The organism is Scytonema sp. NUACC21 (assembly GCF_054684315.1).
Map to the genome: position 1 here is coordinate 1 of NZ_BAAFZH010000103.1, position 57,671 is coordinate 57,671.

Sequence of the window (57,671 nt, forward strand, 5' to 3'; positions counted from 1 at the left end):
CCTCCCCTTATCAAGGAAAGGAAATTGCACGCAATTTTTACCCCTCCTCACCTCCCCTTATCAAGGGGAGGAAATTGCACGCGATTTTTACCCCTCCTCACCTCCCCTTATCAAGGAAAGGAAATTGCACGCAATTTTTACCCCTCCTCACCTCCCCTTATCAAGGGGAGGAAATTGGATTTCTTGTTTCCCCCCTTGATAAGGGGGGATGAAGGGGGGTAAATTCAACTTGTACACCATCACGATAGCCAATGCTTTGGGAAGGTGTCGTAGGCGGTGGGGTTCTTTCTATATATAGAAACGGTATAATCTAATTTATCGATGAAGTTGTGTCCGTTGAGTAGGCGCAATGGCGTCAAAATATTGACCGTGAAAATCAAATGGCAAATGGTAAGGCAACTCTACTCTGGCAAATTCCTCGCGACTCTGATAAATACACTCCGCCCTCAAGGGACGGAGTTTTCATCTGTTTTCCCGATCGTTTCTAACGGTAAGCATTAGAACACCTTCTTTAGTTCGAGAAGGTATTCTTGTTATGCACTAGGTTGAGCACTTGAGGAACTTGGTATGCGGATTTCTGCTGACTTCACAAATCCGTGGTAGAAAGCGATCGCAGCAGCAATGGCATTGAGCCAAATATTATTTCCAAAAAGTGGTGTCAGCCCGAACAGGGTATTTGTAAAAGGCAGCAACCCTAAAATAACACCAGCTGCATAAAGAATAGCGAAGATACGATTGAACACAATTGCTCCACTTAAGCTAGTAAATGCAGCAATTCCCCAAATACCAACTAAAATGCCGATAGCATTATGAAAATAGTTGGTGGGGAATAACCCAAATAGATAGCCAAAGCCCGGTTCGGAGGTAAAGTTTGCAGAAGGAACAACAAAACCTCTCACAAATCCAGCCAAGCCCAGTAACAAGAAAAGGAGACCCAGGCTCAAAGCACTGTAACGAATTGCGGATTCTGAAGATGTTGATGTTTGCATGACAGTTTTTGGTTTTTAGATAAACACAAACAGTTTGTAATTAATCGTTTCCAGCCGGAACATTACCTTTTAAAAACCGCCAAGAACGCCAAGGTTTAAGATAGGTAATTTTGTACCGGGAAGGGAGTAACCATTCAGGTTCTAGCGAACCAGGTGGAGTACATCCCGAAGAACGCTATAACCAGCTAGATCCCAAAGCAGATAGGAGACAAAACCAATCATTGCCAAACGACCGTTCCATAACTCCTGTTGTGGGTTCCAGCCAAAGATCCAGGCATTGCGATCGGCACCGTTGTAAGCTGGAGTGACTGTAGGTATTTGCTCGGTATTGATTGTTGAAGACTTCATAGTGAATAGTTCTCAGTGATGCTGTTTGGATTTCATGTTATCGAGCCAATTCGCTAAAGTAGTCTGCCATTAGGATTGGGTTATATCTATATCTAAGGATTGGATTGGCAATACTCAACGAACATTACCTCACCGTGATTGATATCGAAGATTATTACTAACCGGAGTAGCAGGGGCGACAATATGAGTCAGAAGTTAACACCAGCGAGAGTACCAACACCAGGAAAAATTTTGTATAGAGAATTAGAAGCGCGTGGCTGGACACAGAAAGATTTAGCAGAAATTATGGGTTGTTCAGTTGACACTATCAACAAAATTATCCGGGGAAGTAAGGAAATTACATTAGAAACAGCGATCGAACTCTCCCAAGCTTTGGGGACTTCACCTGAGTTTTGGACAAACCTTGAGGCAAAATATCGTCTTCATGTAGGGAGAACAGAAAAAAGGAGCAAGATATAGCTCGGAAAACTCAGGGAATTTTCACTAAAATTTAGGTATATCTTCTCAAGCTACCAGAAGTAAAAAAGCAGAGAATAATTGTGAGTAAACCAAGCAAAGATAAGAAGAAAAAATAATTTATTAAATATTGATAGAGAAATAATGAATGATATAGATGCGCTATCAACAGCAGAAGTTGCCGCACAATTTCAAGTGGCTGATAGTCGGAAATGGCTTAGTCTTTGGTATAGTTTAAGAAAGCGAGTGGATGCTGAACCGTATATAGTTCAGTTATTGCAAAATGACAATGCAAAACTAAAAAATGCCATGATTGGAATGGCTATAAATTATGATAGCCAAACTGTTATTGATGCAATTATCCACACACTCTTTGATGACGATGAGGGTGTAAGGAAAGAAGCAGCTGATTACTTGGGCACAAGAAAAATTGAGCGAGCAGTTGAGCCATTAATTGCCCTGACTAAAGACCCTAGTGAGTCAGTGCAGACGAGTGCCGCCACTGCTCTAGGAAACATTCGAGATAGACGAGCAACTCCTGCTTTGGCTGAGTGTCTAAAAAGCACAAATAAGGTTGTTCGGTTGAGCGCAATTGGCGCTTTGTACAAGATGCGAGATCCAGCTTCTGTGGATGCCATACTGGATGCACTTGAGGATACATTAAGTAGTATCAGATACCGTGCAGTTAAAACACTTGGTCGGCTTGGAGATAAAAAAGCTGTAAAACCTTTAGTAGAGATGTTGTATGACAGTGATGATTATGTATGTGATACAGCTGCTGATGCACTCGTTCAACTGTGTGGAATAGAGGATATTCTCTATCTTACTGAAGTCTTGGCAAACGAAGAAGACGAAGATGTGCGGGATTATTTAGAGTATTGTATTGAACAAATACAAGCAGGTTCTGAGCCAGAAATTCCCCGCGAACAGTGGCTTTACAGAGCTTGGTTGAGCGAACCTACGATTAATGCCAGTTCAGATGTTCTTCAATTTCTCCCAAATGGAACCGGTGAATATCTATATTTCAATATGGGTGTGACTAGCGATGAAGCTCCTTTTCAATTTCGAGTGGAAGGGGAGCAAATCTCGTTTCTGTTTGAGGACAAAAGTCAATGGATAGACACCAAGTTTGAGATAGAGAAAACTACATACGACCACCCTGATGAAGGAGATGTACCCTGTTTGACACTAGTGTTTCAACTAGATCCTTTAAACCCTGGTTACGGAAAAAGAAGTGTAACTTATTATCACGTTTTTGGGAGTACTCCAGACATCTGGCGTTAATTAAAAAAACTAAATTGGGATTTTAGATTATCACTTAGTTATAAACATTGCTATTCAGCGGCGTCAGGGGATTGATTCCAGCAAACACCCCCTATAGCTAGAAAAATACTATCGTTCAGTAGGGTTGAGTCTATGGGGCTATTATCCAGCCATTAACTTAATCTGACTGAACGATAGTTTTCGAGTTTTTCTGGGAACCCTATATTTAGGGATAGAGTATACCTCTTGCACAGGTTGGCTCGTATTCTAAAACTTTTGCTTCACAGAACAATGCAGTTGTATGCAAGATAAATAGAGTCCGCCACAAGCGGGCTTTTTACTAGGTTTTATCTATGTAGCGGTTTTCATATGGGTGAGGTACACCCAATTGTAAGGGCGAATGCGTGAGGAGGTACACCTAATTGTGAGGGCGAACAACCGTTGTCAGGGCGAACAACCGTTCGCCCCTACCAACTTACCTCGCTCAATCGGGAAAGGCTATAGGTGTTTGGAGCATTAGATTGAATTACGTATCCATAATATCAAAAGCTAATTGAAAAGATGAAAAAAACTAGTATGAGTAAATACAAAAAAACAGAGGAGAAATACTCGCAATTCTTCTCCATGTCCAATGATTTGCTATACATTGCTAGTTTTAATGGTGATTTTCAGGTTTTAAATCCAGCCTGGACAAAAACTCTTGGTTGGTCAATTCAAGAACTTTTAAACAAACCATTTGTAGATTTTGCTCATCCGGAAGACCGTGAAGCTTCTATTCTGGCATATACAAAACTTGTCTCAGGAGAAGAGTTGATTGGTCTGGAAAGCCGTTTTCTATGTAAAGACGGTTCCTATAAATGGTTATCATGGAATGCAACCTCATCGGGTGACGATCGCTTGATTTATGGAGTGGCTCGGGATATCACTTCTCGTAAAGAGAACGAGATAGCACAACAACAGTATGTTAAGGAATTAGAAGCTTTAAAGTTTGCTTTAAATGCTCATTCACTAGTAGCTATCACCGATCCACAAGGCAGAATAACCCATGCCAATGAAAAGTTTTGTGAAGTTTCTCAATATTTAAGAGAAGAATTAATCGGACAAGACCACCGTCTTATAAACTCTGGCTATCACTCTAAAGAATTTTTTGAAAATTTATGGAAAACAATTTCCCAAGGCAAAATTTGGAAGGGAGAAATTAAAAACAAAGCTAAAGATGGTAGTTTCTACTGGGTAGATACTCTCATTGTTCCTTTCTTAGATGCACGTGGAAAGCCCTATCAATATGTGGCAATTCGTACAGATATCACACAACGTAAGTTTTCAGAACTGGCTTTGTTAGAGCGATCGCGTCTCTCACTGTTAAGTGCAGAAATCAGTTTATCCCTGTCACAAAGCGGTTCACTTACCGAAATTCTGCAAAATTGTACAAAGATTCTATCCCAGTATCTAGACCTTGCTTTTATTTGTATCTGGACTTTTGAGAACCAATCACACCAAATTCAACTGCAAGCAGGTATTCATTGTACGGAAATAGCTTGCCAAACCTTGACCAAAACTCAAGATTTTCCCAATCATACTGTCTTGGCAAACAATATCATTGAGTTAATGGCAAAAAATAATCAAGCTATTCTGAATGAAGAAGTCATTCTTAAAAATGAAGAAAAATTTTTAGAACCTTTGATATCAACTTTTCTTTTATCTGCCTATCCATTGATTATAGAGCAACAATCTATCGGTATAATTGCTTTGTTTAGCAAGCTGTCATTTTCCACTCCAACTCATAATTTATTAAATTGGATTGCTAACAATATTGCTATAGCAATTGACCGCATATGGGCACGAGAAGAACTGCTCAGCCGTCGAGAGGCTTTATTACTAAGTTTAGCTAGCCAAATCCGTAATTCTCTAGAACTCGATACAATCCTGGGAACTGCTGTTTCCGAAATTCGTAGCTTATTGCAAATTGACCGTTGCTACTTTCTTCAGTATTTGACGCATTTATCTAGACCAACTCTGACTATTACCCATGAGGCAAAAAACCCAAACTTACCTTCTATGTTGGGCGAGCTTCCATTGGAAAAAGGTGATTTGTTGATAAATGCGCTCCTCAATCAAGAGTTAATTTGTATTGATGATACTAACAATGGATGTTGTCTGGAGTCTGATATTCAAAAGTTTTTCTCTCAGTTTGAAATAAATTCTCAACTCCTATTACCAGTTAAAAATAATTCAGGGGAGTATAGCGCAATTGTTTGCAGTCATAGCTGTGGCAAACGTACCTGGAGTAATAGTGAAATTGGGTTGCTACAAGCTGTTACAGACCAATTAGCCATTGCTATCGATCATGCTAGACTTTATACAGAAAGTCGTGCGGCTACTTTAGCTGCCCAAACTCATGCGGAAAAACTTTCTGAAGCTTTACACAAATTGCAGGAAACTCAATCCCAACTGATTCAACATGAAAAAATGTCTAGCTTGGGACAACTGGTGGCTGGAGTTGCTCATGAAATCAATAATCCAGTTAACTTTATTCATGGTAACGTGACTTACGCAATTGAGTATATACAGGATTTGCTAGATTTGTTAAAACTCTATCAAGAAAATTACCCCTATCCCGCTGCAGAGATTCGAGATTTTTGTGAAGAAATTGACTTGAGTTTTATTGCAGATGACCTGACCAAACTCCTATCTTCTATGAAAATTGGAACGAATCGTATCCGTGAAATTGTTCTGGGTTTAAGAAATTTTTCCCGCCTCGATGAAGCAGAGAAAAAATCAGTTGATATCCATGAAGGGTTGGAAAATACACTCTTAATTTTACAGCATCGATTAAAAACGAATAGAGGTAATATTTTTGTTGTTAAAGAATATGGCAATTTGCCTTTAGTTGAATGCTACCCAGGACAACTGAATCAAGTGTTAATGAATATTCTGACGAACGCGCTTGATGCTTTGGAAGAGTCATTTGTCGTTGGTGATTTATCATCTGTAGAGGAGGAAGGACAAAGGACAAACCCAAAAATTTGGATTAACACCGAAGTTGTAGATGATAATTCTATTCTGATTCGGATTGCTGATAATGGGGTTGGGATGACAGAAAGCGTGCGATCGCGATTGTTTGACCCATTTTTTACAACAAAACCAGTGGGTAAGGGAACGGGGCTGGGATTGTCTATCTGCTACCAAATTGTCGTAGAGAAACATGGTGGAAGTCTGAATTGCAGATCGGAACCAGGAAAAGGCACGGAGTTTTTGATTCAGATTCCCATTCGGGGGGTGTCATAACGTACACCTTATATAGAACTAGTGTAAGAAAACTAAGTAGGTGAACAGAAATAAATAGAACTGTGTTACGAAATTTAAACAACCTGAAATCCTTACTAATGACCAATGACAAAGGACTAAGGACGGGCCTCATGAGTTAACTTTATTTATGTCATCCTACTTAAGTTTCGGATGATGAGCGAAAACTTTTTGCCAGAATAGAAACAGAATAGAAAGAAATTTAACATAATTGAGAAAACGCTCCTGAAAAAAAGCCATGCAAAATTTAGGTACATTAGAGACAACAGGGCTCAGTTTAGAGCTTTTTCACGTTCAAACTAATACATCTTTTGAATTGCCCCCCAATCTTCCTGTGATTCGGATTGGCAAACCGAATGACCAAATTGCACCGGATATTAATGTAACATTCTTACCAGATGCGGATATTGTTTCTCGCTTGCATGCAGAAATTCAAGTAGAGGAAAACACCTACTATATAGTTGATACGGGTAGCGCAAATGGAACATATCTCAACGACATAAAGTTAGAGCCAAAAAAACGCTACCCTCTCAAACTTGGAGATAACATAAATCTCGGTCAGGAAGAAAAAGTAACACTTATATTTCAATATAAACAAAATCTAGTTTCTGCTTCTAATGCTCCAATAGTCACTAAACCTACATTACTTCAACCTGAAATTGCAAAAAATGTTCAACAAATGCCAGTAGACCGTAACAGCAAACTGGTGGGCATGGTTTTGATGCTAGTGGGGATTGTGTTATTTGCTGCTAATACGCAAATCGGCATCTTTATGCGTATCCCGTCCGTTCTACTTTTGATATCCGGAATAGCCCTTCTCTTGTGGCGGCGTACATACCGCACCATAGGATGGGTGTTGATAGGGCTGGGAATTGCACTCATGATTTTTACAGGTAACTTATTTGCATCAGTCAATCTTTTGGCGGTTTTTATCTCTTCTGTTTTGTTTGCCGCTGGATATCAACTATTTTCTACTGGCAAAGTCCTAAATTATAGTTTGCAGTCTCTCAAGGGTATACTGAAGAATTAATTTTTCCCTGAGAGACATATTGCACCTTCAACTGGGAGAGGGTGGTGGGCAGTGCCCACCCTACGAAATAATAACAATAGCAATCCTAAACCATTTGTAAAATTCTTCCTTCTCTCTTTTCTTGCCGCTCTTGGCGTCTTGGCGGTTAATAATTTTTACATATCAAATATGACAGCTTCGCGCTAATTTAACCCAAATTGAGGAAATCTTGCTATTTTGGAAGCGTTTGCCTTTTTCGATTTCAACTCTACAGTATGGGAGTTAAGAAATGAACTTAGGATTCAACTTATACCTGTTGAACCACCTAGGATGGACTAGTGGAGTAAGTGTGTGGAGTACTTTGTTGGCAGCAACAGATTCTCAAACGGCTAACGCTACCATAGAAGTTGGTCTAATGCAAAGCCTTTTCCAAGCAATTGTGCTGGGTCTTGTACAGGGAATTACAGAACTTTTACCAATTAGCAGTACAGCACATCTGCTCGTTTTCACTAAAGTTTTTGGCTGGAAAACTTTTGGAGAAAAGTATTTTGTAGATGCAATTCAATTCGGGAGCGTTATCGCACTGGTGTTGTATTTTCGGATACTCCTTTACCAAACGCTTGTTGGTGGGTGGGAAGCTCTACGCCAGCGTGCTTGGGAACGGGAAGAGTGGAAACTTATAGTAGGGATTGCTGTAGGAACAGTACCAGCATTGGTGGTCGGCTTTCTACTTAAAGATATACTGCCGGAGAGCCCAGCAATGATTGCGGTTCTGTCAATTGTAATGGCATTATTGCTGGGTCTTGCTGAGAAGATTGGCAGCCGAAAGCGCGGCTTTGACTCTCTCCAGATTAAAGACGGTATTCTGGTTGGGCTTGGTCAAACGTTGGCACTGTTTCCCGGTGCATCCCGTTCTGGCTCCACCTTGACTGCAGCATTATTTTTGGGACTGGAACGGCAAACAGCGGCAAAGTTTTCCTTTCTGCTGGGTCTCCCCACGTTGGCGATCGCCACTTTATACCAGTCGCGAAAAGCGTTTGGCAATATTGATATCCTGCTACCTCTGCTAGTGGGAATTGTTTCCACTTTCATCTTCTCTTACTTATCCGTTGCTTGGTTGTTGCGCTATTTACAACGTCACAACACTTGGATTTTTGTTTGGTATCGCTTAGCCTTTGGAGCATCAATTTTAACAGCACTTGTTATGGGCTGGCTTAAGGAATAATTCAGTAAGTAGGTCGGTAAGAAAAAAAGTAACTAGTGAGGGTAGTCCTTAGTCATTTGTCATTGGTCATTAGTAAGGGTTTTCAATGCATTTACATTTTGTAACATATTTGTGTTTATTTACGCCGACTTACTTAGCAGTTTACCTGGGTCGCATCTGCCCACCCGTAAAGGCGGGAACCTGGCTAGAAAAATTTAACAACGTTGCAATTGAGCTAACAGCACGACAATTTCATCCATTGCCTGTCGCACAACTCTTGCAGGCTGTTGTGATTGATTCACCATGATACTAAACACAACAGGACCGTACTTCGGTGCATTCACATATCCAGCCAGGGAAACCACACCTGTCATGGTTCCTGTTTTCGCTTGTACAATCCCCTCCGCAGGTGTGTTGAGAAAGCGACTTTTAAGGCTACCGCTTCTACCTGCAACAGGTAAAGATGCTTTGTAAACTTCTGCTGCTGGTGATTTTGCCATTGCTTGCAAAGTTTGCACTAAAGCTTCCGGGCTGATTAAGTTTTTACGCGATAATCCCGAACCGTCTACTAAAGAGTAGCTTGCTGGATCTACTCCCAATTGGGTTAAGGTTGCCTTCATTACCTCCAAGCCCGCATCAGCACTGCTTTGATTTTCTGCAGGCGGCTTTTTAACAGCTAGAGATTTTAACAAAGATTCAGCAAAGAGGTTATTACTATTGCCATTTATCTCAGCTAACAATTTTGGCAGTGGAGGAGATTCTACAGCAGCGAGTTCCTCTCCATAAGTCTTGCTAAAAGGTGACACCGCCGTTTGTCTCACAGTAATTTCCTCTGCCGACAAAATACTACGAAAGCGACGCAAAAAATATTCTGTAGGCGCAATAACGGGTAGATTGACTAACGCAGGTTCGGAATTTACTGACAATTGCCCTTGAATTCGCAAAATCGGTCCTTTTAGGTCACGGGTCACATTGATGAAAGTTGGTTGTTTTTCTGCTGTTGTGACTGACTGATTAATGACCTGCCACTGTCTGGACTCATTAATATCAGCCCAAATAAGTTGTAAGGGTCTGCCAACAGTTTGCGGTATCAGCCTTAAGCTAAAAACATTTTGATTTAAAATCAAGCTGTTAATAGGTGCCCCATAGTCTGCTTGTATATCTTCCCATTGCCATGAGGGGTGAACAATATCTCCTTGAATATACGTATCATCAGCAATCAACAACTTGATATCTCGAATACCCTTTTCCTTCAACTGCTTTGCTAAGGCTGCAAGTTGGGCATCGTCAAAGCTGGGGTCTCCCCGACCCACAACACGCACAACACCATTCCTGTCACTATATATAGAAGTGCGAATGCGAAAATCCGAACCAAGTTGATGTAACGCTGCAGCTGTTGTCAGCAGTTTGGTGGTGGAAGCTGGAGTAAAGTACTTTTGAGCATCCTGACTGTAAAGCGTTTGGGGAGAAGACAGAGGTTGTACCAAAACTCCCCAACGCGCCCGACTTAAAATAGGGCGATTTATCACAGCATCTACAGATGCTTGCAGTTGAGCAGGACAAATCGATTTCGCAGTAGTTGGTGTTGGTGCAACTTGAGTTTGTGCTTTAGCTGGTTTTAAAGAGAGACCTACTTGAGTACCGAAAAACAGAAGCAGAAAATAAATAGAAATTTTTTTAGGCATTTCCCAAAATTAGAAACCGTTGGTAAAGTCAATGTTAATACAGCCTCTCTCCGTACTGTTGATGATAAAGATGCTGGCAAATTCAGCAGTACTTCATCCTACTGAAAAGTCACTGTTTTATCTCACTATCACTAGACGGTAGCTTTCTACATAAAGTTCTGTAAAATTAACTAATAAGATTTTTTACACTAGCATCAACTTTTTTCCCCGAACACAGCTATATCGTATGATTACTTAGGTAATGAGCCGATCCCCAGATGTTGTCAGTGGCGACACCGAAAAACAAGTATCTGTCAGCGATGCTAACTGGAAACGGTTAGGGCAGATTGCTTCTAGCAAAGTACAGTTAATTCGTCGTTCAAACGGACTAATTGTTGCCTAGAAGATATTTGTCAAGCCGCCTTTCGCTTCGCTAAAAGGCGGGGTTTCAGACCCAATTTTCTGATGAATCAGAGGTAGTGGTGTGAGTACATTTTTATCTAGTGTGGCTGTTTTACTTTCAACTTTAGCTTTACTGTGTAGTGGCTATGCAGCTTACCAAGTTTTCACGCTGCAACAAACAACGGATGTTGCCAATCTTAAAAACAGTGACACCACAGCTACTAAACAAACAACTTCAACTCAAGTAACTGAAACTGTTACTCCCAGTAATACTGCGTCTGCGCCATCACCGGAAACAACGCCGTCTCCATCTCCCACAACACCAGCAGAAGCAAAAGCTGCCCCTTCTGTTACCATTCAGCCTGGTCAATTTGTACAGCCTGCTTTTGGTAATAAAGCACAAGTGGAGTTACTTTCTGTAAAGCGGATTAAAGACCCAGAAACTGGAAACCGTGATGTGGTAAACGTGCAAATGCGTATCCGTCGTCTCGCTACAGACAATGTAAATCCTGATGAATTCATCGGGATTTCCGATACAACAGCACGCAATCCCGATACAAGCGAAACCTATAAGGGTGTTAACATTAAGCGATCGACCGGCAGTGTTTCTCTCTCTTCACTGCGTCCCAAAGCCTCGGCTGATGCCTATGTTTGGTTGCGGATTCCCGAAGGCGTTAACAGTTTAGATATCTTTGTGCCCGACACTGGGGCGTTTAATAATGTGCCAATTGCTAGTTAGGGCTAAAGCCCACCATTCCTGCCAATCGAAGGTGCAAGATGTCATGGAATCTAAAAGCGGTATAACGTAGTTTCTCTTGAGAAAACGTAATAAATCTGTGTATGCTAGCAAATGTATCAGCATTGGCTAGCATTTATGTTTTTCACTGTAAATATGTACAAAAAAGATATGGATTTCATGGGGTAATATCATGTCCGGGTAAAAACTTATCATTAAGGCAGATGGGGAGATGGGGAGAGGGGGAGATGGGGAGAGGGTTTTCCAGTTTTTGCACAGATTGTTTAATAATAACTAATTAACCGGACTTAATATAAAACTCACGCTATGTATACCGTAGCCTCATAAAGAGAAAAATTAAAAAAAAAATACGTACAAATCACCCTTTATTAAGGGTTCTCCCGTAGTTAAGTTCTTAAGCTTTAATTGACTCTTCTTAAAAAAGATGAGGCAACAGAATTATAACGGATAAAGCGGATGGATTAACTGTTAGCTTCACGGACAAGTCATTCGTGACATCTGTTATTTCATTTATTGCCTTAATTGCATCTTTTTGAAAAAATAAAAATCAGTATTTCTACTATTTAATTATGAATTTATATTGAAATAAGTACTATACTGAGATATGTGTTTTTTCTTTGAAAAGGGTTGATTATTCGCACAGTAATAACTCTTTTACACCAATCTTTTGCTGAGGTTCATAAATAAATTCCGAGTAACTAATGATGCAGGGATAAAGAAAACTAAGTTAGTATACAGCATATCGAATCCTTGAGTGTTCACTACCCCCAACTTACCTGAATCTAGCTGCTTAGTCTGATAAGAACCAAATAAAGTATAAAGGGTGTTATAAGAATGAAAATTAATGACAGAAGTCAGGAATTGCCCAATCTCAATGTTTATTTATTAGAACGCCGCATTACTTGTATGACTATACCATCTCTTGTAGAAGCCTTATATACAGCGTGCGTTTCTCAGAAAAAAATAACTGTTGCACATTATAATATACACAGTTTTAATCTTTCTATGCAATTACCTTGGTTTTACAACTTTCTCCAAAGTTCGGAAATCGTAAATTGCGACAGTGTTGGTATTTTAAAGGCAATTGATTACATGGGATTAAAGTTGCCCTTGGGATACCGAGCTTCCTATACACTGATGATGCCAAAACTACTGGAGAAGTGTAATGAAAAAGGATTGAGTGTATTTCTATTGGGTTCCAAGCCTCAGTATATAAATATTGCACTGGAAAATTTGAGAAACCAATATCCAAATGCCACGTTTAACGGACATCACGGGTATTTCGACAAGCAAGATCCAGTGCAGAATCAAGCTGTGATTCAGAAAATCAATCGGGCACAACCGAATATTTTAGTAGTCGGAATGGGGATGCCCATCCAGGAAAAATGGGTTTATGAGTATCGCCATCGCTTAGATGTGAACGCTATCATGATTGGTGGAGCAGTTATTGATAGACTTGCAGGTTTTGTTCCCGATTGTCCAAAATTCCTTTCCGATTCAGGCTTAGAGTGGCTGTATCGATTGTGTCGGGAACCAAAACGTTTAGCTGCACGCTATTTGCTTGGGAATCCTGCTTTTGCAATGCAAATTGCCTTAGGCAAGTTTTATGCGCCTCCGCTGCGCGTGGAACTTATGTCATCAATTGATAGTCACCATCCAGAACACGCTGTTCCCGTTAGCACTGAATCCTTGAATTTCATCAATCCCGATCGCGAAAAAGAGATGATTGCACCGGCTACACCAATCTTGTGTTCTAGTCCCCCGTTAATTTAAGGTTGCACTACAATTTCTTCTTCATTTACCGTATTTACCGCTAGCGCAAGAGCTAGTCCACCACTGTAATTGTTCGGTTGACAAACCCATAAAATCTTAATAGCTTTTGCTTTTCAAGCAGAATTACAAATATTTAAAAAAAATATTTGGTAGTTATTTTTTGCACAAAATGTGCCATAACTGTTGTTAGCTAAAAAATTTAATCAGGTTTTTAACTCTATATAAGTGCATTTATTCGAGCTAATGACCAAAATCAGTCTTGCTGACGTCTTCTTTGGAAAGCATTGAAGGAATTGGGCGTCGGCACCGCCATATATGTAAACCAAGATAGGGAGGCAATTGACTTGGAACCTTTAGTTAGCGCGATCGTACCTACTTACCGGAGACCAGAGTTAGTTAAAAGAGCAGTTATTAGTGCTTTAACCCAAACCCTCACAGAAATTGAAGTTATTGTTGTTATTGATGGCCCAGACTACACAACTCGTTCTGTACTGGCAGAGATAGATGACTCCCGACTGAGAGTTATAGAATTGCCTACCAATCAAGGAAGCCGTGCCGCTCGTAACGCTGGAATTTCTGCTGCTTCTGCACAATGGATTGCTTTTCTTGATGACGATGATGAATGGATGCCTCAAAAGTTGGAACTTCAACTTCAAACTGCTAGACGTTCACAGTACCAGTTTCCTATCGTCTCATCCTATCTTATAGCCCGAGCACCCCAGGGAGAGTGCGTTTGGCCCAGAAGGCTTCCCAAACCATCTGAAGCACTTAGTGAATATTTATTTGTTCGCAACACCTTGTTTCAAGGAGAAGGGCTGATTCAAACCTCAACGATCTTCACCAGCAAAGCGTTGTTGCAAAAAGTACCTTTCATTAACACTATACAGAGACATGATGACTGGGACTGGCTGTTAAGGGCTGTTACCGTACAAGGAGTTGCTGTTGAGTTTGTGCCTGAGGTTCTCTCGATTTGGTATTTAGGAGAAGCTCGTTCAAGTGTGAGTAGAAGCCATAATTGGCAGTTTTCCCTGAATTGGATTCAATCAAAACGCGATCTCGTGACTCCTCGAGCTTATTCATCTTTTATCCTAGCGGAAGTCTGTGCTCGAGCTGCTGGTGCCCGTGACTGGAAAGCATTTTTTCTACTGCTATGGGAAGCTATCCGATTTGGGAAACCTAAACTCACGGACATTTTGTTGTATTTCGGTATGTGGCTTTTCCCTCCAGATACACGTGCGTGGTTGCGTAATACTTTAACTCAATGGAGGCAAAAGGATAAAGAAACTGGCAGGATTACTATGCTTCAAGCAAAGACTTAGAAGCCATAAGAATGTTTTGGTAGTTTAATTTAATTTATTGTAAGAAAATATGGTTGTTCCTAAAGTTAGCGTTGTGGTCCCTGCCTACAACGTGAGTTCTTATATTGAAGATACGCTGCGATCGCTACAGCAACAATCCTTTAAAGAATTTGAGGTTTTGATTGTTGATGATGGTTCTACTGATAATACAGCAGAAATTGTGAAGCCATACGTAAAACAAGATTCTCGTTTTCAGTTATGGCAAAAACAAAATGGAGGTTTGTCATCAGCAAGAAACCACGGCATCTGCCATGCCCGTGGAGAATATATTGCTCTACTTGATGGGGATGATGTCTATCACCCAGATAAACTGGCTAATCATGTAGCCCGGTTAGATAACAATCCAGAAGTAGGGGTAGTCTATAGTGCTTCTAGAGCAATTCGCGACGATGGAAAACCAACTTTTGTCCGTTTAAGTGGTAAACCAGTTTATTCCGATCCTCTCCTCGCTTTGCTATGTAAGAACTTTGTCGGGCATGGTTCTAATGCCGTGTTCCGCCGTTCGTTGGTAGATGAAGTTGGTGAATTTGATGAAAGTTTACGCAGTTTAGAAGATATTGATTTTTGGTTGAGAGTGGCAGCAACGCGGAAATGGGAATTCTACCGTGAAGGGCGTACTTTATGTTACTATCGCGTTCGCCCCTCCGGTCTTTCATTCAATGTCACGCAAATGCAGCGATGCAATGAGCAGGTCATTCAGAATGCTTATGGACGGTCTCCAGAGAGTATCGAGCCGATGTTACCAACTGCCTACGCTTATATGTACCGCTATCTCGCAAGGTTGTGTCTCCAAGGCGGTGATTTTGAACAAGCCAATCATTTTATCAACCGGGCTTTGGCTTGTAACTGGTCGATTTTTTGTCGAGATCCGCGCTCGCTTCTGACTTTACTAGCCGTGCGTCTGGAACCCCTTGCAAAGCTAGGCATTCGACAAGCACTTGGTTCTTCAGTTAGATTCTCCCAGAAGTAGCGATGAAGTTGTCTTCAATAATCAAAAATGGATTTTGGGCAACCTACGGGGCGATCGCAACACGCTTCCTAGCCTTAGTGAGCAATTTGCTGCTAGCAAGACTGCTGCTTCCATCTGAATTTGGTGTCATTAGCACTGCCTACATTTTTTGGGCTTTTGGGAACCTATTTAACCAAGGAACATCCGGGTCTTTTATCGTCTATAAAGGCGTTGAAGATAAGCGTTATCTCGATACAACCTATACTATCAGTTTGGGTATTGGAGCGCTTTTAGCTGTGATACTTGGAATCATATCACCCATAGCAGCTAATTACTACGGTGTGCCAAACCTAGTATGGATACTGGTAATATTTGGTCTCAATCTCATTCTTTCCTCATTCCAGTCTGTTCAGGAAGGGGTTCTGAGAAGGCGGATGCAGTACCGAGAATTAGCAACTGCCAACTCAATTGCCTCATTGATGCGAGTATTCGTTACCATTGGCAGTGCATTACTTGGTTGCAGCTACTGGTCATTTGTCATTGGAGATACAGTTTTTTGGCTTATAGGATGCATACTCATGCATCGCTACGCAAAGCTGAATTTCCAGCTACGTATTTATCCAGAGGTCAGATGGGAAGTTTTGTCTTATTGTTTGGGTAACACAGGCTTCAGCTTGGGTTACTACGTCATCTACAACTGTGACAACTTTGTTATAAGCATACTTCTGGGAACCACCAGCCTTGCTTTTTACAATCTTGCCTACCAGTTGACAATGGCTGTTACAACTATTCTTGCTCAGGCAATGAGTCAAGTTGGGATGTCGGTATTTGCTCAATTACCAGACGACGAGCAGGAAAGTGCTTTAGTCAAAGTTATTGAACAAACATCTTTCTTTGCCACTCCCTTATATGCCCTATTCTTTTTAATTGTTGACCCCCAAACTATCTCCTTTTTATTTGGCTCTCATTGGATTCCTGTTTGTACGGTAATTCCTGGATTGCTGTTCTTTGCGTACTCCCGTCTGATCAACGGTCAACTCTTCTCCATGCTTTCTGCAAAAGGGCGATCGGGTGTCAATGCTAAACTTAGCCTTTGCATTGCTCCTGTTGCCGTGTTGAGCTTTGCCATTGGTGCCAAAATACAAGGGATTGTTGGAGTTAGTGTTGCCGTTGCTGTAGTTTTAGGAATTATTTGGACTATTTACTGTTGGTGGGAGGGATGCCGTCAACTCGGTTGGTCTTACAAAAGGTTCCTAATTTTTACTTTTAGAGCACCTTTAATTTCACTTCTACCAATTTTTATTTCTCTAAAATTTCCTGAATTTATACAACCAATATTATTCATTATTATGTACTCGGTTCTTATGCGCTTTTTAGCTGCCCAACAATTCCTAAAATACCAGTCTTTACTACACCATGCCGCTCGCGGTCTGGTTGTGAAATGGAATAATAAGTAGAGTTATAAAATCAATAGAGTTCTAGTCAGATAGTTGCCACCGTCAGCAACCCATGTAAAGATGCGTCATGTTGCATCTGAACAGCCATGAAGCCCACCCTACAAAAATTAGCTTTGGTGGGCAGTGCCCACCCTACGAAAATTGGTAATTTTAAAGTGGAAAAGGCGTCAAAAGAGCTAATGATATTTCAAGAAATTACAGAGGAATAACCTAAAAAATTGGAATGTTTAACATCTTCCCTAAAAAACTCGTTTTGTTACAGCCAGAAAGCAAACTGGACAACCTGTCTCATGCAGAACGAGTGGTTTATTGGACGATTGTGCTGACACCCCTCTGGTGGGTTTTAGGGTTGCAGACTCTGCTTTATCCCGGTGTTGCTCTCTATTTGCTAGCTTATGATTTTCACGTAGACAAACTAGTTAAGCGATCGCTACCCTTATGTAACTGGGCTTGGTTGCTCATGAGCGTGGCAGTGCTGTGGACTAATGTTCAAGGGTTATCAACAATAAGCTTTAACCCGATGAAAAGTGCTGCCACAATGGTAACCCTATTAAAAGGTTACTTTTTAATTTTTTCCTGCCTAACACTGCCCTTTTGGCATCGCATTAGATTGCGCGTCGTTACGCGGGCTGTTGCGTGGATGACGGTTGGTTACTTAGTGTCCCTTTCTCTTCAAATCTTAATACTGTTTGCTGCAGGTCCGCAGAAACCGATTCTGCCACCCCTAGCAAAAGCAATTCCGGGGGATAAACTCAGTTTGATGGTTAAATTTGCTGTGTTTCAACCTTTCTGTGGCATTCCCTTACCCAGAACAGAGCTTTACACCGCAGATCCACCCATTCTAGGAGTTTGTGCTCTTTTGTGTTTTTTTATGTGTTTTGGTGAAACAGATAAGTACTTGCGTAAATATGCTTTGGTGGGTTGTACTGCAACATTAATCATTGCTCAAAGTCGCCTAGCATGGATCTGTTTTCCAATAGCACTCTTAGTAGTTGTGTGCTTTCGCAAGGCGTCCGCCCGTCAGGGGTTCCTTTGGTTTGCAACCTTAATCTGTTTTATTTGCGCCCTCATAGGGATGGAGGTGACTGAGTTACTAGACAAACCGATGGAGACTTTCAATGGAGCTCGTGCTGATTCATCAAAAGACCGTGCGTTAGTGGTTGCTGCAACTCTTCAGGCGTGGAGAGAATCATTTTGGATTGGATGGGGAATTGTGGAGAGAACAGTCACCTGGGGTAACGGAGCCTTTGAACTTCCTCTTGGGACTTTTTCAACCTACGCACAAATTCTGTATTTACACGGTGTCTTTGGTTTCACTTTCTTTGCTATTGCTTGTTTAACAACGTTATGGTGCTTCTTTTACCCAGCATTACAGGGTAAAAGAACTGCTCAACGGGCATTTGCTAGTTTGATTGCTCTGTTTGTGTTGTGTCAGGCGACTAACTTAAGCTGGATGATTGTTTATTTTTGGTTCTATTTTTTATGGTTGGGTGCGATTCTTGCAGAAGCTTACCCTCAATGTGTTTCTTCCTGGCAGGAATTATCGGGCAATAATAAAGTTCACTGGTGAGGGCTGTCTTGTGTCCTTGGTCATTAGCTATTTGTCTTGAGCATCGGACAAATGGCATTTTCAGTATAACCACTATTGTCAAAATCATCTTAAATAGATGATGATTTTGTTTATTTTATATCTTTTGAGATTCAATTAATGTTTAGTTTTGGTAAAGAAATATGCTATTTGTAATATCCTTATGAATAAAATAGCGACTCTTATAATTAAACAGTGGAAATTGTTATTGGCTTTCAATCTGCTTGTCATATTAGGTACGGCGGGAGCGTTAGTAACTGCTAAACCAGTTTGGACTGCAGGAACACAACTGATTCTGCCAAAAACAAATAGCAAGCTTGATGCAAATTTGGGAACTCTTGGTTCTCTCAAAAATGGTGAAGTTGGTTTTTCCACTGAAGTTAATCCTCTCAATGTCCAGGCATCTATCATAACCAGCGATAATTTGCTAGAGAGGGTATTAGCCGTCGATCCTGAGAAAAAAAAGTTTAAAAGCATTTCTCAGTACAGAAAATTATATACAGTCAAACCAGAGGAACAATCCACAATCATATCGCTGACTGTGAATGCTTCTAGCCCAGAACTGGCACTTCAGCGAGCAACCGTCATCACAGAAACCTATCAACAGCGACTTAATGAGTTACGACTAGCTAACAGTCGCGCACGCCAACAATATAACAAGCAAGAATTAGAACAAGCCAAATTACAATTAACTCTGGCACAAAACAATTTAGCAAAATTCAAACAATCCAGTGGCATTGTTAACAACGAAGAACAAACTAAAGGCATTGTTACCACAATCAACAGTTTAATTGGTGCTAGGGCGCAAGCTATAGCTGCAGCTATGGCTAATGAAAGCCGTGTCAAAGTTCTTTCAGCACGGCTAAATTTGTCACCTGTTGAAGGAATTCACTCCTTGAGCTTGGGCGAAAACCAAGACTATCAGGTTGTGCGCCAACGCTTGTCCGATTTAGAAACTTCTCTACGTCAAAAACAATCTCTCTTTACCAACGAGCATCCAGAGGTAAAAACCCTGCTCTTACAACGTACACAATTGCAACGTGTCCTTCAGCAATACATTGCACAGGCGGCAGCTGGTACTAAAATTGATAAGACCTTAGCGCCCAACTATGCCCAAGGTCGTGCTGCTTTAATCCAACAACTGGTTCTGGCGGAGAGTGAAGCCAGTGCGCTACGGAAACAAGCACAGCAACTTGACAATCAGATAGCCCAACTTAAAGCCACGTTAACATCTGTACCTCAAAATCAGGCAAAACTGTCAGAACTACAAAGACAACTTGATGTCAGCGCAGGGGTTTATAATGGTTTGCTGGCTCAGATACAGCAGAACAATATAGACGCCTTTGATGCATACCCAAACGTACAAGTTCTGGATGCACCTCAGGTGGAACCTAATCCCATCAGTCCCAAGAAGACGTTAATGGCGATCAATGCCTTTTTAGCGTCAGTAATTGGCAGCATTGCTTTGGTGTTGTTTTTAGAAAGCCGGAACCCTCTGTTGAGCGCTAAAGACTTACAGGCTCGAAAATTCGCTCTTGTGCAAACTATTCCCCGAATCAAAAACTCTACAACAAAATTTGAACTGGCTCATGAAACAGAAGTTGAGTTTCAAAGGCTTGCTTCTGCAATCAGCTTACAACCTTTACAGAATCGTCGGTTGTTAGTGACAAGTGCCATTGTGGGAGAAGGTAAAACAACTGTTGCTATAGGGCTGGCTTACGCATTGGTGGATTTAGGCTTTCGGGTTCTGCTAGTAGATGGGGATTTCCGGAGAGCAGAATTGAGCCGCCGCTTGGGTTATACTCAAGCGATCGCAACTCATCAATTGCAAGTTGTCATACAACCCAATCTGGATTTACTACCAAGTTTGCCCAAGCAAAGCAAAATTATGGAAACAATCAAACGAGGGGGTTTTGAACAAAGATTGGCAGTTTGTGAAGCAACGGGTGACTATGATTACGTTATTGTTGACAGCGCCCCTGTCAGCTTAACGAGTGAAACAGCCTTGATGGCTACCATTATTTCTAATGTGCTGTTTGTTATTCGCCCTAACAGTAGCTACAGAAACCCTGTAAATGAAAGCTTCGCACAACTTACCCAACATAATGTTCAAATTTTTGGTTTGGTTATCAATGGTGTGGACAGTAAAACTACACCTTACTCTCAACCCCCTCAAGCTTCTGTAACTTACTGATAAAGTTTATGCGACGTAGAAATATTATTAAGTTGACAGCAGCCAGTACTGTTACTTTTGGCGTATTAAACACTGTATGGCAATCTTGTAGTGTTGCTTCTAAAAAGACGGCTCAAATAAGTATCGATTGGACAAATCAAATAGCCCAATCTACCCCCTTCACCTTTGGCTCTAACGATTATGAAATCTTAACTCCGGAACGCGCCGCAGATTCTGTTTATCAAAACCATATTCGAGAACTGGGTATTCAGTTAATTCGCATTCATCAAGCTCAGTTAAGCGATCGCTGGACTGATACCACAACCAAAACATGGAACATCCCTAAAATTAAAGCCGGATACGATGTGTCTTATCCCCAAAAATCTACTATTATTCAGAATATTCCTGGATGGCCCAAGTGGATGGCACAGAACAAAGACGGTTTATTGGATAAGTCCGAGTACGATCGCTATGCTACTTTGTGTGCCCAACTCGTGGAGATTCTGAACCGCCGCCTTCAGAAAAAAGTCATGTACTGGGAACCGTTAAACGAACAAGAAGTTCGTTACGATAAAGCCTGGAATTTGGATGAACTTTGGATTATTTACAATAAGGTAGCGAAGGCAATGAAAGCAGTGGACCCTCAAATCAAGGTAGGGGGACCAGCGCTGACTTGGGACAATTCAAGAAGACTTGCGGCTTTTCTGACAGCTTGCAAACCGAATGTAGACTTTATCTCTTGGCATCGTTATGGTAGCAAAGATGCACGGCAATCTACAGATGGGATTATGTCTTACACACCCAACTATGCACGGCAAGTGAGAGAATTTCGGGCAGTTGCAGCGAAACACATACCAGAACGTCCCGTACCACTCCTACTAGGTGAATACAATATTAACTATGTGTGGACATCTGGTGAAAAACGACAGCATAACTATATTGGGGCGGTTTGGTTTGCATCCGTACTCAAACATTTAGCCGATGTTGGCATTGATATGGCAGCTTCTTGGCATCTTAAGGATGAAATCTACGGTATGATTGACCCAAAAAATAACCTGCGACCTCCTGCAACTATATTTGCCTGGGCAAATAAGTACTTGATAGGTGCAGTGATGCAAACGATCGGCGATCATCCCTTTGTAGAAGCATTGGCAGTGCAAAAACAAAATGGCAAACGCAGTCTATTGCTCATTAACAAATCATCTCAACCTATAGACCTCCGCCTTGAGTCCAAGCAATCGCTAACCAAATCCAACGCCTTACAAATGTTGTCCCTGGATGCTAGTGGTGTTCAAACCAAGACCATAACTGTAAATCTGCTCCAGCAGGCGATCGTATTGAGTTCCTACTCGGTTACGTTGTTGATAACTTAATGAAAAAAAACCCAATCTAACCGCCTATATGCTCGCACTCAGCGTTTTTGTGTTTATATTAAGTCCGGTTAATTAGTTATGATTAAACAATAATCGCAAAAACCGGAAAACCCGCTCCCCCTCTCCCCATCTCCCCCTCCCCCCATCTGCCTTAATGATAAGTCTTTACCCGGACTATTAGTGGCGATCGCGCTTTAAACAATAGCGTAGGGGACTAACTAGTAGTCCCCTTGACTATTTCAGCAGACACTATCTGCCAACACATCCTTTTTGTACTAGACACATGCTCTAGTTTTGTTTTGCTTGCGGCGATTGACCAAGCTAGCAGTTCCAAAAATGGCTCCTAAACCTAACAAAGTTCCTGGTTCAGGTGTTTTGGCAGTGTTAGCGCTTGTTCTGGCTATGACTTTGAAATCAGGACCGTTGTAAGTACTCTTAGAAACTAGCTGAATACTCTTGAAAGAAGTAACTCCCAACTGTTTCAGACTGACTCCCCAAGAACCAACTCCTTGAGCCCCACCAATTTCTGTGGTATCAATTGAGTAACCCGCAGATGTTTGCGCGTTTCTGTCGAGTGTTATAAAGTTACCAACGAGGTTTCCATTTTCATCAAGTGCTTGAACACCCAAGTCACTGTTACCCACGCCATTTTCCATACCTCGTTCCCAGAAGAACAAGCTATCTAAACCAGTGCCATCTTGCTCAATAACACTGTCAAAGGTGAGATTGAGGGTAAATTGCTGTACGGGACCCCAGTCTTCAGTGTCAATGATGTTGCTTAAGTTATTATTGCCCAAGAAAGCAGCAATTTCAGCACCAGTTGGGTTATTTAATCCCGAAACAGGCAAGGGAGAAGTTGCTTTATCACCTTTCTCCGTGCTCATTGCCCCTGTATTGTTATTGTATTGTCCTGGTGTACTGGTTTCCTTACCTTGTATTGCTGGGTCTGTACTCAGCACAATTGGTGTATTGTTTAAAATCTTAGCTTCCTTTACAAAGGAGAAATTGTTAAATGTTACGCCATTTTGGGTAATTGAGTTCAACCAAATATCACCTACGGTACCATCTGTTACAGTGACATTTGATTGAAAACTAGCTGCTTGAGCAGACGTAGAGAGAGATAAAAACGTTCCAAAAATCCCGAGAAGAACAGTAGAATACTGATGGAATTTCATGATTTCCTCCAAGCTATTAATGATATAGTTCTCTAAGAGCTTTTTTTACTGAAGTTGAAGTTACGAGAAATCTTGCAAAAGGTTTCTGTGCCCTCAGAGTAGGAGTCTGGGGAACCATGCATAGCAAACCTGAAGGCAAAAGCTTTCCAAAGCTTCGCTTAGAAGAGCAGGCTTTGTTAATGTTGGTGACTTTTAGTTGTTAGGTACTAGTGCAAGATGTCTGTTAAATTTTTTGTTAGCTTCTAGCTAAGAGAGACAATGTCTGGATTGCTTTACCAAAAACCTATTTCAACTATCTATTCTTCATAGAATAAAGAAAAAGTATTTGGGCTGCCATTGTTATTTAGTTGAAGTAACTCGGAAAAATTTCCTTCCCCCTTTAAAAATATCTTCTACCAAAAATCCTAGGAAGCCATCCGGAAAAATAAGGATTTTATTGAAAATGCCTCAAAGGTGTAATTGTCAGTTATTCCGAACGAGAAATTATCTAAATTCATATAATATTTACATGAGACTTATGAAAGTTGACAAAGATAAGTACCCTTCATAGTGCTCCTTGGTAGTTCTCCTGACGAGAGTGTTCTCTGAAAATGGGAGTCATTGGCTTAAACTTTCTACTTAACTAATTCTTTACGAAGTGACCATTTGGCTTCATAAGTAATTTATTTAATGTCCCAGTATAGCAATCCGAAATTATTCTTGAGAAAGTACTTGGCAAGAATATAGTATTATTTTTTCTAAGTATATTTCAAAAATCAGGTTATAATCCTTAATTTATCGTAACAATTAAGCATCAAATCTTTAACTTAGCTCTCTAACGAAAAAGCACGGTATTTTCTTATAAGTAAGTCAGTGTAAATAAACATAACTTGGTGTTAGGAGTGATAGTGGTTAGTGGTTACTCATATCTTGCACCAGCACCTTATTGCAAAAATCAAAGCCCAAAAAGCCGATCCCGATCGTAGGTAGGGCTATGCCGCACACCTCCTCCCACAAAGAAGGTGCAAGATGTCAGGTTAGTAGGCTTGAGATCGTCTCAATATTTGTTTACATAGATGGGTTTATTTGCACCTACCTACTTAAATAATTTAGCTTAATAGGTCAGAAGCCCCACACCTCACCCTGTTCTTAAACTCAACAAGCTTGCACTCTCAATTAATCAATAATTCTTTAACAAAAAGGTGCAAACGAGTCAGCATTTCGTCGGTAAAAACTTTGCGCCGATATTTTGTTGTAAGACAAAATCTACCTTCAGGTCACTGACTGACCTGGCTTTTGAACGCCCTAGCTTTGTTAATTACCTGTACAACAGCTAATGAGTTGCTACGTTCGACCTTCTATACAAATGCCCAGTAAAGGTAGATGCTGCCCAGATAAGACCACTTCAGACTAACTTTGAGGTAGCGTGGTTTTATGTGCTTGACCCATTAGACCACATTTTATTTTTAACAAAGGTGCAGGACAAAAGCCTCTAGCTAAAGAGTGATAAATGATCTGCTATATAAAACCTAGACAAGTCTAGACTTTACTTTCTACTTCATTGGGAGCATGGGAGCGGTTATCCCTCAGCTTTGCTTTCACGCCTTAGCCAGACGCTCCTCAATTTATTGATGGAGTTTGTATGCATATATCAACTTATTTTTCATACTTTATCCTTTTTTACTCAAAGCATAATCAATCCCAACCTCACACCAACAGCAACAGCTTCTGTACGTGTAGAGACCCCCAACTTTTGAAAAATAGAAGAGACGTGAAATTTAACAGTGTGCTCGGAAATTTGCAATCGTTTGGCGATCGCTTTATTACCCAGCCCTACACCCAGCATTTCTAAAACCTCTATTTCCCTTGGTGTCAACGCCTGTACGGCAGGCACCACTTTTTCTCGCCCGGTGGTATCTTTAAGGGCAAGTACATACTCCATAGCATCGGAGTGCAACACCACTAGCCCAAAAGCTACCGCCTCAACAGCAGCGACAATTTCCGATTCTGTGCTGCTTTGAGGTAATATGCCTTTGATTCCCGCACGTAACCCTGCTTCAAGGTCAAGGCTATCAAATTCGTCAGTAAGAATGAGAAATGCAGACGGTTCTTGCTGCTGTTGTAGAGAAAGCAATTTTTCCCAGACTGATTTTTGAAAATTGCTACTTAAATCTAGCAGCACAACTTCGGGCTGCAGTTGCTCGATTTCCCTCGCTAGCCCATCCAAATCTGATGTAGTTCCTATGACTGTCAGTTTGGAATTGGTTGTGAGCACGGCTGACAACCCTGCCCTCACTACCGGGGAAGCAGCAACTACCAGCACCCGAATCATATCGCCTCCACAACAGGGTAGCTGCCCAAGAATCGTTCTACCGTGCGACTTGGTATTGCGACAGCCAAACCGTATGCAATCATAGTGTTAATTCCAATAACTCGTCCAAGACAATCAGCTAGGGGACCTCCAGAGTTACCGGGAAACAGCTGAATATCAGCTACGATCGCAGGCTGTTTGCTGGCATGGAGAATACCGCTTGTCACAGCGCCACTGTCTCCAAAAGGATTACCCACTGCCAAGACGATCTCACCCACCCGCAAAGCATCTGAATTGCCAACGATTGCCGCATTTAGATCGGTAGCAGCAATTTTTAGAGCAGCTAAATCCTTTGTGGGGTCAATACCGATGCGTGTCGCCTCATATACCCGTCCATCCCATAGTTCTACTATTGCTTTTTTGTGAGTGGCAACATGAGCGTTAGTGATAATTAAGCCGTCAGAACGCCAGATAACACCAGAACCATTTCCAAAAGAACTATTACCCACTCTTACAGTGCTTTGACGCAGTTGTTGTGCGATCGTTGCAAACTCTGCTGTTATATCTAGAAACATTTTGTTGGTCATTTGTTATTGGGCATTTGTCATTGGTTATTTGTCATTGGTTATTTGTCATTTGTCATTTGTCATTTGTCATTGGTCATTGGTCATTGGTCATTGGTCATTGTTCTGTTCCGACCAGTCATCAAGAACGGTGAAAACTGAACCGATGACTTTTTGGTGTCTCCAATGTGGTGCCCTAGTCACAAATAATTCCCCATCAATGATTTCGTACCGATTGCCGTTATCAGGCAGCAATTCAATATCCGCCGTTGTCCAACGTACTCGGTCTTCAATGCTTTGGCTCATGAGCTTCATCTCCCGCGCTACAAATATTTTAAGGGGATTCCTATTTTTGGCTGATAGTTTCTTTGTCGTATATTTACAATGATATGATATAAAATTGTATTGAGGAGTAGTCCCCATAAAAGACTATTTACCCTCTCAAAGATTATCATTCTTTTTAAAGCACTAACCGTTTTCTTTTTTTTCATCGCTATGTTTTTGCCAAGATTTAGTGAGAAACCCAGTTATCAATGCTGCAACTAATTCAGAAATAATGCTGACGACAACCCAGAGAACGAAAGGATGAGGAGAAGGAGATGCTGTGGGAGAAAAGGGAATTTGAAGCGGGTTTTTGTCCGTGACTTGGCTGGAAGCAGAAATGATAATTCCTCCCACTGATAAACCAGCGCCTACTGCAAATTTTGTCAATTTCTTCGTTTTCAGCTAATTCTAAATATCCAGATAAATCGCTCTGAATTTCCGCGCTTTGCTACTTCCTTCATCTAATTCTTCTTCTTGTGGTAACCAAGTTTCTAAAAAGAATATATGTGATGAGGGAAATATGATAGCAATTTTGTATGAAGATACGCGAAATGTATAACGAACCGCGAAGGGCGCAAAGAACGCAAAGAAAGAACTGAAGAAATTTGGCGCAATCTCATAAAGAATTGGTATGAGTATAGTTGTGCGAAAAGTTCCACTCTCAGGCGATCTCTATTTTACTTGAGTTAAGTTGTAAGATTAAGTACAGTTTTGTGGCTCGTATACTGTGCCTAAGTGTCTGTAAAGGCGATCGCACTTCAAAATGTATAAAACCACACTGCAATAAACAGCGTGGTTGGCTTAAGATAAAGAGCTTTTAAATGAATAAATTAAATTTGTTTTTGTTGAGTGTAACTACAAAGCCTAGTGATAGCATTCCGGAAGTCAGACAGAAAATATGTCTGCCTATATTTGACTATACGGAACTAAACTATAAGTAAAGAATGCAGATTCCGAACGCTAGGTTTGCTCAACACAACGATGCTCTGGCGATCGCCTTCTGCTACCTGTGGGCGGGGAGATGGAGGTAATATCATCATTAATGTGCTATGATTGACCGAATGGATTGCTGAGGTGCGTTAGTATGGTTATGAGGATGCTCGTTTAATCTCAAATATATTTTGAGCTATGCTGCAAATATCTAACACAGTTATTATCCCAGAAAACGAGATTGAAATTAGTGCCGTTCGTTCTCAAGGAGCAGGCGGTCAAAACGTTAATAAGGTTGCTACTGCTATTCATTTGCGCTTCGACATTAAGGCATCTTCATTACCCGATTTTTATAAAGAACGGCTGCTCAAACTTAACGATAAGCGTATTACTCAAGATGGAATTATCGTTATTAAGTCTCAAGAACATAGAAGCCAGCTAAAGAATAAAGAAGAAGCATTACAAAGATTGCAAGAAATTATAAAAAGTGCAGTAGCTTTACAGAAAAGGCGTAAAATTACCATTCCAACTCGCAATTCCCAGTTAAAACGACTTGAAAGCAAAAGTAAGCGATCGCAAATTAAGTTAAATAGAAGGCACGTTAGCGATGATGATTAAAATTATACAGATATCGCGTCTTGCACACCCAGAAGTGGGAGGGAATGGTGGGCTACGAAGCAAAAAAGCTTGAACATCTTTCATCGGTAAATTTGCTGTGTAATCTTCTCATACTGTTGTGATTTTTGTGCGCGAGCTAATGCAATCTCGGCAATGGTCGCAACGGACATTCGGCACGGATAGCTAGCTTCTTCCCAATGGTGGCGCAGTGGACCTGCAATTTGCAGAGGCCAGCCCAATCTTTTCTCTATTTCAATAATTCGTGGACTAGCCTCTACCCATAGTTCGACAATGTTGTGGTTGACACAAAAGCGCCACATTTCAATGCAAACGAGCCAAAACAATTTGCGGCTACCTCTGTACTTTTGACCGAATGCCATTAAAGCTACATCGGCAACGTCCGTTCGATTGTATAAATTGAGTTCGGGCCAGACCGTGAGGCAAGGTAAGCCTTCTTCGGAGTTGCCTACGACCAACTGAAGTGCGCCAGCTAACTCACCACTAATATAGAGCGCGAAATAGACAGAGCTTGTGGGGTAAGCCCGAAGTTGATTGTCTGGCTGCCAAGATTGCTCAATGGCGATTTCTTCAAACAAGCTGATAACCCGCTCGACTTCTTCTCGATCGTATTGGTATGTTAGGAGAACAACCTGAATGTCTGCGTCCTGAAATGTCACTTCCATAAGTACCTCGTACAACTATTGATTACACTGAAAATAAACGTGTATGGCTGTGTACGCGATAGTTATACGGCAATCTTCCGTATAACTATTTTATGTGAGTTATTTACCGGAAAATTTCCGTCTAAATATCAGGGTTGTTTTAAACTCATCTAATTAACATTTTAATCAGGAAATTACTTACACTAGAATACTTTTAAGTAGTGTGAATAAATCACCCAGACACAGTGGTAGCTTTATCTACCTCATTGAAGTTGGATTAGTTTTTAAGCAAAGTCCAAATTAGTTTTAGGTGGAAAAGAGTGAAAGAGCGTTGCTGAAAGGTAAAATGCTTTCCAATTAATGAGTGAAGATGGGGCAAATTATAGCAGGGCACCGAAGGATAAAGATGGTGTTCTGCATGATAGTTTCCATACCAAATTACCCATCTTACGAAAAAGTTAGAAGAGGTGGTTCGGGTATTACACTGAGGATCTGAGCTTTGAGTACAGCCATAGTGTTCTGGAAGAATTGTCAAAAACGACATTGGATAGCTTACTATCAGGGGGCACCAATAAAACAGCAGGGCGTATTCCATCCACCAATAAGTTATAGTAGCGCTCAAAAGTAGCCACAATAACAGCGCTATATTGTCAATCTGTACGGCGCGACGGGCCTTTTCAGAACGAATGAAATCAGGGAAGCTTCCGAAACACGCTTCTACGGACATTTTCCAACAGAGGATATAAAAGGTTGATGTTCGCACAAAACTGAGAACATAGTCCCAGATGTTTGAAAATACTTTAATTTCCTCCGGCTGCTCTGGATCGCCAGGTACGTTTGTGTATTTATGATGTTTGAGATGGAAGTACTTGTAAAGTGTAAAGTTTATAAAAACTGGCGTTGACCAAAAGACCCCAGCCAGATGATTGGTTCGATCTGAGGAGCCGAAACAACCATGTACACCTTCGTGAATAGCACCCAAAAAACCACTTATAATCATTCCTTGAAAGCACCAAATTACAGCCCATAACCACCAGTCGTTTGTCCAGAAACCAACTAAACTCAGAAAGAAATATGTACTAAGATTGAATAAACTTACAATAAACACCTTATGGGGTCTTTTTTTGCAGAGGTCTTGGAGAATTTTACTCTCCACAACGAGTTCTTGAGGAATAGCAAATTGAGCAACCTTACTCATAGATATACCTCTTAATTAAGGATAACGATTAGCGTTGTATAAGTAGAACAGCTTAAAAAAACAGACTATGTAATTTGTTACGTGCTTGTAAATTTTTCCACTGACTTACTTAATATGACAGAAATACCCCATAGCAATCTTATCTGATTTATAAAAATTATTAGCCGTCAACACGCATATACTTATGGCGCTGAGGCATATTCATATGTAAATGTATGAAATTGCCATGTTTTGGGAGAGCCACGAGGGCGATACGGATGAGTGCCCGTAGTTAGCGATCGCCTCCTGGTATTGCCTGACTTCAACTACGCTCACTGTGTCCGGACTATAGTGAGAGAGGGCGATCGCACCCCACCAACATATCAACAATAAGACTTTCCCTTAGAACTATGGTGGAGTGAGATCTACCGCTATGTAGAGCGCGAAGCGATCGCCTTCTTCCGCCTTTGTCTGTTTGTAAAACACTATGTACTTGCAATACTACAAAAATTTGACATCAGACTGCACAATGAAGCGATCGCAAGAGCGTTGATGGCAATATTACCTCCATTCCCCTCACCTCGGTCAATACCTGCAGTTGCAGAAACCGTACCACCGCGACGCAGTAGCAGTAAATCGGTGTTGAGGGTAATGTTCCCACCATCAGCTGCAAAAGACTCTGCGTTAATTTCACCCCTGTCTTTTACGCTAATGCGGGGTGAGTTGACAGTCAGATTTCCTGCTTTGCCCTGACTGCGACTGCGAACGGACAAAGAACTTGGACGACCATTGATATTGGAAATTCCCATTACTTCTACAGAGTCTTCAACATTGATGACTATATTTCCGCCATTTCCGGTACTTTCCAATGCATCTGCAGCCACAAAACCACCGCCACGAACAATTAAGTTTCTGGCGTTCAAGGTTAAATTGCCTGCATCACCAGAACTCTTTGTAGATGTAGTAATAGCACTACCAAACGCATCATTTGCAGAACTACCGACAACTTCTACCAGATTGGAGGCATCAACGATGAGAGAACCTCCCTTGCCCGCGCCAAATGTACCCTGATATCTTGCACCTTCGATTGCGAGGGCTGATGGGCTTTAGCCCAACCTACGATCGAGATCGGCTTTTTGGGCTGTGATTTTTGCAATAAGGCGATGCTGCAAGATGTGAGGAGTTACGATAGTTGGAGTATGGATGTAAGTAAAAAAACGAACTACAAAACTAAACACGGTGCGCTCGCGCTATTGCACCTAAGGGAGGCGATCGCCTGACTTTTCACGATATGTAAAAAGCTCCTGCTGGAAAGTTTTTCAAGCCCTGATTTTTCCGTTAGCCATTATCATTAATTTAGAGTTATTAAGAATTAGGTCATGGAAAAAGCAACGCTATTTCGTGGTTTGAGAACTTCCCGTGAAAAGTCAGCAGCAACACACCTCAACGATGCTGTCGCTCAAGAGATTGGTTTTCCGATCTGTGGTTTTAAGATTCTGGGAGGGTATAGACAACGGAAGTAAAGTTTAGACTTATACTAGATTTAATGGGCAAGCTGTTGAATAATTGACACTCATGAGCTTTGATACGCTTCTCAAAACAATTCTTGTCTTATCTGCAAATCCAAAAGGGACATCTATGCTTCGATTGGACGAGGAAATTCGTGAAATTGAGGCTTCATTGCGAATGTCTAAAAATCGAGAGATGTTTCAACTAGTTCCGAGATTAGCAGTGCGTCCTAAAGATGTTCAGAAAGCGTTGCTAGATTTTAAGCCGCAAGTCGTTCATTTTTGTGGTCATGGAGCAGGTGAGCAAGGTTTGATTCTGGAAGATAATGCAGGGCACGCAAAATTAGTTAGTACTCAAGCACTAGCACAACTATTTAGTCTATGTAGGCAAGTACTTAAAATTCATAAAGCAGTAGGCTCAGGGAAGATTAAAAGGCAGCTTAATTTCTCAAGCCAAGAAATTGCAAGTCAGAAACGTCCTTCTCTTGAAAAGAAGTCAAATCAGAAGTTGTCAAAATCTCTTCAAAATGGAGTTGGTAGTATCAATCTTTTCTCTGAGAAAGGTGGCGAAACTGAGAAAGAGCTTCCACTTTTAGATAAAGCCTTAGACAAAACTTATCTTTTTGAAAGTAAAATTATACCTCTAAGCCACCAACTTCCAGCAACTAATCCGGAGGAGCATCAACCAGGAAACGAATAAGCTAGTTATTGAACACGTCGTCTTTCTCCTGTAGAATAAACACAGACTTTGGGTGATGTCATTTGTCACAATTTAGAAATGAGTACTTTTTGTCAATACCTCTTTATGTAAAAAAATATTAACTAATGTAGGCAGCGGCTTGTCAACCAATAGCGATCGCTTTCACTGTAGCAGCACCAGTTTTAGCTGTTGCGGGTACTGTAGGTATGGTTCACGCATTTTTCCAAATTCTCGATCACCACAAACAAGCTGTAAGAAACTATTACGAATCTTTAACTCAACAAGAATTAGAAACCTTGCAAGCCATTGAAAACGAACTGATTTACGAACACAAGAAAAATTTAGAGTTTTTGGCAGATTAGACCCGTTTGAGACTGAAATTCTTCTGTTGTTAGAACGACCCGTTGTTTTCACACCAACGGAAATGAAATATCTTGCCCAAATCGAACAGCGTTATCAAATTGTATGAACAAGAAAGATTGGACATATTGCCGTTCGGACTCTAGAAAGCAGCGCTTCAAACTTCTTATAATTAAAAGCGCTGCAACAGCACCGTCCAACACCTGTTTGTTAATTTTAACGCTACAACCTTTGTTTCAATTTACTTGGCAAAAAGTGCATAGTAAGTTTTCTGACCAAATATTCCGTCAGATAAAAGCCCGTTGTCTTTTTGAAACTGTTTAACTACTATTTCGGTTTTCGAACCAAAATCGCCATCAACGTTTAGTCCATATCCTTTCTCAACTAGCCGACGTTGAACTTTTCTCACATCTTGACCGGTGGCTCCCCGTTTTAAGGTATTACCAAACTTTGGTCGTAATTCTTCACGCACGCTGACCACTGATTTTCCGGGTTTCGTATTGTCATAAATGAGTTTCGCCGCTTCTTCCGTTGCAATGCGAACGCATCCGTTGGAGTCAGGGTACTCGGGAACCGTTGGATAATAATGAAGAGCAATTCCACGGGAGTCATCCTGAAAACGTGTTACCCATTCAGCTTTTGGGAATTCGCTAAAACGACGTTCGTGGCGAATCACCTCAAAATCACCTTTTGGAGTGCAATTTGTTCCACTTCTTTTACTAGTTGTAACATCATCGCAATTAACACCCGACAGACCTTCACCAGCGCTGCAGTGAAAAGGACCTTTTTTTTGTGCTACTGCATTTGGTCCAGTCCAAACGAGCGTCACTTCTTGCTTCCATAAGTCAACAATAACTGTTGATATATACGTTTCTGCCATTGGATTATTATTGATAGTAAGAGTGGTTTGGTTTAAATTTGTCTTGTTGACCTTAACTACAAAACTGAGGTGCAGCATTCCGGAAATCAAATAAGATTTTTCTGACTTTTTTATATTTGATTATTTATCTTCATGCGTTAGTCTACGGGTAAATTATTCGGATCGATACCTTGAGATTCCAAATAAGTGAGTAGTCTGACATCTTGCACAAAAAAATGATGCAATTTTAACACTCAGTACAAAGCCTGCATTCCTTATTTTATGGTTAAAAGCCAAAAAAAGTTATGTAACTTTATTGCGCTGCTTTTGACTAAGCCCAAGGTTATACGGAGAGGTGCAAGATTTGAGTAGTCGTTCTTTTGCTGGCTGAAGTGGTTAAATAAAGTGATAATATGTATAAAAATACACATTTTTCTTCATAACCAAATATACAAACCAAACAAGAAAATTCCTTGCATTCTGTTTAGGGAACGCGAGAGCAAGAGTTCCCTTCTATTTCCGGTTTAGCAAAAGCCGTACCAGAACCTGATGGCGGTCTACTTGGCAGCCTAACTCCTGCACTGGCAGTTGGTGGCCAATCAAATCCATTTTGACTTGCCCAATGATGTTTGAGAACGCGGTAAATATCGAAAACAGCCCAGCAGAAACTGCAGGCACTGCCCGCGAGCAAGAAATAGATAAAAATCATGTCTTTACTTTTCCAAAATATATCACATTTCGATATATTATATTATGATATATCTAAGTTTGATAGAGTCGATGTGTAGAAATAAAGATGAACGCCAACAGCGATCCGAATAATTTTTTACCTCTGAAGCCAGCAGCTTTCCATATCCTTCTATCCTTAGCAGATGCTGAACGCCACGGTTACGGCATCATGCAGGAGGTACTTTCTCGCACGGATGGCAGAGTCAAGATTGGTCCGGGCACTCTCTACGGTGCAATTAAACGTCTTTTAGCAGACGGACTGATTGCTGAATCAGAGGAACGTCCCGATCCACAACTTGATGACGAGCGACGACGTTATTACTGTTTAACTGAGTTGGGTCGAAAGGTCATTACGCTAGAAGCCAAGCGTTTAGCCGATTTAGTAGACATGGCTCATGCAAAACAGTTACTTAATCCTACCCGTTGACGAAAGGAGTTAGGCAATGTCACTGTTAAAGTTAGCTCTTTTGGTTTCAGTTCGCTTCTACAGATTGTTGCTATTTATGTATCCAAAGAACTTTCGAGCCGAGTACGGTGATGAAATTGTAATGTTATTTAGCGATATGAGTAAAGATGCAATTCGGCAACGGGGATGGTTGGGGCTGTTCTCTGTATGGTCGGTGGTACTACCAGAACTAGGGGCAACAGTTCGAGAACAACACTTACTTGCTCTAAGTTATTATCAAGTTAAAAGAATTAAGACTGGGCTCTTGCAAGCTATTATTAGCTTGATTATTTTGGTCTTAAGTTTTCTTTACTTGTTGCATACTCAATAGTTGCACGGTAATGCTTCAGGTGGGGTCGGGTACACAAAACCAGGGAGTATGCAAGTGTGGCAAGCGTGCTAGACGAGTTGTAGGGGATAGAGGCGATCGCTAACAGTTCGCTCGGGATAATTTGTAATTAATAGTACACAACGTCCCAAAGCGGATCTATATGGCTTCAATTTACCCGAACCAATTCCCAGTTTTCCTTTGCCGCTTTTGTTAGAAGATGAAGAATTGAGTGTTGATTTGCAGGCGATTGTTGACGGGGTATGCGAGCGGGCTCTTTATAACGATCGCATTGACTATAACCAACCCATTCCGCCTCCTAAATTATCACAAGCCAACCAACAGTGGGTTGAGGAATTATTAGTCCCGATTCGAGGTATAAATGGAAATCATGATGGGTAAGTGGGAACACAAGCTTTTTAGTCTATGGGCAAATTATTCGGATCGATACCTTGAGATTGCAAATAAGCGAGTAGTCGTTCTTTTTGCTGACGCTCTTGTTCGGCGCGTTGACGTTCCTGTTCGGCGCGTTGACGTTCTTGTTCAATGAGTTCCACTGCCCAAGGTAACAAATTACCTGAGGGCTCCCACCACCGCAACCAATATCCAGTTCTGGCTTCTTTTGTTCCTTGCCACGTCCCCAAAAATAATCCTACTGAATCAATCCAATGACGACCATTTTCATCTGGCTGTTTCAATTCGTAGCGTCTATTTTCCAGTTGATAAAATTCTAACAATCCTCCATCTGGGTCAAAAATCACATACACGGGTACCTGCAAAATCTGCTCGTAAAAAAACCATTTTCCTGGTGGATGGCTTCGCTTGACCGAATATTCTTCTCCCTGGGTTTCAGATAAAAATTCCATGACCACTGCCGGAACTTCCCCTTCTAAATTCGGTGTGTAACTTCTACGTTCTCCCATCGCTTCGTTGACACAGGGGACATAAACCCAATCCGGTGCTTTCACAATCATTTGCCCATTGACTGTCGCACACAAACCAAAATTGGAAGCTATTAACATCTTTGGTTGAATAAAACCAGAAATTTCTAAACTTTCACGTAACGCACCAGCCAACAGTGGCTGACCTGTGTTTTCCACTGGTTCATCCTCTAATTGAAAATCTTTGGGCAACGCTTCCCATGATATGACTAGTTCATTGACTAGTTTGGTTTCACCGATTTGGGTCACCATAAACACTGCCTTGAGTCGATTTGTTTCTATTATGAACTACCCCGCTGCATATTGTTGCTTCAAGCTCTATCTTGGGCAAGTAAATGAGTGTTACTATATTCGTAATTATTATCTTGCCAGAGCAACAAGTGGGGAGCAGCTTGATTGCGATGCAGTCATTGTTTCTTATTGGTGGGATTAAATCGGATGGGAAGGAGCGATGGCTGGTTGAATGCGCCCACCGCAGGCGATGGTTCCGCAGGGAGCCGCCTAAAGGGCGATCGCCCACAGGTTTTGTGTCTGTTTTTTGCACTCCAGTGCCAGACCAAGACTACCATACAATCATTTATCCTGTATGCTCATTTCATCCAGTAAATTTCTTGCCTTATCTAAGTATTCCATTACCCACAACATATAAGTAATATCCACATGAATAGCGCTGGCATTTTTGGTAAATTCCCAATTGCTGATAATAGTTTCATAGATACTGTCAAAGGCTAAACCTACCAGTTCCCCTTTACTATTGAGAGTAGGAGAACCAGAGTTACCACCAGTAATATCCAGGTCACTGAGAAAATTAACAGCAACTGAATCTAAAGCCCGATTATAGTAACGACCATAGTTTTTTGTCTCAATAAATTCTAATTGTTCCTTTGATGCATCGAAAGGCTCAGCGCCAGTAGATTTTTCAGTAATACCACGCAAAGTGGTAAAGGGCTCATAGAAGCTACCATCCGCCGGTGAATAACCCCGGATGCGACCAAAGGTAACTCGCAGTGTCCCATTAGCATCAGCATAAATAGGTCTCTTCAGTTGGCGGTAGTAGGCAATTAATGCTTCCATATATACTGGTCGCAACTGTTGCAAAGAACCTTCTATTTCCTTATCCTCCTTCTCCACAGCCATGTCTGCGTCGAACATGGCAACTGCTAACTTAATAAAAGGGTCTTTACTAGCTGCAAAGTCTTTTGGTTCAGCATCCATCCATTTTAACCTGGTTGCCACGTCAGTTAAAAAAGTTTCCCGGTACATCGCATCCAGTTGACTTTTGACTTTCTGTCTTTCAAATTTGTTTTCCAAACCAAAAATTTTATCAAAGGAGGGAATACGTTGATTGCTGGGAAGTTTGGCATATTCTTCAATGAATTTTAAAAAGACAGCTTTATCTACTTCTGTGTCAAAACTGCGTTCGGTTCGCCGCAATGACTCCTGAAATTGGGGAAAGTCTCGCTCCTGGTATCCTGGTTCCCTTTCTGCATCTGGCTTTTGTTTTTCTTTGCTTAAACGGTACAATCGACGGGCAATATTGAACAAATCCGATTTACCTAAATATTCTAAAGGCAAATTTTGCTTCTCGTTGGCTTGCTGGCGGGCAATTAAAGCTTTAAGATTTGTAAAATTAGCTTGATAACGGATACGTAATTGGTTGTTACTTTCAATCCATGTTTGCAGATTCAATTCCACCTGGCGCTTGGTTGCTATCAAATTACTGCGAGCAAAGCCATCCATCATCCCCTGGAAATTTTTCGTAGCATTATTCAAACCACTTACACGACCAGCATATTTAATTTTCGCCTCTTGATTATTGGCAGTAGCTTGATTAATAGTTTCAATCCAACTGACATACATTTTGTGTCTGGTGGGATAAGACCACCCAAAAGCATGCGCTACTTCGTCTGCTAAAGAATATCGATTAGTTTGACCAGGATAACCAAGTACCATGACAAAATCATTGGGTTTGAGCCCAGCACGGGAAACTTTGAGATAATGCTGGGGGCGATAGGGAACATTCTCGGGGGAATAATCAGCCGGACGACCGTTTTTATCTACATAGGCACGATAAAAAGCGAAATCTCCTGTGTGTCGTGGCCATCTCCAATTATCAATATCGCCTCCAAATCTGCCAATACTTTCTGGAGGAGCGTATACTAAACGTACATCACGGATTTCCAGTTGTTTAATTAGATAATATTCCAAATTCCCATAAAAATCATATACTTCACAACGGTGTCCTTTATCTAATTCACACTGGCGCACCAGTTGCTTTTTTTTGTTAGTCATAGCTTGATAGCGTTCTAAACCAGTTTGATTGTTACTAGAAGATTTATTAACTTCATCAGTCACATTTTTAACATCAACAGTAATATAGACTCTGCTACCAGGACTTGCGGGTAATTCTGCACCTAATGTTTTCGCCAAAAAGCCTTTTTGAAGTAAATTATTTGATGCTTTAGAATTGTACTGTATCGAATGATAGGCACAGTGATGGTTGGTTAATACCAGTCCAGCAGGGGAAACAAATGATGCCGTACACCCACCTAAACTAATCACTGCCGCCATTGGGTGAAATGTTAGGTTTGTTAAGTTTTGAGGATTTAATTGCAGACCTGTTTTTTTTAATTGTGATTCTAACTCTGGTAACTGTTGGGGTTGCCACATACCTTCAACAGCACGAGCTGTATTTCCTAAACTTAATAAGATTAATAAACAGTTAAAGATTACTTTTTTCATTTTTGTGTTTTTTGTACCCTAGTAGATATTGGTAAAAATATATGCGGCTGTAGCAATTGTAACAGAAAATTGCCAAGCGTGTTACATTGATGCTACATAAGTTTTTAAGTACCGTTTGAGCAGAACCAACAACTGGGCATTTTACCAACTGCGGATATTTACCCAGTACAAGGCGAATATCCCTAGTGTGCCCATCGTAGAGCAAGAAATCCAAATGAAAATTTTTGTAAAGATAAGTGAAGTAGTGCAGAAAATGAGATGTATCGGCTTGAAACAAAGATAAGAGCATCGCAATACTTTAATTCGCTGATTTGGTGTGATGGGGTAGTGGCTGGAAGCACAAATGGAAAAGATGCAAGTTAAATTTGCCGAGCTTAGCCATAAATTCATATCTTCAATTTCAAATGATTTTAATAAAAACTCATCAAAATTTTGTTATACAGTGGCGATCGCGCAAGAAGCCGCCCAGCCCAAGTGCAAATATTTGAAGCATTCATAATTTCTGACTTCTTTAAATAAATCTTTATACTCTGCACAATATTCGTCATATGTTTAGGAAATATACGGAGAGTTCGAGGAGATTTTATAATAAAAATTTACTTAAAGTGCATAACTATGATAAAAGAAAACTTATATATATAATTTGGCTTTCAGAAAGATAAGAAATAATTTAAATAATTAAGTACTTAAGGATGTTTAGATATCTGGATTTACCTGCTAAGTACCCTGACATATTTTTCCGAAAATAATAGGAGTCATATTGTAGCTAGTTAGTAGTGCAACTATCTTTACTGAAAGTAGTAGGCAATAGAGTTGGGAGTTGTCTGGCAGAAGCTAAAATTATGAAAATTAATTTAGGAACATCAAAACACATTTTTTGGGCGAGTTTATTTTCCGCGATCGTATTTCTTTGTCCTATTTCAAGCTGGGCTTTGACAGTGCAAGAAGTTCCCAATCCCCGAAAGGAGTATGGTAGTTGGGTAACAGATATGGCAGGCATCCTTAGCAATGAGACAGAAACTCAACTCAATCAGATGATTTCTCAATTAGAGGCGAAAAATGGTACAGAAATAGCGGTGGTGAGCGTACCAAAAACAGCCCCAGCGGATTCCCCAAAACAATTTGCAACGGAACTGTTTAATTATTGGGGGATTGGTAAGAAAGGACAAGATAATGGTGTATTGTTCTTGATTTCAGTTGACGATCGCAGAGTAGAAATAGAGACGGGTTACGGTGTAGAAGCGATTGTGCCTAATGCCAAAGTGGGCGACATTATCAATACCCAAATTATCCCAAAATTTAAAAAAGGAGATTTTGAAGGTGGGACTTTGGCAGGAACAAAAGCATTAGTCGTTATTCTGGAGTCTAAGGGGTCATTTTCTACCAACCAAGTCATAACTCCCAATCAAGACACTTCCCCAAATACGGAAGCCATTGGAAATAGTGCTGAGCGCTGGGTAGTCTTTGCTATAAGTGGAATGACGTTACTCCTGATAGGAACGCTTGTTTATCTGGGACGTCGTAAAATTTTTCTTCAACCATTTGGAAACACGCGCATACGTAAAGGCATTTACGTTTTTTTCTGTGCTGATTGCAAACAACCCATGAAAAAAGTAGACAAGACAACAGTCGCGCAATATTTGAGTAACCTAGAAAAAACAGCTCGAGATTTAGGTAGCGTGAGATTTGAAGGGTGGCAATGTCCCACTTGCAGCCAGAAACTCACTGACAGGAAATTCCATATTGTTGGCTGTGAGTCTCATTCACCTCGATTTAGACAATGCCCTCATTGTAAAGAACTGACTGTTACCCGTAGAGAGAAGATAATTGCACACGCTACGGAACATAGTTCTGGAAAACGGCTGATTATTGATGAGTGCCACAGTTGTTCTTATCACCACGAGAATGAAGAAATTATCCCTCCTTTGCCTCCATCTCCTAGCAGTTCGTGGAGCGATAGCAGTGGTGGCGGTGGTGGTGATAGCTTTGGCGGAGGTAGTAGTGACGGCGGTGGTGCTGGTGGTAGTTGGTAATTGCTTGGAAATTATTAGTTGAGTGAATGAGAGCTTTGGTCTTGTTGCGACTTGTTAAGCAATCGCCTACTCAGAGTGCGTTCTCTATCTAATACCAATTTGAAAACAGAATGCAACACATGGTGAACTACTGAAATACTGCCTGCCTGTCAAAATCTTAATTTTTGTAATAGTTCTTTATAATTCGCTACAATCTAATTAGATCGCAATCTAATTAGGATTGCAAGGAAGGCAACAGAATATGCAGAAGCTTGGTGTTTCACTCGCAGAGGCAGCAAGGCGCTTGGGCATGAGTCAGAGCGCTTTCTATGCAGCTATGCAAAAAGGACAAATCCCTGCTTTTAGAAGAGGTGGAAGAACTGTAGTTTCTGAGGGAGGATTGATAGATTATCAAGTCAGGCAACGCCCTACCTCTACTTACAAGCTCTAAACGTTCCAGGGCTAAATTACGTATTAATGCTGTTTAGAGTATAGATAAGCACTCAAAGTATGGGTTTCTCATTACTGAGTGCTTTCTTATAAGCCGAAATATAAGTGGGGAACTTATTCAACCAGCGATCGTCTAAGTTAATTGAACAATTAAGTAACTCGGTACAAATAAAGTTAAAGGCGTGAAGACCGTCCTTTATTTTTTGTCATTCGTCATTTGTCTTACTTAAAGGACAAAAGACTCATGATTAATGATTAATGACTGCAATAAAGGAAACGGGATTTTTAATAGATTAAATTTCTCAGAAGAAAAATATTTTTTTATAAAAGCGATCTGCCCTCCGGGTAGGAGCGAAGCTATCGCTCTCAGGAAAATTGGACATATGTTCAATAATATGAGGAAATTTGCTTTTTTTCGTTGTAAAAGTTTACGATTTTAATATTTAAAAAAAGTAGGTCTAGCTGATAGATTTTTGTCATTTATGGGAAGACTAAATACATAACATAGTATTGTGGTTTGCAGGACAAATGAAAATGACCAACATTCTCTTTATTGACACCACCGTAGATAACTACGAAATTTTGTTGAAAGGAATATTACCCGACATTAAGGCTATTGTTCTTGACCCCAATCGCGATGGAGTGGAACAGATTTCCCAGGTATTGTCCCAGCATACTGGCGTAGAAAGCGTCCATATTGTCTCTCACGGATCTCCTGGAACCCTTTATTTAGGTAACAGTGAACTGAGTCTTCGTAATTTAAAAGGTTACTCTCAACAACTACAGAATTGGTTTTCTCCGTCTTCCCATCCCGCTACCCTTCTTCTTTATGGTTGTAATGTTACTGCAGGTGATGCAGGAGAAGAATTCATCACAAAGCTACACCAATTAACCAAAGCAAATATTGCCTCCTCTGCCCATCCCACTGGAAATGCTGCTTTAGGAGGCGATTGGAATTTGGAAGTCAATACCGGTCATGTTGTAAATTCTTCATTGGCATTCACAGCAGAAGCCACAGAAGAATATCCCAGCATACTCAGTTTGTTTCCTCAAGGCAATGTGACTGGTAAAAGTTACGGAATTACAGTGCAAGGAAGCATTGCCTATTCTGTTGATAGTGATTTAGGTCTGCAAATTACTGATATCACTGACCCTAAAAAGCCTATTTCTATAAGTAATTATAAGAGTTCTAGCGAAGTTAAAGGTGTAGCAATTGTAGATAAATACGCATATATTGCAAGCTTCACTTCAGGTTTAGAAATAGTTGATATCACGAATCTCGCTAGCCCCAGTCTCAAGGGTAGTTACTCTACTTCTTGCATTGCTGAAGACGTAACCGTTGTAGGGAACTATGCTTATGTTGCTAGTGGTGTATCGGGTTTGCAAATCCTCGACATTACTAACCCTGCTAACCCTACTGCTAAAGGTAATTACAAATATGCCTCTGGTTCTATTAGGAATTTAACTGTAAAAGGTAATTACGCCTACGTTCTTTCCGAGTCAAGCTATATATCAACTCTGCAAGTTATTGACATCAGCGATCCTACTAATCCCATCCTTAAAGGTAGTTACGATACTTCCAGCACTGCCTTTAAAGTCAAGGTGGAGGGTAATTATGCCTATATTGCTGGTGGCTACTCAGGTATGCAAGTTGTGGATGTCAGCGATCCTGCTAAGCCAACTCTTAAAGGTACTTTCGATACTTCTTACAATGTCTTCGACGTGACTATTAAGGAGAACTATGCCTACATCGCTGATGGTTCGATGGGTGTACAAGTTCTTGATATTAGCGATCCTGCTAGCCCCAAATCCGTAACTACTTACAAAACTGATGGAATGGCTAGAGGTGTGGCTGTTTTAGACAACTACGTTTATATTGCCGGAGCTTCTGCAGGGCTGCAAATCCTGGTCAATAATGCTCCTCCTACTGCGATCGACACAACAATTACCATTGATGAAGACATTACCTACTCGTTTGCCTTAGAAGACTTTGGCTTTAGTGATAGCGATGATGGTGATGATGATGACGATGATGATGATGACGATGATGATGATGATGATGATGATGATGACGATGACGATAATAGTGAGAGTGGGGATAATGGTGATGATGATGATGGTGACGATGATAGTGAGAGTGGGGATGATGATGGTGATAATGGCACTAGTTTGAAAGAGATACAGATTACTCAATTACCACTGGTAGGCCAGTTCTTTCAGGATGCAAACGACAACGATATCCAAGATGATGGAGAAGCAATTACCCTTGACCAAAAGATTGCAGTAACCAATATTAGCAAGTTGAAATTTAAATCTGTTGCTGATATCAGTGGCATGAATTACGCTAGCTTCAAATTTAAAGTCAAGGATGAGTACGAATATAGTGCTTCAGAATACACGGCAACACTTGACGTAAAAGCAGTTAACGATTCTCCAACTCTTAGCGATACCGACGTGATTCTAACTGCTGTAAGCAAAGGTGCTGGTGCGCCTACAGGAGCAGTTGGTACGTTAATTTCTTCCCTAATCAGCATAGGAACCAACGTTAAAGATGCGGACACCGACGCGCTGACAGGTATTGCTATCACAAAGGTCGATACGAGCAAAGGCAGCTGGTTCTACAGCATTGATAACGGCAGCAAGTGGACATCTGTAAGTTCTGTATCCGAATCCAGCGCCCTGTTGTTAGCTGCTGATACCAGCACCCGTCTCTATTTCCAACCCGGTGCCGAGTTTAGCGGAACCATCAGCGACGCCTTTACCTTCCATGCTTGGGACCAAACCAGTGGCAGTAACGGTGGCAATATTGAAATCGCAACCAGTAGCAGTATGACTGCTTTGAGTAGCACGACTGACACTGCGGCAATTACCGTCAAAGACGCTAGCAGTAGCGACGGCAAAGGTGGCTCTGTCGATGTCAAACTCAGTTTGAAAATAGTACCTAACAATCTTTTCTTGTTAGGAAATAGTTCTGACGGTGGCAAACTCAAACTTCATATTAAACTGGATGGACACAAATCTAAACTGGTACATGAATTGGGAGTTTGTGTAGTTGACGACGATAAAGGAACAATTGACGGTATTGCTCCTGGTGCAGAAGGTTACGTTCAAGCCGCAATGTTAAGAGCCCAGGTTATGTTCTCATCCATTGCCAATGCTCCTAAAGGCTTTAGTCCTGACATCACTCGTCTGTTGGAATTTGACTCTGGTGTACGCCTAAAATTCTTTATGGTTAAAGGAGGTACAGTTGATAGTATCATGTCTGGTCAATTGTCGAGTCAAAGTGTCCTCTTTGGGGATGCCACAACGCAAAAGACAACAGATTTAGGCAATGGAGAGTTCTCCATAGATTGGGACGAGGATGCAAGTTTTAGCAGCAGTTCTGATGATGACGACAACTCTGATGATGGGAATTCTGATGATGATGGTAATTTTGATGATGACAGCAGTTCTGTCTTCAAATCACTGAAGATTAAGATTAAGGCATCCAATGAAGAAATGCCTTTGGGTACGGGTTTGCAAGGCAAGGCAAATGGAGAAATCATCGATTTACGTGAAGTCAAAGCGCAGGTGAAAGCAGAGTTTGTCGTCAACAGAGAAGCTGCATTCAAAAACTTTGTTTGCTTCTACCAGATGGCTGATGAGAAAGGCGGTCTTGATATTAATGGCGATGGTAAAGTAGATTTAATGCCTGGTGATGAAGGTTACATCAAAGCTGCTATAAATGCACGGGTGACTGGAATTGACCTATCAGTGGCAAACCAAGGTTCTGCGACTCTCACGGGTACTTTCCAACCAGGTTCTCTCTTTGCACCAATGATTATTGCTGATGGCCAAGCAGAGATGCTTTTGGATGATGATGCGAATAACGATCCTGCAGTTTACTTGCCATTCTTAGGCGCTAATCCGAATAAGGCTGACCACATTCGTTTGTTAGGAAGTAACTGCTTTGGCTTTGAAGATTTACCAGGTGGTGGTGACAACGACTTTAACGATATCACTGTTAAGGTGAATTTGAAGATCGCTTAGTATCATTTCACTTGAATCACGATATGTAAAAATTTTGATAGTGTCCAGACGCGCTGTTTGAGGTGTCTGGACATTATCAATTTGTATCATCCTTGTTGAACTAGGTTGCTCAGACGCCCGCCCCACACCCCAGGATAATTTATTCCTTGGAAATACCTGAGTGACAACTGGCATGGAATTCATTATCAATCGCATATGCATATTCGACGAGCTTTTGCAATGTATCAAAACTAACTTTACCTTGGCTTATCATAAATTCTGATAATTGACTCTCGTTTAAATACTGAAAACCATAGTAAATAGATATTTTGATTATTTTTTACCCAGATTAGCGAAAAATTGCAATGTATTTTTTCAATAAAGGTCAGTATGTACATCCTGTCTATACCAATTTTTTATGTTTTTCTAACTAGAACTACTGAATTCATGAAAACAACAGGTAATGACACTAACAGCATACTCACAACCTAAATCCAACGGCTACCTTATTTATCTAACCCCAGTAAGGGCAGGGTAAAAGGTGAGTGCTGCTGTAGTGTAGCCTGTATTTTTAAGAAATTTCAGATGTAAAACGTAATGTTGTTTTGTAAAGCAGTAATGATGATTACAGGCATTCTTTTCGTTGATCCATCTGTAAGCCACTACAAAATTTTATTGAAACATCTTGTAGCAGGCATTGAAGCGATTGTTCTTGACCCCGAGCGAGATGGGGTCGCACAAATTACCCAAGTACTGTCTCACCATCATGAAGTCAAAAGTGTTCACATTGTTTCCCACGGATCTTCAGGAACCCTTTACCTGGGCAATAGCGAACTCAGCCTCCGTACCCTAGAACTTTACGCAGAGCAACTAAAGAATTGGTTCTCTCCATCTCCCGAAGTTCCCTTTTCGCCATCTCCTTCCCTCTTCCTCTACGGTTGTCATGTTGCTGCAGGTGATGCGGGGACAGAATTTATCGCCAAGCTACATCAACTAACAGGCGCAAATATTGCCGCGTCCACCAATCTCACCGGTCATGCTCTTCTGGGGGGTGATTGGACTCTGGAAGCGAAAATTGGCAACATTTCAACCCAAGGACTGGCTTTCTCTACTGAGGTTGCAGCCGTCTATCCATCTGTACTGAATGCTCCTACCCTAAATAACGAACGGGAAATCACTCTAAATGTAGTTGAAGATGCGGTTGCACCCGTAGGGACTGTTGGTACTCCAATTTTATCTCTAGTTAGCTTTGATAATAACGTTACTGACTTAGATAGGGATGCACTCACTGGTATTGCCGTCATAAGTACTACCCCGACCAACGGCAATTGGTTCTACAGCATCAACAATGGCAGTAATTGGTTACCTTTAGGGTCTGTATCCAACAACGCTGCTCTTCTCTTGGCGGCTGATGCAATCACCCGCATTTACTTCCAGCCCAGCGCTAACTTTAATGGCTCCATCACCGATGCCCTCACCTTCCGTGCTTGGGATCAAACCAGTGGGACTAACGGTGGGATTGCGGACGCCAGTAACAATGGTGGGACTAGTGCCTTTAGCGTTGAGACTGAGACTGCCACAGTTACTGTGACTGCTGTCAATGATGCTCCCATCCTCAGTAGCACCAATATCAGCTTGCCACTGATTAACGATCCGCTAGTGCTTGAAGATGCAGTTGCACCCATAGGGCAAGTTGGTACTCTAATTTCTTCCTTGGTCAGTTTGCAGAGTAATGTTACTGACCCAGACAACAACCTGACTGGCTCAGACAACCAGGTAGTTACGGGTATTGCCATCACAAACGCTAATACTACTAATGGCACTTGGTTCTATAGCACCAACGATGGCAACGATTGGGCACCCTTAGAATCGGTGTCCAATGCCAACGTTCGTCTATTGGCTGCTGATGGAAGTACCCGCATTTACTTCCAGCCCAATGCCAACTTCAATGCTTCCATCAACAATGCCCTCACCTTCCGTGCATGGGATCAAACTTTTGGTACTAATGGGGGCACTGCAAACGCCACCATCACCGGTGGTTCTACTGCCTTTAGCACTGCGACAGGCACTCTCTCGATTACCATTACTCCTGTCAACGATCCTCCTACCCTGAGAAACGCCGACATTACCCTACCTGCAATTAACGAAAATATAGGTGCGCCCATAGGGGCAGTTGGTATCGCCGTTTCCTCCTTAGCCCGCCTTGGTGATAACGTTATCGATCCAGATAATAATGCAGTGACCGGTATTGCCATCACAAGTGCTGATAATACTAATGGCATTTGGTTCTACACCACGAATAACGGCAACAGCTGGATACCTCTGGGATTGCGATCCGACACCAACGCCCGCCTGCTAGCAGCTAATGCAAGCACCCGCATTTACTTCCAGCCCAACGCCAATTTTAATGGCTCCATCAACAATGCCCTCATTTTTCGTGCCTGGGATCAAACTTTTGGTACCAACGGTAGCACTGCAGACACCACTCCCAACGAGAATGTTACTGCCTTTAGCACTGAAATTAACACTGCCACGATTACCGTTAATGCCGTCAATGATGCTCCTATCCTTAGCGACACCAACATCACCCTAAATATTGTTGAAGATGCAAACACACCTACAGGACCAGTTGGTACTCTTGTTTCTTCTTTGGTAAGTCTTGGTGTTAATGTCACCGACTTAGACCAAAACCCCCTCACAGGTATTGCCATCACTAGTGTTGATACTATCAACGGCAGTTGGTTCTACAGTACCGACGATGGCAGTACCTGGTCACCTTTAGGGCTTGTATCCAACACCAACGCTCGCCTGTTAGCAGCAGATGGAAGCACTCGTATTTACTTCCAGCCCAATGCCAACTTTAATGGCTCTATCAACAATGCCCTCACCTTCCGTGCCTGGGACCAAACCAGTGGTACCAATGGCAGTACTACAGACACCACTATCAACGGTGGCGCTTCTGCGTTTAGCAGTGCGGTTGACGCGATCGCAATTACCATTGATGGGGCCAATGATGCTCCTACTTTGACAGACACCAACGTCACCCTAACTCCTATTGCAAGAGATGCAGGTGTACCCATAGGAGCAGTTGGTACTCTTGTAACTTCACTAGTCAGTTTGGGTGTTAACGTCACCGACCCAGACAGCACCGTCACTGGTATTGCCATCACAAGTACTGATAATACCAATGGCATTTGGTTCTACAGCACCGACGCAGGCAGCAACTGGTCGCCTTTAGGATTTGTATCCGATACTAATGCTCGCCTATTAGCGGCTGACCCCAACACCCGCATTTACTTCCAGCCCAACGCCAACTTCAATGGCATTATCAACAATGCCCTCACCTTCCGTGCCTGGGACCAAAGCAGTGGTATCAACGGCGGCAATGGGGACACCACTCTCAACGGTGGCGCTACTGCTTTTAGCAGTACTACTGACACTGCTGCAATTACCGTTGGTACAGTTAACAATGCTCCTACCCTGAGAGACACAAATGTCACTCTAACTGCCATTAGAAGAGGCGCTCTTACACCTGTAGGAGCAGTTGGTACGCTAGTTTCTTCGTTAGTCAGCCTTGGTAATAGCGTCATTGACCCAGACCCAAATGCACTCACTGGTATTGCCATTACCAATGTTGATGCTAGCAACGGCAGTTGGTTCTACAGTACCGATAATGGTAATAACTGGGTACCTTTGGGAGTTGTGTCAAACGTAGCAGCCCGTTTATTGTCGGCTAATGCCAGCACCCGCATTTATTTCCAGCCCAATGCTAACTTTAGTGGGGCGATCGCAAATGCTCTTACCTTCCGTGCATGGGATCAAACCACTGGTACCAACGGAAGTACTGCGGATACCACTATCAACGGTGGCATTACTGCCTTTAGTAGTGCGACCGATGTTGCCGCCATTAGCGTTAACGATGACAATACTGGAGGTACAAATACTGGTAGTACCAACACTGGAGGTACAAATACTGGTGGCAACAATAGTCCTATCCTAAGACGAGTGTCCGATAATGTTTTCCAGTTGGAAGGCGGCTCTAATACCAACAGACCAAAACTTGAAACCACTCTTGTTGGACGCAGTTCTAGTTTGGTAAATGAACTGGGAGTGTTTGTTGTTGACGATGAGCGAGGGACAATTAATGGTATTGCTCCAGGCGCAGAAAATTATGCTCAAGTCGCGCTGTCAAGAGCCAACGTTATCTTCTCCGTCATATCCAATCCGCCTAATGGGTTTAATACTGACTTGAACCGTCTACTGGAATTTAACTCAGGGCAACGTCTGCGATTCTTCTTGGTCAACAACAGCAGTATCGATAGCGTGCAAGCGGGTTCAACCTCTATCAACAACGTCATTTTTTCCGACCCCTCAACGCAAAGAGTGACAGACTTGGGTAATGGCGAATTTACATTGGCTTGGGAAGATGCATCAAGTAGCAGTACTTCAGATTTCCAGGATTTGCAGGTAAGGGTTAGAGCAAGCAGCCAACCGTTACCTATAGGTGCTGGACTTCAGGGAAATCCTTTTGGAGAATTGATTGATTTGCGTAATGTGTCAACCCAGGTTAGGGCAGAGTTTGTCTTAAACCGAGAAGCTGTGTTCAACAATTTCGTTAGCTTCTATCAAGTCGCTGATGTCAATGGTGGGATTGATATAAATGGCGACGGAACGGTGGATTTGCGTCCCGGCGATGCTAACTATGCTCAAACTGCGGTACAAAGACGTGTTGCAGAAATTGACTTGAGAGTCAGCAACCAAAGTACTGTGACATCCTTTGGTACTTTTAGCCCTGGTTCGCTCTTTGCACCATTTATCATAGTTAATGGCACGCCGGAAGCTATTACAGATGGCAATCCCAATAACGACCCTGCAACATATTTTTCCTTTTTAGGAGCTAATCCAGATAGGGTCGATCGTATTCGCTTGTTAGGGAATAACACTTTTGGCTTTGAGGATTTACCGAATGGCGGTGATAATGATTATAACGATATGATTGTCAGAGTCAACTTAAGTATTGTTTAACTCTCTGAGTATCCCGGTTTTTCCCAAAAACCGGGTTTTTAAAGTTTGGTAAGGGATGTCCAAGAAATAAACTATCCATCTTGTGGTTCGGGCGTCCTCGCCCGTTCTATACCAGTGGCTTTCTGGAAGCCCGCAAACTATGTTTACTTTTTCTTAATAGCTAAACTCATACCAAGGGTACCAAATGTCATGAGAGCTAATACAGAAGTTGGTTCGGGAATAGCAGTTGGTGGCTCTAACACTGGTTCAGCACGGGCAATGATTCTTCTACCATCTGCAAGTTGAGCATGGAAAGCGATTTGACCGGAATTGTTAAGGAAGTTGTTGGAAAAAGCAAAGAGCCTTGTCAATGCCGTAAGGGTCGTATTCAAAGAAATCATATTGCCTGCGCTATTTTAGTCTGGGTTAGGCTTAAAGATTTGGCTTATACAACTGGTCAAACAATCTATCAAATTAAGCATGGATTGTTGTCAAATTATTTAATTCAACAGCTAAAACGCCCAGATGTTCCTATGTTTATCGTTTAGTTTTTGGGGACTTGGCAAGAGTGCCTTAGGCGATTGCTTGTGCCAGTTGCGTAAGTCCTGAAGTTATCCACTACAGCAGTCCTCAGTGACACTTGTTCTCATTCATGCAAGTTGCACGGGAATTGTCAAGATTTAATGACTGTAATTGATAACAGTTATCTGGAATAATGGTTTGTACATTTGTAGATTTGGGTAAGTACTATTTCTATATCGCTATCTCTGTAAAAGCTATGCACATTAGTATTGCAGACGACCTCAAAAAGAGATTCCACGCTGCTTGCGCCATTCGTGGGCTGAAGATGAGTCAAGTGATTACTGAATTGATTCAACAGTGGTTGGAAAAGCTAACGGCTAAAGCCGTATCGCCTGCAAACTCCCTCATCGGTCTAGCATTGGGTGACTCTTCTCGTAGATTATCTGAAATGAGCAAAGTGTAGTCATCATTAATCGCAAACCAACCACGGTCAAATGCCCAGTGATGGTTTTTACACAGAAACAGACCGTTATCGATGCGCTCGTCATAAAACTGTGAGAAGGGTTTGATGTGAGATCTGCAAAGAACGTGTTGCTGTCGCGATTAAAATAAGTCAACGCTAGACAAGTCTTTTACTCCCCTAGTCTTACCACTGGGGGTTTTTGTTTGGTTGACAGTCCTCTAGGAGCGATCGCTCTTAGCACTAGTTATACCATTTCACGAAAAGGATGATACAAATCGTTACTGTAGAGACGAGCCATGGCGCGTCTGGACAAAATTTGTGTTTATCATAATTAACGTGAAACGGTATTACTACCATTCTGTGACTGACGAAATATATATTCTAGTATTTGGTTAATGTTAGCTTGCATCTGTTGCATCTGGGTTTCTATCCCCTGTGTTCTGTTACTCGCCCTTGCCATTAAAGAAAGCTAACTGCTGTACGTGTTAATTGGTTAAGAAGACTCTCTCATGAATCTGCCAATTTTTTATACTACTATTCCAAATTAGGGTAAATTGTTGCAATTTTTCCTTGATATAACGGTTACGAATTACATAAGCTATTTGAATTGTTACAATAGCCATATTATCCGTTTGACTGACTAGTGAAACACTTTGAACGTCTACTTTATCTACACTACTCCACCACTGCTTAAATTCTAAATAACCAGATTTTGGAACTTGTTTTTGAAATTGAGGTGTAAGCATTTCCCAGGCACGATCGAACTGGTTTTTATCAACAGCATCATAGTAAGTTTCAATGAATTCTATTGGTGATGGCGCTGGAGTTTTTTGCGATGGAACAAAGTTGATTTGAGAAACTAATATAGGAACCCACAAAGGCATAGTACCAGTAGTAATAAGAACGACAAGCACAACACCTATAGTACGAGTTAATAAATTTTTCGCTTTTTGAATATTTGACAATTCAAGAGCGATCGCTGTCAACTCAGAGTTTTCAGGATTTTCTTTACGTGCAGCGCGAACTAGTTCAAGAAGCCATCCCTGAGCTTGTGCCGTTTCTATCAATTGGTAGACAATGGTTTGTAAATTATTATCTTGAGTGATTTTATTTAGTTTTTTATCTAGCTCGAAATCTAACAATTGTTCCAGTGATGACCTGTTGGGAAAAGCGCTGATTAAAGCAGATAGTAGTTTTCTACGTTGCTGACCAGATAATTTCATATTTTAAGACAACTTACTTAAATAGAAAAGCTGGTGTACCTAGCCACCTTATGATAGAGATGACAATATAGATAGTAGTACTTATACAATATACAAATGTGTAAATTATTATTCCGGATAAATACGATGGATTCCAGCGATGGAACTTGATAATTGCCGTGCTATATTTCTGTTAGAGATACATTTATGTTGAGTACGCACCCGATCGCCTTCTTACTTAGTATTTATTCTTATAAAGAATTTTGCTGCCTACATACACTCTTGACTTACATGACAAAGTATGATTTTACCTCTACGAAGCGTATCTGAATCTCCTTTGGATCCGTTACCAATCGCACTTCAACAGCCGTCCTTTGAAGAAGCTAGTTGTGCTGTATGTGTTGCGATAAGGCTGTACTCCGATAAGCTTTGCTTATCGCGATTAAAATAAGTCAACGACAGTATAAAGTTTGGCGACGCGATTGGATGGAAAAAGAGATGGTGGATGAATAAAGCGTGGATTGAGTACTCTCAGGTAACTTTTGACACCACAGCACCTCGCCTTGCCCTCGGTGACACTCGTTCTCCCCATCTGTGCAAGTTGCACAGGAATTGTCAAGTTTTAATGACTGGAATTGATACCACTTATCTGGAATAATAGGCCACGATTCGGATTATGCTTTGCAGTTTATTGGGCATTGATTTGGGGCGTTATCGCTATCGGGTGAATATTTTAGTCGCGTCAGTCAGTATGGTTAAATTTGACGTTCACGGTCCAAAGTTAGAAATATTAGGCGATCGCCATCATATACCCGATCGTATTCGCTCTCGTCCGGGAACATAATAGGCTTATTAGGTGGCTCCTCGCCCAACACAGACAAAATGTCTTGCCCTAACGCAACGCCCCAAACAAGAGGGCTTAAAGGTTTTCCGAACTGGAGAAGCATTCGGAGGTTTGTATCAGCCTGTGTCTCAATGGGCTAGTCAAACACGTCAGACTTGCCTCTTACAAACCCCGTCCCTCTTCAGGGCGGGGTTATTGACCACTAGGAAGAAAGGTAGTGACTCTAGAGTACATCCTTTGCGATCTATCAAAAGCCATCTCTCAAAAATGTATTATTGCGTTTACTTTTTGTGTATTAATGGTCACTCAACCAAAAGTTAGAGAAATTTCACTATCTTGCGGATAGATAATGACTGGACTAATTGGTGGAGTCAAAGTTCAAACAATAGAGGAGTGACAACGAGGGGCTAAACTCATAACTTTAAATTACAGCAGTTATCAAGTAAATGAACCATATTATGCTCTTGGTCTATTAATCTGAAAATTGCTATAAGTCAGCAACCAGTAATTATTAGTTGAAGGAGGAACTTTTTTAAAATCAGTGATGAGTCAACTCAGCAACAACGATTGTCTGTTGGTACCTCTTAACGATCGCGATTACGCTCAAGGTCCTACAGATGCACCAATACAATTGGTAGAGTACGGTGATTATCAATCCCCTAAATGTGGTAAGGCTTATAGAATGATTAAAGCGGCTCAGCAACAGTTGGGAAATCAACTTTGCTTTGTCTTCCGTCACTTTCCGCAAACGCAAATACATATGAATGCACAAAGGGCGGCGGAAGCGGCGGAAGCGGCGGCGGCACAAGGTAAGTTTTGGGAGATGCACGACGCTTTGTTTGAGCATCAGCAAACATTGGGGAATGGTTATTTAGTAGAATACGCTTATTTATTGGGGCTTGATGTCAGTCTCTTTTTGAGAGATTTATCGTCACACGTATATGCCAAGCAAGTCAAAGAAGATATTGAAAGCGGTCGGTATACTGGAGTCACGAGTGCTCCGACTCTTTTTATCAACGGTATTCGTTACAAGGATAGTTGGGTTCTCGAAAGGCTGCTAGCTACCATCTCAAGCACTTCTTTTTAAGGGATTGTTCTATTACTGGCTACTTCCTGTACTTTTTTACAAATTAAGTGAGATAAATCTATGTCATTGCAAAAATCATCTCGCAAGCGTGGTGTTATTCTTTCTGCTACTGGTTGGAACAAGTTTCAAAGCACCAAAGATGTAACAAATATGCCTCAAAGTATGCATTCTGTGGTGTATTTACTCCTAGTACACAATTAACCAAACAAAATTGGACATTAAGTGACATCTAGCTCCAATCGCAACGCTCTGAGTAAAATCACGGTAAACTCACCATACCCCGTTTGAGCGCTGTTATCACTGCTTGAGTGCGATCGCTAACATTCAATTTATTGAGAATATTGTTAATATGCGTCTTAATCGTACCCTCAGAAATATGTAAAGCAGCCGCAATCTCCAGATTACTCTTACCTGTTGCCATAAGTTCGAGAACCTCACGTTCTCGCTTACTTAGTTCCGGGCTGTTCATGCGCTCTGCAAGTTTAGCTCCTACCTCTAGAGGAATAAACGATCGCCCCAAGTATACGGTTCTGATGCAATTTAGCAATTCTTCACGAGGCACATCCTTAAGCAAATAACCTTTAGCACCTGCTTGCAGACCCCGATAAATATCTTCATCACTGTCATAAGTTGTCAGGATTATCAAACGGGCGTGAGGAAATTGTTCCCGAATCGCCTTAATAGCTTCCACACCATCCATTTCTGGCATTCGCAAGTCAATTAACGCCATATCAGGTTGGAGTTGAGCAAACATTTCAACTACCTCCCTGCCATTATTTGCTTGACCCACCACAGTTATATTTGCTTCGGGATCGATTTCCAAGATGGCAGCTAAACCTGCTCTAACGACTGGGTGGTCATCTGCAATTAAGATGCGAATGGGGTTTTTCTGGCTCATCTATTGACTAACCTCTTATTGTATCGGTTAATATCAGGGATGTATGCGAAGACAGCGCAACTACGAACTTATTTTTATAATATAAAGGCACTACAGCAAGGACTTCTGTCCCGTCTCCCGGTTGGCTGGTGATGGACAACTTACCGCCCAATCCTTGTATGCGTTCTCGCATCCCCATCAGACCAAAACCTTTTGAACTTTCTAGTTTCGATTGAAAACCGCGACCGTTGTCTCTGATACGCAAACAAATTGCTTGAGATTCAAAGGTCAATTCAACTTGGAGCACGTCGGCTTGAGCGTATCTAAGAGTATTCACGATCGCTTCCTGTGCAACCCGTAATAAATTTGTTTCCACTTGTTGCGGTAACTCTTTTGGAGCTTCTTCTATCTGACACTGAGTTTTCAGTTGCGTACCTGCAGTAAGTTTGTTCACCAAGCTGGCTAAAGTTTGACTCAAACTACCTTGTTCCAAAATTGGCGGACGAATTGCCAGAACAGAACGCCTTGCTTCTGTCAAACCATCACGGGCTAAGCTTTGCGCTTGCGTGATGTGTGTTCGTGCTTTGGAGTCGTCTGGTATCACAACCTTTGCTGCTTCCATATGCACAACAACACCTGTCAGTACTTGAGCAAGAGTATCGTGTATTTCGCGAGCAATACGGTTGCGTTCTTCCAGAATGGAAGCCACTTCAGCTTGTTTGCGCTCGGTAATATCTTGACCGATATTAATAATCATACCGTTAGAGAGCCGAATACTTGCCCAAGACGTATCCACATAACAGCCAGAGCGAACTTTGGTTTGAAAGTCTTGCCATTTACCACTAGCTGTTGCTATGTGTTCCAAAGCCAAAGCCCGATGTTCGGGGTCGGGATAACATTCTGCTAACAAATCAATCTTGTCTATCTCATTTTGAGACCAACCTAAAACCCGTTCTAACTCCCGGTTCACTAATTTAATATTGTTTTGTGCGTCAAAAAGTGCTACCATTACGGGAATATTATTAAAAATTGTTTGCAAGAGTTCTTTCTGTTCCTGGAGTACCTCTTGCTTGCGCTCTATCTCAAGCGTGCGCTCAACTACCTGCTGTTCTAAAGTTTGGTTGTAATCAGCAAGCAATTTTTGTGCCTGTTTGCGTTGGGTAATGTCTTGAAGAGCTGCGATCGCGTGAGCAATTTTCCCTGTCTCATCAAAAATCGGCGTACTGCAAACCTCTAGAGATATAATTTTACCGGGGTGGTGAAGCTCCACATCATCCACTTGTACTGTTTCACCTGCTAGCGAGCGCACGGTAGGCAATAACTCTGTAGGATATAACTCGTTCGTTCCGGCGATATAAGCTTGATAAGTTTGTGCCAATTGTTCGATTTTCGCTTCTGGCAAAGTGTTTATGTTGCACAACTCCATAGCTTTTTGATTGGCGTAGGTAGTTAGTCCCGACACATCGTGTACAATAACCCCAACAGGCATGGCATTGATAAATTGTGTCAATTGGCTCTTTTGTTCCGTAACCTCAGCGTAGAGTTTGGCATTAGTAATGGAAATAGCAGCCTGACCAGATAATAACTGTATCACTTGCAAGCGATCGGCACTAAAAGCACCAGTTGTGAGATTATTCTCCAAATAGACAATACCGCTGAGTTGACCTTGATTAATCAAAGGCGTACACAAAATAGATTGAGGTTGGTGCAATTGAATATAAGGATCGCGAGTAAAATGGCCCTCTTGAGTGGCATTATTTAAAACCAAACTTTCCCGAGTGCGAACGACATAATTAATAATAGACACGGGTAAATTATTTTTAATCGGGATAGATTGCAACACCGTCGTAGCAAGAGCCTTTCCACCCATTTTTACATCAACTTCACCAGAAGCTTCAATCGCCCATTCACCTTCAGATTCCAACGGATTCACAGAACGTAAAATGAGAAAACCTGTTTGCGCTCCTGCATTCTCAATCAAAATCTTCATCAAAGAACTTAGTAACTTTTGCAACTCCATTTCACCTGAAATCGCGAGTGAAGCTTTCATGACAGTGGCTAAATCCAAAGCATCTTTCGAGCGCTGGTCTGCAATATAAGAATGCAGAGTGCGACTTGCTGATGGTAATTGAGCCAATAATTCTGGGTATTTAGCTTCTAAATTGGCAACTTTCGCTTTAGCTCCCCAACGCTTATAGCAGTAGTGAGCTTCTATCATATACGCACGAGCAATTTTTGTTCTACCACGCGCTAGATAAAATTTCGCTGCTAGCTCATAAGCTAACGCTTCTTCTTGAAGATAATCGTTATCTCTTGCACCTTGAATGGCTCGTTCATACAACTCCTCAGCCTCCAGAATTTTATCCAACACTCGCGCTTTTTCAGCTTCTACCAAGTCATACTTATGTTGAAAATTCATTGGCGCATAAGTTGCCCATTTTTGCATCTTCTCTTGATTCAAACAAATCCGATTCATCCAAACTTCTTTTTGTGAAAGAGAAGCTTCAGTAAATGCGCCTAAATGTGCCAGAGAGTCGTAAAAATAAAATATGGCAACAGCTACCCGTGCTGTCACACCATCTAAATATTGTTCTGCCATCATTCCATTATTTACGGCTTGATGGTAATTGCCAAACAGATAGGTTAAGATAAGCTTATTTAAATAATAGAATTGAATTTCACTGCGATCGTTCGCTTCAATAGCACGAGACAGCGATCGCTCCTCATTGTACGCAACACCAAATAAACAGGTAGGATTTTCAGTCCGTCCTAGTAAATTCAG

Annotated in this window: 49 protein-coding genes and 4 pseudogenes (1 of these 53 running past the window's edge); 31 read left to right on the forward strand and 22 right to left on the reverse strand. The window is 41.4% G+C overall.

Annotated features, from left to right (window positions below; translation table 11 throughout):
* Positions 1-533 precede the first annotated feature (533 nt).
* Positions 534-989, reverse strand: a complete 456-nt coding sequence (locus ACYRY3_RS34405; RefSeq protein WP_460206158.1) for a DUF4383 domain-containing protein — start codon at positions 987-989, stop codon at positions 534-536.
* Between the two features lie 141 nt (positions 990-1,130).
* A complete protein-coding gene (locus ACYRY3_RS34410) occupies positions 1,131-1,337 on the reverse strand; it encodes a high light inducible protein (protein WP_460206159.1) in 207 nt (68 codons plus the stop codon).
* A gap of 183 nt (positions 1,338-1,520) precedes the next feature.
* Here ACYRY3_RS34410 and ACYRY3_RS34415 point away from each other — a divergent pair, with 183 nt between their 5' ends.
* The 5 genes from ACYRY3_RS34415 to ACYRY3_RS34435 all read left to right on the forward strand — a co-directional run bounded on the left by ACYRY3_RS34415 (position 1,521) and on the right by ACYRY3_RS34435 (position 8,596).
* Positions 1,521-1,796, forward strand: a complete 276-nt coding sequence (locus tag ACYRY3_RS34415) for a HigA family addiction module antitoxin (protein WP_460206160.1) — start codon at positions 1,521-1,523, stop codon at positions 1,794-1,796.
* A 141-nt stretch (positions 1,797-1,937) separates the two neighbouring features.
* Positions 1,938-3,077, forward strand: a complete 1,140-nt coding sequence (locus ACYRY3_RS34420; protein ID WP_460206161.1) for a HEAT repeat domain-containing protein — start codon at positions 1,938-1,940, stop codon at positions 3,075-3,077.
* 555 nt (positions 3,078-3,632) lie between these two features.
* Entirely contained in the window at positions 3,633-6,344 is a 2,712-nt protein-coding gene (locus ACYRY3_RS34425; RefSeq protein ID WP_460206162.1) for a PAS domain S-box protein, read from the forward strand.
* A gap of 256 nt (positions 6,345-6,600) precedes the next feature.
* Positions 6,601-7,392 (forward strand): FHA domain-containing protein, encoded by a 792-nt coding sequence (locus ACYRY3_RS34430; RefSeq protein ID WP_460206163.1) that lies wholly within the window; start codon positions 6,601-6,603, stop codon positions 7,390-7,392.
* Positions 7,393-7,660: 268 nt separating this feature from the next.
* Complete coding sequence (locus tag ACYRY3_RS34435) at positions 7,661-8,596, forward strand: undecaprenyl-diphosphate phosphatase (RefSeq protein WP_460206164.1); 936 nt, start codon at positions 7,661-7,663, stop codon at positions 8,594-8,596.
* A 194-nt stretch (positions 8,597-8,790) separates the two neighbouring features.
* Here the strand turns inward: ACYRY3_RS34435 and dacB are convergent, their stop codons facing one another.
* Complete coding sequence (gene dacB / locus ACYRY3_RS34440) at positions 8,791-10,260, reverse strand: D-alanyl-D-alanine carboxypeptidase/D-alanyl-D-alanine endopeptidase (protein ID WP_460206165.1); 1,470 nt, start codon at positions 10,258-10,260, stop codon at positions 8,791-8,793.
* 241 nt (positions 10,261-10,501) lie between these two features.
* Between dacB and ACYRY3_RS34445 the strand changes: the two genes are divergently transcribed.
* From ACYRY3_RS34445 to ACYRY3_RS34485, 9 genes are all read left to right on the forward strand, one after another.
* Complete coding sequence (locus tag ACYRY3_RS34445) at positions 10,502-10,642, forward strand: hypothetical protein (protein ID WP_460206166.1); 141 nt, start codon at positions 10,502-10,504, stop codon at positions 10,640-10,642.
* Positions 10,643-10,723: 81 nt separating this feature from the next.
* Positions 10,724-11,380: a hypothetical protein gene (locus tag ACYRY3_RS34450; RefSeq protein ID WP_460206168.1), complete on the forward strand. Its 657-nt coding sequence runs from the start codon at positions 10,724-10,726 to the stop codon at positions 11,378-11,380.
* 852 nt (positions 11,381-12,232) lie between these two features.
* A complete protein-coding gene (locus ACYRY3_RS34455; RefSeq protein WP_460206169.1) occupies positions 12,233-13,171 on the forward strand; it encodes a WecB/TagA/CpsF family glycosyltransferase in 939 nt (312 codons plus the stop codon).
* A gap of 284 nt (positions 13,172-13,455) precedes the next feature.
* Complete coding sequence (locus ACYRY3_RS34460; RefSeq protein ID WP_460206170.1) at positions 13,456-14,490, forward strand: glycosyltransferase family 2 protein; 1,035 nt, start codon at positions 13,456-13,458, stop codon at positions 14,488-14,490.
* A gap of 49 nt (positions 14,491-14,539) precedes the next feature.
* Positions 14,540-15,499 carry a glycosyltransferase family 2 protein gene (locus tag ACYRY3_RS34465; RefSeq protein ID WP_460206171.1) on the forward strand — a complete coding sequence of 320 codons (960 nt, stop codon included), beginning with the start codon at positions 14,540-14,542 and terminating at the stop codon, positions 15,497-15,499.
* Between the two features lie 2 nt (positions 15,500-15,501).
* Positions 15,502-16,935: an oligosaccharide flippase family protein gene (locus tag ACYRY3_RS34470; protein ID WP_460206173.1), complete on the forward strand. Its 1,434-nt coding sequence runs from the start codon at positions 15,502-15,504 to the stop codon at positions 16,933-16,935.
* Between the two features lie 223 nt (positions 16,936-17,158).
* Positions 17,159-18,505: an O-antigen ligase family protein gene (locus ACYRY3_RS34475; RefSeq protein ID WP_460206175.1), complete on the forward strand. Its 1,347-nt coding sequence runs from the start codon at positions 17,159-17,161 to the stop codon at positions 18,503-18,505.
* A 181-nt stretch (positions 18,506-18,686) separates the two neighbouring features.
* Positions 18,687-20,717 (forward strand): GumC family protein, encoded by a 2,031-nt coding sequence (locus ACYRY3_RS34480; protein WP_460206176.1) that lies wholly within the window; start codon positions 18,687-18,689, stop codon positions 20,715-20,717.
* Between the two features lie 8 nt (positions 20,718-20,725).
* The gene (locus ACYRY3_RS34485) at positions 20,726-22,069 is read left to right on the forward strand and encodes a GH39 family glycosyl hydrolase (protein ID WP_460206177.1); all 1,344 of its coding nucleotides are present in this window, start codon (positions 20,726-20,728) and stop codon (positions 22,067-22,069) included.
* Positions 22,070-22,344: 275 nt separating this feature from the next.
* On the opposite strand, the gene ACYRY3_RS34490 is transcribed toward ACYRY3_RS34485, so the two are convergent.
* The 6 genes and pseudogenes from ACYRY3_RS34490 to ACYRY3_RS34515 all read right to left on the reverse strand — a co-directional run bounded on the left by ACYRY3_RS34490 (position 22,345) and on the right by ACYRY3_RS34515 (position 26,808).
* On the reverse strand, positions 22,345-23,244 hold the full coding sequence (locus ACYRY3_RS34490) for an exosortase-dependent surface protein XDP2 (RefSeq protein WP_460206178.1): 900 nt from the start codon (positions 23,242-23,244) through the stop codon (positions 22,345-22,347).
* Positions 23,245-24,398: 1,154 nt separating this feature from the next.
* Positions 24,399-24,499 (reverse strand): annotated as a pseudogene (locus ACYRY3_RS34495) (IS200/IS605 family transposase); the annotation flags it as partial.
* 408 nt (positions 24,500-24,907) lie between these two features.
* Positions 24,908-25,555 carry a response regulator transcription factor gene (locus ACYRY3_RS34500; protein WP_460206179.1) on the reverse strand — a complete coding sequence of 216 codons (648 nt, stop codon included), beginning with the start codon at positions 25,553-25,555 and terminating at the stop codon, positions 24,908-24,910.
* Entirely contained in the window at positions 25,552-26,121 is a 570-nt protein-coding gene (locus ACYRY3_RS34505; RefSeq protein WP_460206180.1) for a S1C family serine protease, read from the reverse strand. The genes ACYRY3_RS34500 and ACYRY3_RS34505 overlap by 4 nt, the downstream gene beginning before the upstream one ends.
* A gap of 87 nt (positions 26,122-26,208) precedes the next feature.
* The gene (locus ACYRY3_RS34510; protein WP_460206181.1) at positions 26,209-26,403 is read right to left on the reverse strand and encodes a Uma2 family endonuclease; all 195 of its coding nucleotides are present in this window, start codon (positions 26,401-26,403) and stop codon (positions 26,209-26,211) included.
* Between the two features lie 162 nt (positions 26,404-26,565).
* Complete coding sequence (locus ACYRY3_RS34515; protein ID WP_460206182.1) at positions 26,566-26,808, reverse strand: hypothetical protein; 243 nt, start codon at positions 26,806-26,808, stop codon at positions 26,566-26,568.
* 741 nt (positions 26,809-27,549) lie between these two features.
* Between ACYRY3_RS34515 and arfB the strand changes: the two genes are divergently transcribed.
* Complete coding sequence (gene arfB / locus ACYRY3_RS34520) at positions 27,550-27,969, forward strand: alternative ribosome rescue aminoacyl-tRNA hydrolase ArfB (RefSeq protein WP_460206183.1); 420 nt, start codon at positions 27,550-27,552, stop codon at positions 27,967-27,969.
* 80 nt (positions 27,970-28,049) lie between these two features.
* Here arfB and ACYRY3_RS34525 read toward each other — a convergent pair whose 3' ends face one another.
* From ACYRY3_RS34525 to ACYRY3_RS34540, 4 genes are all read right to left on the reverse strand, one after another.
* Positions 28,050-28,652 (reverse strand): hypothetical protein, encoded by a 603-nt coding sequence (locus tag ACYRY3_RS34525; protein ID WP_460206184.1) that lies wholly within the window; start codon positions 28,650-28,652, stop codon positions 28,050-28,052.
* A gap of 256 nt (positions 28,653-28,908) precedes the next feature.
* A complete protein-coding gene (locus ACYRY3_RS34530; RefSeq protein WP_460206185.1) occupies positions 28,909-29,829 on the reverse strand; it encodes a fatty acid desaturase family protein in 921 nt (306 codons plus the stop codon).
* Positions 29,830-30,030: 201 nt separating this feature from the next.
* Complete coding sequence (locus ACYRY3_RS34535; protein ID WP_460206186.1) at positions 30,031-30,198, reverse strand: hypothetical protein; 168 nt, start codon at positions 30,196-30,198, stop codon at positions 30,031-30,033.
* Between the two features lie 95 nt (positions 30,199-30,293).
* Positions 30,294-30,731 carry a hypothetical protein gene (locus tag ACYRY3_RS34540; RefSeq protein ID WP_460206187.1) on the reverse strand — a complete coding sequence of 146 codons (438 nt, stop codon included), beginning with the start codon at positions 30,729-30,731 and terminating at the stop codon, positions 30,294-30,296.
* Positions 30,732-31,383: 652 nt separating this feature from the next.
* Here ACYRY3_RS34540 and ACYRY3_RS34545 point away from each other — a divergent pair.
* Both ACYRY3_RS34545 and ACYRY3_RS34550 read left to right on the forward strand, forming a co-directional pair.
* Positions 31,384-32,016: a hypothetical protein gene (locus ACYRY3_RS34545; protein WP_460206189.1), complete on the forward strand. Its 633-nt coding sequence runs from the start codon at positions 31,384-31,386 to the stop codon at positions 32,014-32,016.
* Positions 32,017-32,222: 206 nt separating this feature from the next.
* Positions 32,223-32,378 (forward strand): hypothetical protein, encoded by a 156-nt coding sequence (locus ACYRY3_RS34550; protein WP_460206190.1) that lies wholly within the window; start codon positions 32,223-32,225, stop codon positions 32,376-32,378.
* Between the two features lie 239 nt (positions 32,379-32,617).
* Here ACYRY3_RS34550 and ACYRY3_RS34555 read toward each other — a convergent pair whose 3' ends face one another.
* Together ACYRY3_RS34555 and ACYRY3_RS34560 are read right to left on the reverse strand one after the other, a co-directional pair.
* On the reverse strand, positions 32,618-33,256 hold the full coding sequence (locus ACYRY3_RS34555) for a L,D-transpeptidase family protein (protein ID WP_460206191.1): 639 nt from the start codon (positions 33,254-33,256) through the stop codon (positions 32,618-32,620).
* Between the two features lie 463 nt (positions 33,257-33,719).
* Complete coding sequence (locus ACYRY3_RS34560; protein ID WP_460206192.1) at positions 33,720-33,944, reverse strand: hypothetical protein; 225 nt, start codon at positions 33,942-33,944, stop codon at positions 33,720-33,722.
* 87 nt (positions 33,945-34,031) lie between these two features.
* Here ACYRY3_RS34560 and ACYRY3_RS34565 point away from each other — a divergent pair, with 87 nt between their 5' ends.
* The 3 genes from ACYRY3_RS34565 (at position 34,032) to ACYRY3_RS34575 (ending at position 35,139) form a co-directional block, all read left to right on the forward strand.
* Positions 34,032-34,391 (forward strand): PadR family transcriptional regulator, encoded by a 360-nt coding sequence (locus ACYRY3_RS34565; RefSeq protein ID WP_460206193.1) that lies wholly within the window; start codon positions 34,032-34,034, stop codon positions 34,389-34,391.
* Between the two features lie 16 nt (positions 34,392-34,407).
* Positions 34,408-34,740 (forward strand): hypothetical protein, encoded by a 333-nt coding sequence (locus tag ACYRY3_RS34570; protein WP_460206194.1) that lies wholly within the window; start codon positions 34,408-34,410, stop codon positions 34,738-34,740.
* Positions 34,741-34,866: 126 nt separating this feature from the next.
* Positions 34,867-35,139 (forward strand): DUF4058 family protein, encoded by a 273-nt coding sequence (locus ACYRY3_RS34575; protein WP_460206387.1) that lies wholly within the window; start codon positions 34,867-34,869, stop codon positions 35,137-35,139.
* 17 nt (positions 35,140-35,156) lie between these two features.
* Here ACYRY3_RS34575 and ACYRY3_RS34580 read toward each other — a convergent pair whose 3' ends face one another.
* From ACYRY3_RS34580 to ACYRY3_RS34590, 3 genes are all read right to left on the reverse strand, one after another.
* A complete protein-coding gene (locus ACYRY3_RS34580; protein WP_460206195.1) occupies positions 35,157-35,930 on the reverse strand; it encodes a Uma2 family endonuclease in 774 nt (257 codons plus the stop codon).
* Between the two features lie 155 nt (positions 35,931-36,085).
* Complete coding sequence (locus ACYRY3_RS34585) at positions 36,086-36,247, reverse strand: hypothetical protein (protein ID WP_460206196.1); 162 nt, start codon at positions 36,245-36,247, stop codon at positions 36,086-36,088.
* A gap of 4 nt (positions 36,248-36,251) precedes the next feature.
* Entirely contained in the window at positions 36,252-38,420 is a 2,169-nt protein-coding gene (locus tag ACYRY3_RS34590) for a S46 family peptidase (RefSeq protein ID WP_460206197.1), read from the reverse strand.
* Between the two features lie 842 nt (positions 38,421-39,262).
* On the opposite strand from ACYRY3_RS34590, the gene ACYRY3_RS34595 reads away from it, so the two are divergent.
* From ACYRY3_RS34595 to ACYRY3_RS34625, 7 genes and pseudogenes are all read left to right on the forward strand, one after another.
* On the forward strand, positions 39,263-40,453 hold the full coding sequence (locus tag ACYRY3_RS34595; protein ID WP_460206198.1) for a TPM domain-containing protein: 1,191 nt from the start codon (positions 39,263-39,265) through the stop codon (positions 40,451-40,453).
* A gap of 241 nt (positions 40,454-40,694) precedes the next feature.
* A complete protein-coding gene (locus ACYRY3_RS34600; RefSeq protein WP_460206200.1) occupies positions 40,695-40,883 on the forward strand; it encodes a helix-turn-helix domain-containing protein in 189 nt (62 codons plus the stop codon).
* Between the two features lie 533 nt (positions 40,884-41,416).
* Positions 41,417-44,911: a DUF4347 domain-containing protein gene (locus ACYRY3_RS34605; RefSeq protein ID WP_460206201.1), complete on the forward strand. Its 3,495-nt coding sequence runs from the start codon at positions 41,417-41,419 to the stop codon at positions 44,909-44,911.
* Between the two features lie 597 nt (positions 44,912-45,508).
* Positions 45,509-49,915, forward strand: coding sequence for a DUF4347 domain-containing protein (locus tag ACYRY3_RS34610; RefSeq protein ID WP_460206202.1), 4,407 nt, complete (start codon positions 45,509-45,511; stop codon positions 49,913-49,915).
* 45 nt (positions 49,916-49,960) lie between these two features.
* Positions 49,961-50,200, forward strand: coding sequence for a hypothetical protein (locus ACYRY3_RS34615; protein WP_460206203.1), 240 nt, complete (start codon positions 49,961-49,963; stop codon positions 50,198-50,200).
* A gap of 50 nt (positions 50,201-50,250) precedes the next feature.
* Positions 50,251-50,442 (forward strand): annotated as a pseudogene (locus tag ACYRY3_RS34620) (IS701 family transposase); the annotation flags it as partial.
* Positions 50,443-50,672: 230 nt separating this feature from the next.
* Positions 50,673-50,879 (forward strand): plasmid partition protein ParG, encoded by a 207-nt coding sequence (locus ACYRY3_RS34625; protein ID WP_460206204.1) that lies wholly within the window; start codon positions 50,673-50,675, stop codon positions 50,877-50,879.
* A 17-nt stretch (positions 50,880-50,896) separates the two neighbouring features.
* Here ACYRY3_RS34625 and ACYRY3_RS34630 read toward each other — a convergent pair.
* A pseudogene (locus ACYRY3_RS34630) lies at positions 50,897-50,992 on the reverse strand (HNH endonuclease); the annotation flags it as partial.
* A 372-nt stretch (positions 50,993-51,364) separates the two neighbouring features.
* Positions 51,365-52,102 carry an effector-associated domain EAD1-containing protein gene (locus ACYRY3_RS34635; RefSeq protein ID WP_460206205.1) on the reverse strand — a complete coding sequence of 246 codons (738 nt, stop codon included), beginning with the start codon at positions 52,100-52,102 and terminating at the stop codon, positions 51,365-51,367.
* A 484-nt stretch (positions 52,103-52,586) separates the two neighbouring features.
* Here ACYRY3_RS34635 and ACYRY3_RS34640 point away from each other — a divergent pair, with 484 nt between their 5' ends.
* The 4 genes and pseudogenes from ACYRY3_RS34640 (at position 52,587) to ACYRY3_RS34655 (ending at position 54,213) form a co-directional block, all read left to right on the forward strand.
* Positions 52,587-52,739 carry a hypothetical protein gene (locus tag ACYRY3_RS34640; RefSeq protein WP_460206206.1) on the forward strand — a complete coding sequence of 51 codons (153 nt, stop codon included), beginning with the start codon at positions 52,587-52,589 and terminating at the stop codon, positions 52,737-52,739.
* A gap of 3 nt (positions 52,740-52,742) precedes the next feature.
* A pseudogene (locus tag ACYRY3_RS34645) lies at positions 52,743-52,925 on the forward strand (histidine phosphatase family protein); the annotation flags it as partial.
* A 544-nt stretch (positions 52,926-53,469) separates the two neighbouring features.
* The gene (locus ACYRY3_RS34650; RefSeq protein ID WP_460206207.1) at positions 53,470-54,012 is read left to right on the forward strand and encodes a DsbA family protein; all 543 of its coding nucleotides are present in this window, start codon (positions 53,470-53,472) and stop codon (positions 54,010-54,012) included.
* Between the two features lie 60 nt (positions 54,013-54,072).
* Entirely contained in the window at positions 54,073-54,213 is a 141-nt protein-coding gene (locus tag ACYRY3_RS34655; protein ID WP_460206208.1) for a hypothetical protein, read from the forward strand.
* A gap of 58 nt (positions 54,214-54,271) precedes the next feature.
* Here ACYRY3_RS34655 and ACYRY3_RS34660 read toward each other — a convergent pair whose 3' ends face one another.
* Both ACYRY3_RS34660 and ACYRY3_RS34665 read right to left on the reverse strand, forming a co-directional pair.
* Complete coding sequence (locus ACYRY3_RS34660; protein WP_460206209.1) at positions 54,272-54,910, reverse strand: response regulator; 639 nt, start codon at positions 54,908-54,910, stop codon at positions 54,272-54,274.
* Between the two features lie 7 nt (positions 54,911-54,917).
* Positions 54,918-57,671, reverse strand: the final stretch of a protein-coding gene (locus tag ACYRY3_RS34665; RefSeq protein ID WP_460206210.1) for an AAA family ATPase. 3,411 nt of this gene lie beyond the right edge of the window; only the last 2,754 of its 6,165 coding nucleotides appear in the window; the start codon falls outside the window, past its right edge; the stop codon is at positions 54,918-54,920.

What these genes read in the sequence shown, in the direction of transcription:
- ACYRY3_RS34410 (WP_460206159.1), bottom strand. Translation starts at nt 1,337, where the DNA reads ATGAAGTCTTCAACAATCAATACCGAGCAAATACCTACAGTCACTCCA.
- ACYRY3_RS34605 (WP_460206201.1), top strand. Translation starts at nt 41,417, where the DNA reads ATGACCAACATTCTCTTTATTGACACCACCGTAGATAACTACGAAATT.
- ACYRY3_RS34405 (WP_460206158.1), bottom strand. Translation starts at nt 989, where the DNA reads ATGCAAACATCAACATCTTCAGAATCCGCAATTCGTTACAGTGCTTTG.
- ACYRY3_RS34435 (WP_460206164.1), top strand. Translation starts at nt 7,661, where the DNA reads ATGAACTTAGGATTCAACTTATACCTGTTGAACCACCTAGGATGGACT.
- ACYRY3_RS34655 (WP_460206208.1), top strand. Translation starts at nt 54,073, where the DNA reads ATGTCATTGCAAAAATCATCTCGCAAGCGTGGTGTTATTCTTTCTGCT.
- ACYRY3_RS34555 (WP_460206191.1), bottom strand. Translation starts at nt 33,256, where the DNA reads ATGGCAGAAACGTATATATCAACAGTTATTGTTGACTTATGGAAGCAA.
- ACYRY3_RS34475 (WP_460206175.1), top strand. Translation starts at nt 17,159, where the DNA reads ATGTTTAACATCTTCCCTAAAAAACTCGTTTTGTTACAGCCAGAAAGC.
- ACYRY3_RS34660 (WP_460206209.1), bottom strand. Translation starts at nt 54,910, where the DNA reads ATGAGCCAGAAAAACCCCATTCGCATCTTAATTGCAGATGACCACCCA.
- ACYRY3_RS34430 (WP_460206163.1), top strand. Translation starts at nt 6,601, where the DNA reads ATGCAAAATTTAGGTACATTAGAGACAACAGGGCTCAGTTTAGAGCTT.
- ACYRY3_RS34565 (WP_460206193.1), top strand. Translation starts at nt 34,032, where the DNA reads ATGAACGCCAACAGCGATCCGAATAATTTTTTACCTCTGAAGCCAGCA.
- ACYRY3_RS34490 (WP_460206178.1), bottom strand. Translation starts at nt 23,244, where the DNA reads ATGAAATTCCATCAGTATTCTACTGTTCTTCTCGGGATTTTTGGAACG.
- ACYRY3_RS34415 (WP_460206160.1), top strand. Translation starts at nt 1,521, where the DNA reads ATGAGTCAGAAGTTAACACCAGCGAGAGTACCAACACCAGGAAAAATT.
- ACYRY3_RS34470 (WP_460206173.1), top strand. Translation starts at nt 15,502, where the DNA reads ATGAAGTTGTCTTCAATAATCAAAAATGGATTTTGGGCAACCTACGGG.
- ACYRY3_RS34465 (WP_460206171.1), top strand. Translation starts at nt 14,540, where the DNA reads ATGGTTGTTCCTAAAGTTAGCGTTGTGGTCCCTGCCTACAACGTGAGT.
- dacB (WP_460206165.1), bottom strand. Translation starts at nt 10,260, where the DNA reads ATGCCTAAAAAAATTTCTATTTATTTTCTGCTTCTGTTTTTCGGTACT.
- ACYRY3_RS34595 (WP_460206198.1), top strand. Translation starts at nt 39,263, where the DNA reads ATGAAAATTAATTTAGGAACATCAAAACACATTTTTTGGGCGAGTTTA.
- ACYRY3_RS34500 (WP_460206179.1), bottom strand. Translation starts at nt 25,555, where the DNA reads ATGATTCGGGTGCTGGTAGTTGCTGCTTCCCCGGTAGTGAGGGCAGGG.
- ACYRY3_RS34420 (WP_460206161.1), top strand. Translation starts at nt 1,938, where the DNA reads ATGAATGATATAGATGCGCTATCAACAGCAGAAGTTGCCGCACAATTT.
- ACYRY3_RS34600 (WP_460206200.1), top strand. Translation starts at nt 40,695, where the DNA reads ATGCAGAAGCTTGGTGTTTCACTCGCAGAGGCAGCAAGGCGCTTGGGC.
- ACYRY3_RS34425 (WP_460206162.1), top strand. Translation starts at nt 3,633, where the DNA reads ATGAGTAAATACAAAAAAACAGAGGAGAAATACTCGCAATTCTTCTCC.
- ACYRY3_RS34585 (WP_460206196.1), bottom strand. Translation starts at nt 36,247, where the DNA reads ATGGTAGTCTTGGTCTGGCACTGGAGTGCAAAAAACAGACACAAAACC.
- ACYRY3_RS34550 (WP_460206190.1), top strand. Translation starts at nt 32,223, where the DNA reads ATGGTTCACGCATTTTTCCAAATTCTCGATCACCACAAACAAGCTGTA.
- ACYRY3_RS34455 (WP_460206169.1), top strand. Translation starts at nt 12,233, where the DNA reads ATGAAAATTAATGACAGAAGTCAGGAATTGCCCAATCTCAATGTTTAT.
- ACYRY3_RS34525 (WP_460206184.1), bottom strand. Translation starts at nt 28,652, where the DNA reads ATGGAAGTGACATTTCAGGACGCAGACATTCAGGTTGTTCTCCTAACA.
- ACYRY3_RS34545 (WP_460206189.1), top strand. Translation starts at nt 31,384, where the DNA reads ATGAGCTTTGATACGCTTCTCAAAACAATTCTTGTCTTATCTGCAAAT.
- ACYRY3_RS34590 (WP_460206197.1), bottom strand. Translation starts at nt 38,420, where the DNA reads ATGAAAAAAGTAATCTTTAACTGTTTATTAATCTTATTAAGTTTAGGA.
- ACYRY3_RS34580 (WP_460206195.1), bottom strand. Translation starts at nt 35,930, where the DNA reads ATGGTGACCCAAATCGGTGAAACCAAACTAGTCAATGAACTAGTCATA.
- ACYRY3_RS34505 (WP_460206180.1), bottom strand. Translation starts at nt 26,121, where the DNA reads ATGACCAACAAAATGTTTCTAGATATAACAGCAGAGTTTGCAACGATC.
- arfB (WP_460206183.1), top strand. Translation starts at nt 27,550, where the DNA reads ATGCTGCAAATATCTAACACAGTTATTATCCCAGAAAACGAGATTGAA.
- ACYRY3_RS34480 (WP_460206176.1), top strand. Translation starts at nt 18,687, where the DNA reads ATGAATAAAATAGCGACTCTTATAATTAAACAGTGGAAATTGTTATTG.
- ACYRY3_RS34530 (WP_460206185.1), bottom strand. Translation starts at nt 29,829, where the DNA reads ATGAGTAAGGTTGCTCAATTTGCTATTCCTCAAGAACTCGTTGTGGAG.
- ACYRY3_RS34635 (WP_460206205.1), bottom strand. Translation starts at nt 52,102, where the DNA reads ATGAAATTATCTGGTCAGCAACGTAGAAAACTACTATCTGCTTTAATC.
- ACYRY3_RS34570 (WP_460206194.1), top strand. Translation starts at nt 34,408, where the DNA reads ATGTCACTGTTAAAGTTAGCTCTTTTGGTTTCAGTTCGCTTCTACAGA.
- ACYRY3_RS34485 (WP_460206177.1), top strand. Translation starts at nt 20,726, where the DNA reads ATGCGACGTAGAAATATTATTAAGTTGACAGCAGCCAGTACTGTTACT.
- ACYRY3_RS34625 (WP_460206204.1), top strand. Translation starts at nt 50,673, where the DNA reads ATGCACATTAGTATTGCAGACGACCTCAAAAAGAGATTCCACGCTGCT.
- ACYRY3_RS34650 (WP_460206207.1), top strand. Translation starts at nt 53,470, where the DNA reads ATGAGTCAACTCAGCAACAACGATTGTCTGTTGGTACCTCTTAACGAT.
- ACYRY3_RS34610 (WP_460206202.1), top strand. Translation starts at nt 45,509, where the DNA reads ATGATGATTACAGGCATTCTTTTCGTTGATCCATCTGTAAGCCACTAC.
- ACYRY3_RS34510 (WP_460206181.1), bottom strand. Translation starts at nt 26,403, where the DNA reads ATGAGCCAAAGCATTGAAGACCGAGTACGTTGGACAACGGCGGATATT.
- ACYRY3_RS34640 (WP_460206206.1), top strand. Translation starts at nt 52,587, where the DNA reads ATGAATAAAGCGTGGATTGAGTACTCTCAGGTAACTTTTGACACCACA.
- ACYRY3_RS34445 (WP_460206166.1), top strand. Translation starts at nt 10,502, where the DNA reads ATGAGCCGATCCCCAGATGTTGTCAGTGGCGACACCGAAAAACAAGTA.
- ACYRY3_RS34560 (WP_460206192.1), bottom strand. Translation starts at nt 33,944, where the DNA reads ATGATTTTTATCTATTTCTTGCTCGCGGGCAGTGCCTGCAGTTTCTGC.